At 63.2% G+C, this 54,566-nt stretch carries 57 protein-coding genes, 1 pseudogene and 1 riboswitch (1 of these 59 running past the window's edge); of the genes and pseudogenes, 20 read left to right on the top strand and 38 right to left on the bottom strand.

Annotated features, from left to right (window positions below):
* Positions 1-425 carry the 5' portion of a DUF5655 domain-containing protein gene (locus A477_RS0116210; protein ID WP_237715815.1) on the bottom strand. It extends 169 nt beyond the left edge of the window, so 425 of the gene's 594 nt are visible here — the first part of the coding sequence; its start codon is at positions 423-425; its stop codon lies beyond the left edge, outside the window.
* A gap of 201 nt (positions 426-626) precedes the next feature.
* Here A477_RS0116210 and A477_RS0116205 point away from each other — a divergent pair, with 201 nt between their 5' ends.
* On the top strand, positions 627-1,541 hold the full coding sequence (locus tag A477_RS0116205) for a type IV toxin-antitoxin system AbiEi family antitoxin domain-containing protein (protein ID WP_502685504.1): 915 nt from the start codon (positions 627-629) through the stop codon (positions 1,539-1,541).
* Positions 1,542-1,562: 21 nt separating this feature from the next.
* Here the strand turns inward: A477_RS0116205 and A477_RS0116200 are convergent, their stop codons facing one another.
* A complete protein-coding gene (locus A477_RS0116200; RefSeq protein WP_017199989.1) occupies positions 1,563-2,099 on the bottom strand; it encodes a hypothetical protein in 537 nt (178 codons plus the stop codon).
* 145 nt (positions 2,100-2,244) lie between these two features.
* Between A477_RS0116200 and A477_RS0116195 the strand changes: the two genes are divergently transcribed.
* Positions 2,245-2,742 (top strand): sigma-70 family RNA polymerase sigma factor, encoded by a 498-nt coding sequence (locus tag A477_RS0116195; protein WP_017199988.1) that lies wholly within the window; start codon positions 2,245-2,247, stop codon positions 2,740-2,742.
* The gene (locus tag A477_RS0116190; RefSeq protein ID WP_017199987.1) at positions 2,739-3,413 is read left to right on the top strand and encodes an anti-sigma factor family protein; all 675 of its coding nucleotides are present in this window, start codon (positions 2,739-2,741) and stop codon (positions 3,411-3,413) included. The genes A477_RS0116195 and A477_RS0116190 overlap by 4 nt, the downstream gene beginning before the upstream one ends.
* Positions 3,414-3,416: 3 nt before the next feature.
* Here A477_RS0116190 and A477_RS0116185 read toward each other — a convergent pair whose 3' ends face one another.
* From A477_RS0116185 to A477_RS23755, 4 genes are all read right to left on the bottom strand, one after another.
* Positions 3,417-3,911: a type II toxin-antitoxin system RatA family toxin gene (locus tag A477_RS0116185; RefSeq protein ID WP_017199986.1), complete on the bottom strand. Its 495-nt coding sequence runs from the start codon at positions 3,909-3,911 to the stop codon at positions 3,417-3,419.
* Positions 3,911-4,303, bottom strand: a complete 393-nt coding sequence (locus A477_RS0116180; RefSeq protein ID WP_017199985.1) for a hypothetical protein — start codon at positions 4,301-4,303, stop codon at positions 3,911-3,913. The genes A477_RS0116185 and A477_RS0116180 overlap by 1 nt, the downstream gene beginning before the upstream one ends.
* 21 nt (positions 4,304-4,324) lie before the next feature.
* The gene (gene trmB / locus A477_RS0116175) at positions 4,325-5,230 is read right to left on the bottom strand and encodes a tRNA (guanosine(46)-N7)-methyltransferase TrmB (protein WP_017199984.1); all 906 of its coding nucleotides are present in this window, start codon (positions 5,228-5,230) and stop codon (positions 4,325-4,327) included.
* Between the two features lie 69 nt (positions 5,231-5,299).
* Positions 5,300-5,737, bottom strand: coding sequence for a hypothetical protein (locus tag A477_RS23755; RefSeq protein ID WP_157367109.1), 438 nt, complete (start codon positions 5,735-5,737; stop codon positions 5,300-5,302).
* Between the two features lie 138 nt (positions 5,738-5,875).
* Between A477_RS23755 and A477_RS0116160 the strand changes: the two genes are divergently transcribed.
* A complete protein-coding gene (locus A477_RS0116160) occupies positions 5,876-7,153 on the top strand; it encodes a CynX/NimT family MFS transporter (protein WP_026005696.1) in 1,278 nt (425 codons plus the stop codon).
* A gap of 76 nt (positions 7,154-7,229) precedes the next feature.
* Here A477_RS0116160 and A477_RS0116155 read toward each other — a convergent pair whose 3' ends face one another.
* Both A477_RS0116155 and A477_RS0116150 read right to left on the bottom strand, forming a co-directional pair.
* A complete protein-coding gene (locus A477_RS0116155) occupies positions 7,230-8,522 on the bottom strand; it encodes an MFS transporter (RefSeq protein ID WP_020372831.1) in 1,293 nt (430 codons plus the stop codon).
* 30 nt (positions 8,523-8,552) lie between these two features.
* Entirely contained in the window at positions 8,553-9,770 is a 1,218-nt protein-coding gene (locus tag A477_RS0116150) for a M20 metallopeptidase family protein (protein ID WP_017199979.1), read from the bottom strand.
* A gap of 142 nt (positions 9,771-9,912) precedes the next feature.
* On the opposite strand from A477_RS0116150, the gene A477_RS0116145 reads away from it, so the two are divergent.
* On the top strand, positions 9,913-10,947 hold the full coding sequence (locus tag A477_RS0116145; RefSeq protein WP_017199978.1) for an Lrp/AsnC family transcriptional regulator: 1,035 nt from the start codon (positions 9,913-9,915) through the stop codon (positions 10,945-10,947).
* On the opposite strand, the gene A477_RS0116140 is transcribed toward A477_RS0116145, so the two are convergent.
* Complete coding sequence (locus tag A477_RS0116140; RefSeq protein ID WP_502685503.1) at positions 10,944-11,657, bottom strand: SAM-dependent methyltransferase; 714 nt, start codon at positions 11,655-11,657, stop codon at positions 10,944-10,946. The genes A477_RS0116145 and A477_RS0116140 overlap by 4 nt on opposite strands.
* Positions 11,658-11,702: 45 nt before the next feature.
* Complete coding sequence (gene soxR / locus A477_RS0116135) at positions 11,703-12,227, bottom strand: redox-sensitive transcriptional activator SoxR (protein ID WP_017199976.1); 525 nt, start codon at positions 12,225-12,227, stop codon at positions 11,703-11,705.
* Between soxR and A477_RS0116130 the strand changes: the two genes are divergently transcribed.
* Positions 12,226-13,686 (top strand): MFS transporter, encoded by a 1,461-nt coding sequence (locus A477_RS0116130; protein ID WP_017199975.1) that lies wholly within the window; start codon positions 12,226-12,228, stop codon positions 13,684-13,686. The genes soxR and A477_RS0116130 overlap by 2 nt on opposite strands.
* Before the next feature lie 424 nt (positions 13,687-14,110).
* The gene (locus A477_RS0116125) at positions 14,111-15,832 is read left to right on the top strand and encodes a DEAD/DEAH box helicase (RefSeq protein WP_026005694.1); all 1,722 of its coding nucleotides are present in this window, start codon (positions 14,111-14,113) and stop codon (positions 15,830-15,832) included.
* A gap of 142 nt (positions 15,833-15,974) precedes the next feature.
* Here A477_RS0116125 and A477_RS0116120 read toward each other — a convergent pair whose 3' ends face one another.
* The 5 genes from A477_RS0116120 to A477_RS0116100 all read right to left on the bottom strand — a co-directional run bounded on the left by A477_RS0116120 (position 15,975) and on the right by A477_RS0116100 (position 19,292).
* Positions 15,975-16,625 (bottom strand): MBL fold metallo-hydrolase, encoded by a 651-nt coding sequence (locus tag A477_RS0116120; RefSeq protein ID WP_017199973.1) that lies wholly within the window; start codon positions 16,623-16,625, stop codon positions 15,975-15,977.
* A 9-nt stretch (positions 16,626-16,634) separates the two neighbouring features.
* Positions 16,635-17,642, bottom strand: coding sequence for an aldo/keto reductase (locus tag A477_RS0116115; protein WP_026005693.1), 1,008 nt, complete (start codon positions 17,640-17,642; stop codon positions 16,635-16,637).
* Between the two features lie 160 nt (positions 17,643-17,802).
* A complete protein-coding gene (locus A477_RS0116110; RefSeq protein WP_017199971.1) occupies positions 17,803-18,195 on the bottom strand; it encodes a DMT family transporter in 393 nt (130 codons plus the stop codon).
* 2 nt (positions 18,196-18,197) lie between these two features.
* Positions 18,198-18,512 (bottom strand): DMT family transporter, encoded by a 315-nt coding sequence (locus A477_RS0116105; protein ID WP_017199970.1) that lies wholly within the window; start codon positions 18,510-18,512, stop codon positions 18,198-18,200.
* A gap of 9 nt (positions 18,513-18,521) precedes the next feature.
* Positions 18,522-18,587, bottom strand: a riboswitch (guanidine-III (ykkC-III) riboswitch).
* 57 nt (positions 18,588-18,644) lie between these two features.
* The gene (locus A477_RS0116100; protein ID WP_017199969.1) at positions 18,645-19,292 is read right to left on the bottom strand and encodes a HutD/Ves family protein; all 648 of its coding nucleotides are present in this window, start codon (positions 19,290-19,292) and stop codon (positions 18,645-18,647) included.
* Between the two features lie 97 nt (positions 19,293-19,389).
* On the opposite strand from A477_RS0116100, the gene A477_RS0116095 reads away from it, so the two are divergent.
* The 3 genes from A477_RS0116095 to A477_RS0116085 all read left to right on the top strand — a co-directional run bounded on the left by A477_RS0116095 (position 19,390) and on the right by A477_RS0116085 (position 21,049).
* Entirely contained in the window at positions 19,390-19,986 is a 597-nt protein-coding gene (locus tag A477_RS0116095; RefSeq protein ID WP_017199968.1) for a phosphoribosylanthranilate isomerase, read from the top strand.
* Positions 19,987-20,095: 109 nt separating this feature from the next.
* Positions 20,096-20,548, top strand: coding sequence for an SRPBCC family protein (locus A477_RS0116090; RefSeq protein ID WP_017199967.1), 453 nt, complete (start codon positions 20,096-20,098; stop codon positions 20,546-20,548).
* A gap of 99 nt (positions 20,549-20,647) precedes the next feature.
* On the top strand, positions 20,648-21,049 hold the full coding sequence (locus tag A477_RS0116085) for a YccF domain-containing protein (RefSeq protein WP_017199966.1): 402 nt from the start codon (positions 20,648-20,650) through the stop codon (positions 21,047-21,049).
* 138 nt (positions 21,050-21,187) lie between these two features.
* Here the strand turns inward: A477_RS0116085 and A477_RS0116080 are convergent, their stop codons facing one another.
* Together A477_RS0116080 and A477_RS0116075 are read right to left on the bottom strand one after the other, a co-directional pair.
* Complete coding sequence (locus A477_RS0116080; protein ID WP_017199965.1) at positions 21,188-22,057, bottom strand: DUF4031 domain-containing protein; 870 nt, start codon at positions 22,055-22,057, stop codon at positions 21,188-21,190.
* 131 nt (positions 22,058-22,188) lie between these two features.
* Positions 22,189-23,523: an FAD-binding oxidoreductase gene (locus A477_RS0116075; protein WP_017199964.1), complete on the bottom strand. Its 1,335-nt coding sequence runs from the start codon at positions 23,521-23,523 to the stop codon at positions 22,189-22,191.
* A 286-nt stretch (positions 23,524-23,809) separates the two neighbouring features.
* Here A477_RS0116075 and A477_RS0116070 point away from each other — a divergent pair, with 286 nt between their 5' ends.
* From A477_RS0116070 to A477_RS0116055, 4 genes are read left to right on the top strand one after another with little or no spacing between them, the layout of a single operon-like run.
* Positions 23,810-24,220, top strand: coding sequence for a TOBE domain-containing protein (locus A477_RS0116070; RefSeq protein ID WP_017199963.1), 411 nt, complete (start codon positions 23,810-23,812; stop codon positions 24,218-24,220).
* Positions 24,217-25,017, top strand: coding sequence for a molybdate ABC transporter substrate-binding protein (modA, locus tag A477_RS0116065; RefSeq protein WP_017199962.1), 801 nt, complete (start codon positions 24,217-24,219; stop codon positions 25,015-25,017). Before A477_RS0116070 ends, modA begins: the two co-directional genes overlap by 4 nt.
* Positions 25,018-25,033: 16 nt before the next feature.
* A complete protein-coding gene (locus A477_RS0116060) occupies positions 25,034-25,846 on the top strand; it encodes an ABC transporter permease (RefSeq protein ID WP_017199961.1) in 813 nt (270 codons plus the stop codon).
* Positions 25,843-26,916, top strand: a complete 1,074-nt coding sequence (locus A477_RS0116055; RefSeq protein WP_017199960.1) for a sulfate/molybdate ABC transporter ATP-binding protein — start codon at positions 25,843-25,845, stop codon at positions 26,914-26,916. Before A477_RS0116060 ends, A477_RS0116055 begins: the two co-directional genes overlap by 4 nt.
* A 24-nt stretch (positions 26,917-26,940) precedes the next feature.
* On the opposite strand, the gene A477_RS0116050 is transcribed toward A477_RS0116055, so the two are convergent.
* Positions 26,941-27,558 (bottom strand): pyridoxamine 5'-phosphate oxidase family protein, encoded by a 618-nt coding sequence (locus tag A477_RS0116050; RefSeq protein ID WP_017199959.1) that lies wholly within the window; start codon positions 27,556-27,558, stop codon positions 26,941-26,943.
* 149 nt (positions 27,559-27,707) lie between these two features.
* Here A477_RS0116050 and clpB point away from each other — a divergent pair, with 149 nt between their 5' ends.
* Positions 27,708-30,365, top strand: a complete 2,658-nt coding sequence (gene clpB, locus A477_RS0116045; protein ID WP_017199958.1) for an ATP-dependent chaperone ClpB — start codon at positions 27,708-27,710, stop codon at positions 30,363-30,365.
* Positions 30,366-30,374: 9 nt separating this feature from the next.
* Here the strand turns inward: clpB and A477_RS0116040 are convergent, their stop codons facing one another.
* On the bottom strand, positions 30,375-31,280 hold the full coding sequence (locus A477_RS0116040) for a septum formation family protein (RefSeq protein WP_237715814.1): 906 nt from the start codon (positions 31,278-31,280) through the stop codon (positions 30,375-30,377).
* Positions 31,281-31,523: 243 nt separating this feature from the next.
* Between A477_RS0116040 and A477_RS0116035 the strand changes: the two genes are divergently transcribed.
* The 3 genes from A477_RS0116035 (at position 31,524) to A477_RS0116025 (ending at position 33,481) form a co-directional block, all read left to right on the top strand.
* Entirely contained in the window at positions 31,524-31,748 is a 225-nt protein-coding gene (locus A477_RS0116035; protein WP_011776148.1) for a DUF3073 domain-containing protein, read from the top strand.
* 183 nt (positions 31,749-31,931) lie between these two features.
* Complete coding sequence (locus A477_RS0116030) at positions 31,932-32,714, top strand: VOC family protein (protein ID WP_026005691.1); 783 nt, start codon at positions 31,932-31,934, stop codon at positions 32,712-32,714.
* On the top strand, positions 32,711-33,481 hold the full coding sequence (locus tag A477_RS0116025; protein ID WP_017199955.1) for a VOC family protein: 771 nt from the start codon (positions 32,711-32,713) through the stop codon (positions 33,479-33,481). Before A477_RS0116030 ends, A477_RS0116025 begins: the two co-directional genes overlap by 4 nt.
* A gap of 207 nt (positions 33,482-33,688) precedes the next feature.
* Here the strand turns inward: A477_RS0116025 and purM are convergent, their stop codons facing one another.
* From purM to A477_RS0115990, 7 genes are all read right to left on the bottom strand, one after another.
* Entirely contained in the window at positions 33,689-34,837 is a 1,149-nt protein-coding gene (gene purM / locus A477_RS0116020; protein WP_017199954.1) for a phosphoribosylformylglycinamidine cyclo-ligase, read from the bottom strand.
* Positions 34,834-36,465 carry an amidophosphoribosyltransferase gene (purF, locus tag A477_RS0116015; RefSeq protein ID WP_017199953.1) on the bottom strand — a complete coding sequence of 544 codons (1,632 nt, stop codon included), beginning with the start codon at positions 36,463-36,465 and terminating at the stop codon, positions 34,834-34,836. Before purF ends, purM begins: the two co-directional genes overlap by 4 nt.
* A 147-nt stretch (positions 36,466-36,612) precedes the next feature.
* A complete protein-coding gene (locus A477_RS0116010; protein ID WP_017199952.1) occupies positions 36,613-36,945 on the bottom strand; it encodes a hypothetical protein in 333 nt (110 codons plus the stop codon).
* Positions 36,946-37,035: 90 nt separating this feature from the next.
* A complete protein-coding gene (gene uraH, locus A477_RS0116005; protein WP_017199951.1) occupies positions 37,036-37,377 on the bottom strand; it encodes a hydroxyisourate hydrolase in 342 nt (113 codons plus the stop codon).
* Positions 37,374-37,883, bottom strand: coding sequence for a 2-oxo-4-hydroxy-4-carboxy-5-ureidoimidazoline decarboxylase (gene uraD / locus A477_RS0116000; RefSeq protein WP_026005690.1), 510 nt, complete (start codon positions 37,881-37,883; stop codon positions 37,374-37,376). Before uraD ends, uraH begins: the two co-directional genes overlap by 4 nt.
* Positions 37,884-38,037: 154 nt before the next feature.
* Positions 38,038-38,868, bottom strand: coding sequence for a phosphatase PAP2 family protein (locus tag A477_RS0115995; RefSeq protein ID WP_017199949.1), 831 nt, complete (start codon positions 38,866-38,868; stop codon positions 38,038-38,040).
* 56 nt (positions 38,869-38,924) lie between these two features.
* Positions 38,925-39,413, bottom strand: a complete 489-nt coding sequence (locus tag A477_RS0115990; protein WP_017199948.1) for a winged helix-turn-helix transcriptional regulator — start codon at positions 39,411-39,413, stop codon at positions 38,925-38,927.
* Between the two features lie 64 nt (positions 39,414-39,477).
* Here A477_RS0115990 and A477_RS0115985 point away from each other — a divergent pair, with 64 nt between their 5' ends.
* On the top strand, positions 39,478-40,719 hold the full coding sequence (locus tag A477_RS0115985) for an MFS transporter (RefSeq protein WP_017199947.1): 1,242 nt from the start codon (positions 39,478-39,480) through the stop codon (positions 40,717-40,719).
* A 26-nt stretch (positions 40,720-40,745) separates the two neighbouring features.
* Positions 40,746-41,840, top strand: a complete 1,095-nt coding sequence (locus tag A477_RS0115980) for a pyridoxal-phosphate-dependent aminotransferase family protein (RefSeq protein ID WP_017199946.1) — start codon at positions 40,746-40,748, stop codon at positions 41,838-41,840.
* Between the two features lie 128 nt (positions 41,841-41,968).
* Here A477_RS0115980 and A477_RS0115975 read toward each other — a convergent pair whose 3' ends face one another.
* The 12 genes and pseudogenes from A477_RS0115975 to A477_RS0115920 form a co-directional block, all read right to left on the bottom strand.
* Positions 41,969-42,517 carry a hypothetical protein gene (locus A477_RS0115975; RefSeq protein ID WP_017199945.1) on the bottom strand — a complete coding sequence of 183 codons (549 nt, stop codon included), beginning with the start codon at positions 42,515-42,517 and terminating at the stop codon, positions 41,969-41,971.
* A 212-nt stretch (positions 42,518-42,729) separates the two neighbouring features.
* Positions 42,730-43,149 (bottom strand): ATP-binding protein, encoded by a 420-nt coding sequence (locus A477_RS0115970; RefSeq protein WP_017199944.1) that lies wholly within the window; start codon positions 43,147-43,149, stop codon positions 42,730-42,732.
* Complete coding sequence (locus A477_RS0115965) at positions 43,142-43,474, bottom strand: STAS domain-containing protein (protein WP_017199943.1); 333 nt, start codon at positions 43,472-43,474, stop codon at positions 43,142-43,144. Before A477_RS0115965 ends, A477_RS0115970 begins: the two co-directional genes overlap by 8 nt.
* Positions 43,464-45,440, bottom strand: a complete 1,977-nt coding sequence (locus A477_RS0115960; RefSeq protein WP_017199942.1) for a glycosyltransferase family 2 protein — start codon at positions 45,438-45,440, stop codon at positions 43,464-43,466. The genes A477_RS0115965 and A477_RS0115960 overlap by 11 nt, the downstream gene beginning before the upstream one ends.
* 19 nt (positions 45,441-45,459) lie before the next feature.
* A complete protein-coding gene (locus A477_RS0115955) occupies positions 45,460-46,578 on the bottom strand; it encodes a PP2C family protein-serine/threonine phosphatase (RefSeq protein WP_017199941.1) in 1,119 nt (372 codons plus the stop codon).
* A 210-nt stretch (positions 46,579-46,788) separates the two neighbouring features.
* Positions 46,789-47,256: a thioredoxin-dependent thiol peroxidase gene (bcp, locus tag A477_RS0115950; RefSeq protein WP_011776131.1), complete on the bottom strand. Its 468-nt coding sequence runs from the start codon at positions 47,254-47,256 to the stop codon at positions 46,789-46,791.
* A gap of 98 nt (positions 47,257-47,354) precedes the next feature.
* On the bottom strand, positions 47,355-48,200 hold the full coding sequence (locus A477_RS0115945; RefSeq protein WP_017199940.1) for a winged helix-turn-helix domain-containing protein: 846 nt from the start codon (positions 48,198-48,200) through the stop codon (positions 47,355-47,357).
* Positions 48,201-48,210: 10 nt separating this feature from the next.
* Positions 48,211-49,560, bottom strand: coding sequence for an allantoinase AllB (allB, locus tag A477_RS0115940; RefSeq protein WP_011776129.1), 1,350 nt, complete (start codon positions 49,558-49,560; stop codon positions 48,211-48,213).
* Entirely contained in the window at positions 49,553-50,719 is a 1,167-nt protein-coding gene (locus tag A477_RS0115935; RefSeq protein WP_017199939.1) for a glycerate kinase, read from the bottom strand. Before A477_RS0115935 ends, allB begins: the two co-directional genes overlap by 8 nt.
* Positions 50,720-50,744: 25 nt before the next feature.
* Positions 50,745-52,520, bottom strand: coding sequence for a glyoxylate carboligase (gcl, locus tag A477_RS0115930; protein ID WP_011776127.1), 1,776 nt, complete (start codon positions 52,518-52,520; stop codon positions 50,745-50,747).
* A 132-nt stretch (positions 52,521-52,652) separates the two neighbouring features.
* Positions 52,653-53,549: pseudogene (locus A477_RS0115925) on the bottom strand (2-hydroxy-3-oxopropionate reductase); the annotation flags it as partial.
* Positions 53,550-53,614: 65 nt separating this feature from the next.
* Positions 53,615-54,418 carry a hydroxypyruvate isomerase family protein gene (locus A477_RS0115920; RefSeq protein ID WP_017199937.1) on the bottom strand — a complete coding sequence of 268 codons (804 nt, stop codon included), beginning with the start codon at positions 54,416-54,418 and terminating at the stop codon, positions 53,615-53,617.
* Positions 54,419-54,566: the final 148 nt, after the last annotated feature.

The following is a 54,566-nucleotide window of genomic DNA, read 5'->3' as shown; positions in this document are numbered from 1 at the left end:
GTGTTGTTGGTCCGGGTAATCTGGGCGAACTTCCGCCGGGGGCTGTGAAGCGAGACGTAGCCCTTGCGCATCTGGATCACGACGCCCTCGGTCTCAGCCGACCACGCCAGCAACGCATCGGCTATGGGGCGTAACACCGGGTGGTTGACGTATTGTCCATTGATGAGTTCGTCGGCGTCCCGGAGCATGAACTCGGGGTAGCCGAACATCTCCCACGAGACTGCGTATTGCGCATAGCCAGTGATGCCGTGTTCGTCGCGCATCCAGTCGCGGAGCTCGGCGTCGTTCTTCAAGCCCTTGGCGCGGCCCTCTTCGGCCCACCAATGAACGTCGTGTCCGGACTTGCGCAGCAGCAACGCCTGGTTGCTGTCCACCATGGTTTGCCATGTCTTGGCCGCGGCCTTGATGTCAGAAGTCTCGCCCATAACCCGATCGTAGCCCGGCGCTGCTGCTGACTTCGCTGGAAACGTGGGGGTTCGTGCGCAAACTTCCGGTGTATTCGCACCGTTCCCGCGGCCTCGGTGCTCGGATTTCCACATAGCGCGGCGCACCTCTTTGGCGACTGTATGTTCGGTTGCGATGCTGGCCCGATGGAGCCGATGTCATCGCTTGAAAGCAACGCCCCGATGGTCCGCCGGCTTCCTGTGCGCGGGTACATGTGGAGGACCGATGAATTACTCCGATTCGGTCTCAACAGTCGAAACATCAAGGCGCTTGTGGAGACCGGTGAACTGCATCGCCTGAGATATGGCTGCTATATCAGGGCTGGCAAGTGGAACTCCTTGGGTCCGGGGCGACAGGCCAGAGAGCGGATTCTGGCACATGCGCATGGGACATTGACCACATCAACAGGTGGTTTTGTCTACAGCCATTTGTCGGCAGCAAGGCTCCATGGTCTGTTCGTGTGGGGCGTGGATGACAAGGTTCATATCCTGCACCGGGCCAGGCCATCCTCAGACCGCTGGGGCAAGGATGTCCGGGGACACACAGAAACGTTCACCGAGGAAGATGTAGTGCAGGTTCAGGGTTTGCGGGCGACCACACTCGAACGCACCATCTTTGACAGTGTCAGGATGCTTAGCTATCCCAAAGCACTAGTGATCATGGACCATGGTTTGCGAATTGGTGCTGATGTTAGCGCAATTGCCGACTTGGCAGCGGTCTCCTCCGGAAAGCGGGGAATCCGCACGCTGCGCAAGGCCTTGGACAACGCAGACCCGCGCTCCGAGTCTGCCGGCGAGACGCTGACCCGAGAGTTGATGCAAAGGCTCAGCATCAGGCCCCCACAGCCACAATTCGAGGTGCAGTCCCGTTTGGGTCGCCACCGCATGGATTTCGCTTGGGAAGAGGAAAAACTAGCTCTGGAGTTCGACGGTCGTACCAAATACTTCGACTTCAAACCGACGGATGAGGTCATCTTTCAAGAACGACGGCGGGAAAAGGCGCTGGCAGAGGAGGGCTGGCGGTTTATCCGAATCGAGTGGAAGGACCTTTTTCAAGAGCGCGCCTTCAAGGAACGCATCCTTCGGGCGCTCAGGTGATCACTCCGGACGGTCCACGCCTCAGTAGCCCGTACCCCCAGTGCCCTTGATCATCTCCCCGGACGGGCTGACCAGGTACCAGACGCCACCCACGCCCTGACCTGTCACGTCGCCGGGAGCTTTGTCCTTGGCATAGTAGTACAGGGGCATGCCGTTGAGTGTTACGTGCTTCTTGCCGTCAGGTGTGGCAATGGTTCCCGCAGTTCCGGTGACGCCTTCAACCGTGGGTGTCTCCGACGTCGTGGTGAAGACGGGCCAAGCTTCCAGGCAAGCGTCCAGGCACGCGCTGGTTCCCGAGTCCTTGACGTCCTTGGTGAAGACGTAGAGGCTCATACCTTTGCTGTCCGTCACGATCTGACCTGCGCTGGAGGATGACACCTTCATTTCGGCGCCCGACGTCGTGCTGGAATCCACTGTCGGGGATGCGGAGGTAGCTGCTGCAGAGGAAGTGACCGCAGGCGGTGCTGAAGTAGCGGTGGTTCCAGGACTTCCGCCACACCCGGCCAAGGCAGCGGCCAAAACCAACACACCGAATCCAAAAGTGAGTCGTTTCTTCATGTCTAGCTCCTTTGACGAGCCGGCCGGAAAGGACCGGCGCTAACCCCTACGACGCCAGTGGGGGAAGAATGGTTCAAGGGTCTGAACCTTTTCCATTCGCGCGTCGTCGTATAGGCGAAGGGGCAGCTGAAAGAGGGAGGTGGCTATGCCGTTGGATGAAGAGGTGGTGGCAGCGATCTACCGCGACCATGGCACGGCTCTGAAGCGCTTCGTTCTCAGCTGCACGTCCGACGCCCATCAAGCGGACGACGTCGTTCAGGAAACCATCCTCAAGGTATGGCAGCACGCCCCGCAGATCACGGGAAGTTTGCGCAGCTACCTTTTTCGGACGGCCCGCAACGTCATCATCGACAACTACAGGAAGGCCCAGCGCCGCCCTGCCGAGGCCGGCGAGCAAGACCTCCCGGACCATCCTGCAATGGAGCGCGTTGATGAACTCCTGAACAGGGTCCTCATGGAGGAAGCGTTGCTCCGCCTCAGTCACGAACACCGCCAGGTTTTGGTGGCCCTCCACTATCAAAGGTTCACCGTCATCGAGGCAGCGCTGCAGCTGAACATCCCGGCGGGAACCGTGAAATCCCGGGCTTTCTATGCTGTGAAAGCCCTCCGAACGATCCTTGATGAAATGGGGGTGGAACGATGAACGGCAACTCCGTACACCAGTTGCTGGGCGCCTATTTGCTGGGTGGGCTCGAGCCCGAGGAGGCACGCACGTTTGAGGACCACCTCGCCAAATGCGCTGAATGCCGCCACGGGTTGGAGGAATTGGAAAGCCTTCCAGCTTTGCTCGACGCCCTTCCCCCGGCTGACGCCGTCGCCCTCACTGTCGCTGGGGGTGCGAACACGCTCTTGACCCTGGAACCGAAACCTGGGTCGCTTCCCGAGAAGTACTTGGTGGACTTGTCGGTCCGCAGGCGGAAATCACGACGGCGGTGGGCGGCTCTGGTGGGCGCGCTTGCCGCTGCCTGCCTCGCGGTTGGCTTCCTCGCCGGGCCTGTTCTGAACCAGCCCCCGAAACCTGACGCAAGCTACTCGGTTCAGTCGGAAACCGGATTGCAGCTGACCGTGGGCATGGTGAAAAAGAACTGGGGCACCGAACTCGCCGTGGAGGGCCGGTCCATGCCGCTGGAAGGCACGCTCTACCTGTGGGTGAAGGGCCGGGACGGTGCCGAAGAACGCACGTGCGGATGGACGGCCACTCAGAGCGGCCGGGTCAAGATCACCGGTGCCACTCCGGTGCAGTTGGCTGGCATCGCGGGTGTTGAGCTTCGTGATGAAGCAGAGAAAACTGTGGCCTCGATTTCGGTGCCGTAAACCTTAGCCGTCCGTGTCCACTGTGCCCTGGGCACGTAGTTCCGCGACGAGGTCCTGGTCTTCGCAAGCCCGGGCGAACGCCTCAATCCGGCGCTCAATCTCCCTGCCCAGAAGCCAGCCCCCGATCCTCTCAGCCAGCGGCTTCACCAGGGCCGGGCGGCAGGAAAAGGTGTACTTCCAGACTGCCCGCGTGCCGCCGTCGTCCGGGGTGAACCGCCAGCCGCCGCCGAAATTCTCAAAAAACCAAGGCCCGGACACCATGGTCATACCCACGTTTCGTGGAGGAGTGTAAGAGACGTACTCGCTGACCATTTTCAGGCCCATGCGGGAGACAGTCCGCGTCCTGACGCCCTTGCCAGCCGATTTGGCCCCATCCAGAAAGGCTTGGGCGGAGATGAACGGATCCCATTTGAGCCTGAAAGCACCCGTGGTCTGGGAAAGGGCAAAAGCGGTCTCGGGATCCAGCCGGATCAGCCGCTCGGCACGTACCTGTGGCATTAGGACCCCTGCCCTGCGCCGAGTACAAGGAACACCATGAAGGCAACACCAAAGACGTTGACCGCCATGATCGCCAACCCGACGATTCCCGTGATGCGGCCCGCGTTCATGCGACCCGCCCGGAAGACGGCGAGCAACCCGCTGACCACAGCCACAATGGCCAACAGGACCGCGACCCCGGCCAGGATCAGTGCACCGAACCACCAAGCGTCGTTGCCTTGGTTGTAGCGGCTTATCGACGAGGCGATAGCCGCAATGCCCAAGGGAATGCTCACTACGGCCGCGACCGGGGAGAGGACAGCGGCAACAATGCTTGTGATGCCGGCGCCCAGGCCTCGTGTGCCGGACCGTTGTGGTTGCTGGTAGTAGTCGACCGGCGGCTGATAGCTCATGATTCCCCCAAAGTCCGTTGGTTAAAGCTTGCGGTACGTGAGGTCAAAGATCATGCGCCCGGCCTCGTGGGCTTTGTTTTCAAAGCTTGTCCGGATTCGGCCATCGAACCGGGGGGCCCAGCCGCCTTCTTCATCCACGCCCTGGTTCGGCCCGGTGTGCTCCGTGCTGACCGGGGCACGGCCTTCCCGGACGGGCGCACCGCCAACCACAGACTCGACGCCGGACTGCCACACCTGCGTCAGCGGGCTCTCCTCGCCGCTGCGCTCGCCTTCGTGCATGTTCTCGAACTCTGTGGACCCAGCCAACACTTCGCGGACGTGCACTGCATAGTTGGACCAGTCCGTTGCGATGCGCCAGTAGCCACCCTTTTCGAGTGCCTTGGCGGCTACTGAGGCGAACGCAGGCTGAATGAGGCGTCGCTTGTGGTGCCGGGCCTTGTGCCAGGGATCCGGGAAGAACACCCAGAGCTCGCTGACCGACCCCTCCGGGAGCATCGACTCGAGAACCTCTGGGGCGTTGGCTTCCACCACCCGCACGTTGGTCAGCCCACGGCTGTTGATCTTGATGATGGTGTTGGCCAAACCAGGTGTGTAGACCTCAACCGCAAGGAAGTCCTTGTCCGGGTTCTGCTCCGCGGCATGGACCACGGCGTCACCCAGGCCCGAACCGATCTCCACAATCAGGGGTGCCTTGCGCCCAAAGACAGCCTCGGCGTCGAAGCTGTAGTCCGGGTGCACCGAGGTGTTGGCAACATGGCGCGGCACCTGAATTGCCCAGCGCTCAGCGTGCTCTTCCCATGCGGCTTGCCTGCGTCCCTGCAGTCGGGTGCCACGGCGCACAAAGCTGACTGGCCGGCCACCGTAGGTACCGAAGGAGGCCTGGCTGCCGGGCGTGACTGGTCGCGGGGAATCTGGGGTTTCACTCATCCTTTCCAGAATACTTTGGTTGGGCGGGGTCGTTCGGCGAAGCCTGCTGAGTACGGGTAGTGGGCGCTCTTAGAAGAGGATCAGGTAAGGACGCGTTATCAATACCCAAAGGCCGATCGAGACCTCCAGTGCGACAACAGCCAAGCCGGACATGCCCATAAACCATGCCTTCGTGTGGCGTCCGCCGGGTGAGCGGCCTCTGGCCAAAACCATCGACGATATGCCCAGCACCAGTGCCACAAATCCGCAGGTGCACGGAAGGCTCCACACAATTGCAGGCACGACCCAAGCAAACCGGCCTGATGATGTAGCTGACCTCGTAAGGAGCGCCGCGAGGAGGGAGAAGGGAATGGTCACGTACCAGCACAACGGCGCAGCCAAAGAAAACACGACGCTTGCAATTCCTGTATTCATTCCCGGCGGCGGGGCCGGGGGAACGAGCACGTAACCCAGCGTGGGCTCATGACTCTCCATGGTGGGATGGCAAGGCTCAGGCGTTTTCTCCATGCCCTCAACGTTATGGACCGCCAAGCAACACAGACAGGGGTGATCAGCCCTATGTGGATAAACTGCACGGGGTGCCCAATGACTGGTCACATCCTGCCCAACAAGCCCGGATCAGGACTGGCTGACAGAATAGGACGGGTGACCTCCTCCAAGACGCCCGGCTACCGAGAGAAATCCGTTCTTCCCGATATTGCGGTGGACGCCGAGATCGACGATGAACCAGCCGCGGACCCCACGCAGCTCCGGGGCAAACGGGATCTCGTCTACCTGGGCATCTGCCTGGTACTGATTGGCCTGAATCTGCGGACGGTCTTCTCCAGCTTTTCCGCCGTGCTTCCGGAAATAACCTCCGACGCCGGCCTGCCGGGCTGGGCGCTGGTGGTCCTCACCACGGTGCCGGTGACCTTGCTGGGCGTCTTCGCACCCCTTGCTCCAATCCTCGCGCGCAGGTTCGGAGCAGAACGTGTGCTCCTTGGCGCCATGGCGGTCCTCACCGTAGGGCTGGTGCTCAGGCCCCTGGAGATCCCCGGGATGGGTCACCTGCCCGCACTTCTGGCCGGAACCGCGGCCTGCGGTGCCGCCATCGCACTGTGTAACGTCCTTCTCCCGGGCGTCGTCAAGCGGGATTTCCCACACCGCCTTGGCTTGATGGGCGGCCTATACACCACGGCGATCTGCGCTTCGGCGGCACTTGGAGCCGGCTTCACGTATCCGGTCTTTACGGCAACAGGCCACTGGACATCGGCGCTGTGGTTCTGGGCGGTGCCCGCCGCCGTCGTACTCATGCTCTTCCTGCCACTGGCAATCCGGCAGCCATCGGTCAAACACCAAGCGATCCACGGCGGCGTCAACGTGTGGCGTTCAGCCGTGGCCTGGCAGGTGACGCTGTTCATGGTGCTGCAGGCCATGATGTCGTTCAGCGTATTCGCATGGATGGCACCAATCCTGCGCGACCGGGGGATCGATGGCGGAACGGCGGGGCTGATCGTATCCGTTTCCATAGTGTTGCAGATGCTCGGCTCGCTGTTTGCCCCCGCCTTGGCCACGCGCTTCAAGGACCAGCGGATCATCAACATGGTGGTGGCGCTGATGACCGGCGGCGGTTTTGCTCTCACCATATTTGGTCCCACCGAGCTGATCTGGGTGTGGACCGGGCTGAATGGGCTGGGCCAGGGTTCGTTGACTGCTGTGGCCCTCACCATGATCATGGTCCGTACCCGCGACGCCCACACCGCGGCGCACCTGTCCGGGATGATGCAGGGCGTCGGATACGGCGTGGGTTCGCTTGGCACGCTGATGGTAGGCCAGCTCCACCAGGCTACGGGCGGGTTCGCGGCTGCTGGAATCCTGTTCCTGGTGGTCGGTTCCCTGGCAGCCTTCTTCGGGTATCGGGCCGGCCGCGACCGCTTCGTTTAACGTTGTGAGGCCCACTCTGCATCCCAAAAACCCAGGGAAGAGCGCAGAGCGGGCCTCGCAACGAATGCCGGAGTAGCTAGACGGTGAGGTCCTTGCCCTTTGTCTCCGGGATGGAGAACGCGAATGCGATGCCCACCAGCAGCAGGATCACGGCGTACACGTTGAACAGTTGAGCCTGCCCGATGCTGCCAAGCCACGTCTGCAGGTACGGAGCCGTGCCACCAAACGCAGCGACGCAGATGGAGTACGGAACACCCACGCCGATGGTGCGGATATGCGTCGGGAACAGTTCGGCGTAGACGGCAGGAACGATTGCGGCGCTACCGGCGATGAAGAACAGCATCACGGACATGGACACGGCAAGCTGCCACGGTGAGTCCTTGAGCAGCCACGTCATGGGGAAGTGCAGGAGCGCGGCGCCTGCAGCCGAACTGATGATCACGGGCTTGCGGCCGATGCGGTCGGACAATTTTCCCCAGAATGGCAGGGCGGCGATGAACACCACGTTGGCCACCACGCCTGCCCAGAGCGCTTCACCACGGTCCATTTTCAGCGTGGTCGCGGCGTAGCTAGGAGCTACAACACCCCAGATGTAGTAGACCACCGTCAGGCCAACAGTGAGGCCGATGACCTGCAGAGCCTGCTTGCGGTACTTCACGATCTGCGGCCAGATGGGCAGGCGCTTCTCAGTGGGCGCTTCAGCCTCGAAAGCTTCGGTTTCCTTCATCTTTGACCGCATGAACAGTGCGTAGACGCCCAGCGCGCCACCGATGAGGAACGGGATGCGCCAACCCCACGAGCTCATGTCGCCCTTGCTGAGGGTGGCAGTGAGAATGGCGCCCAGCAGCGTGCCGGCCAGGATGCCGGCCGTGCCGGAGGTGTAGATGAGGGTCGCCCAGAAGCCGCGGTGTTCCTTGGGCGCCATCTCGGACAAGTACGTTTGCGACGACGGCAACTCACCACCGTGGGCAAGGCCTTGGATGAGTCGGGCGATCAGCAGCATCACCGATGCGAAAACGCCTACGGACTCAAACGTCGGGGCAATGCCGATGAGCAGGCTGCCCACCGCGCCGAGGGCCACCGCCACCGTCATGGACGTCTTGCGTCCGATCCGGTCGCCGATCCAGCCGAACACGAAACCACCAAACGGACGGGCAACAAATCCGACGGCGAAGATCGCCAGAGTGGACAGCATGGCCGAGGTGGGGTCGGCGCTGCTGAACAAAGCGCTCGCGATAAACGGGGAGAACGTTGCATAAATGGCCCAGTCGTACCATTCAACGGCGTTGCCGATGCCGGTGCCAACCAGCGTGCGCATGTGCGACTTGTGGACCTTGACGTCGGGGGACGTTCCTACGGTGGTGGTCATGTGCTTCTCCAAGATCAGGCGGGCGGGGAGTTAGTTGCCGGCGAGGGCGGCGATACGGGACACGGCGAGTTCGGCGTACAGCGCGGCGCCGTCGGTGAGGACGCCGTCGTCGAACATTGCGTAGGGGGAGTGGTTGAACGGCGACGTCGCGTGGTCGGCGCCGGGGGCAACAGCACTGAGTCCCACAAAAGTGCCGGGGACTTCAGCCAGGACGCGGGAGAAGTCCTCGGAACCGCCCAGGGGAGTGGCCATCCGGCTGTGCCTGGATTCGCCGAACATGCCGGCGATGACCTTCTCCGCGGTGTTGGTCTCATCCTCGTTGTTGATGGTGAGGGGGTACTCCTCCTGGTAGTGCACATCCGCCTCCAAACCATGGGCTGCGGCGATGCCGTGGAGCAGCCTGGGTACTGCTTCCATCATCTTCCGCCGCGACTCCTCTGAGAAGGTCCTGATGGTGGCTTCGATCCGTGCGGTCTCAGGGATGACGTTCCGCTTGGTGCCCGCGTGCAGGACGCCGACGGTGAGGACCACTGGATCAAACACGTTGAACTGACGCGTGACCATCACCTGAAGTGCAGTGACCATCTCGGCAGCGGCCGTGACGGGGTCTTTGGCGGAGTGCGGGGCTGAGCCGTGACCGCCTGCGCCCAGTACTGTGACAACCAGGCCGGCTGAGGAACTGAGCATGACGCCCGGCTTGGTGACGAACTGGCCGTGGGGTTCCAGCGCGGAGAACACGTGCATTCCGTAGGCAGTGTCCGCGCGGCGGCCCGCTGCATCCAGGACGCCTTCCTTGATCATGTAGCTCGCGCCGTCGAAGCCCTCCTCGCCGGGCTGGAACATGAGGATGACGTCCCCTGCCAACTGGTCCTTACGCTCCGCCAGCAACGTGGCGGCGCCGGCCAGCATGGCGGTGTGGAGGTCATGGCCGCAGGCATGCATCGCCCCGTCCACACGGGAGGTGTAGTCCACGCCTGTGGTTTCCTGGATGGGGAGGCCATCCATGTCTGCGCGCAGCAACACCACAGGCTTCTCAGCTGTTGAATGAGCCGCACCGCCGCGCAGGACTGCTGTGACCGACGTCGTTTCCTTGCCGAGCGTGATCTCATAGGGCAGACCGTCCAGCGCCTTGAGCACTTTTTCCTGCGTGCGGGGGAGCTGCAGGCCGATTTCCGGTTCGCGGTGAAGATCGTGGCGCAGGCGGACGATGTCCTCCTGAAGTTCCTTGGCATCAGCGGCGATAGTCATGAGTTCTCCTGGTCTTTCCGAGGTGACTGGTTGCTAATGCCATTCTGAGGTGACGTGCTTCACAAGCTCAGAAACAACTGGAAATATGCACGAATGTCTATTTGCAAGCAGCAATCATGCATCAATCTGCCAGACTGTACCTATGGAACTCAGCGAGGAAGATCTCCGTCTGGTCAACACCCTGCAGATCTCACCCCGGATCAGCTGGTCCGACGCCGGCGACGTCCTGGGCGTTCATGCCACCACACTGGCCTCCCGATGGGAACGCCTCAAAGGAGCCGGCGCCGCGTGGACCACCGCCCACCTCATGGGAGACCCCAAGGACATGTGCCTGGCCATGGTGGACATCGATTGCGAAATGCACCTCAGGCCGGACGTCACCTCCGCAGTGGCCCAGCTCCCGGAGGTCATCACCGTTGAAGAAGCGGCCAGCAACCGTGACCTCACCCTGACCGTCATCACCCGGGACCTGGGACAGTTCAGCACCGAAGTATTGCCCAAACTCAAGGAAATCAGGGGGCTCACCAAGTACCACACGTCCCTCTGCACGCGGATCCACACCAGCGGTTACGCCTGGCGCCTCAACGTCCTCAGCAAAGCCGAACAGCAAGCGATCAGGGCGCTCGCCGGAGCCGAATCAACACAATCAACCCACGACGCCCCGGTACTCCCGCTCCCCGAAAACCACTTGGCGCTCATCCCGTTCCTGGCCAGGGACGGCCGCGCCACGGCAGCAGAAATCGCCCGGGCCTTGGGCAGAAACCCCGCCACCGTCCAACGTCAACTGGGCAGGGTCCTGAACAGCCGCATGCTGTCCTTCCGCTGCGAAGTTGCCCAACAATTCTCCGGCTTCCCCATCACCGTCCAATGGTTCGCCAACGTTCCCGCAGGAGAGCACCAAGCCGCAGCCACGGAAATGCGCGCCATCCGCAATGTCCGTTTCGCCGCATCCACCACAGGCCGGACCAACTTCACCATGATCATGTGGCTGCGCTCGCTGGCCGACGTCATGGAAATGGAGCTCACCATCCAGCAGCGGATCCCGGGCATCGAACTGGTGGAAAGCGTGGTCATGCTGAACACGGCAAAACGGGTGGGATGGATGCTGAATCCGGACTCCACCGCCACAGGGACCGTTGTGGCGCCGTACGGGGAGCTGCTGCCGGCAGGAATTTAGGCGTGCTTGGTGGCCCTCAGAACCGTGTCCAAGGTGGTACCGGACTCGCCGTTGGGGCCAGTGACGGTCCGTGCGCGGTCAGTGAGGACGTTGACAAACCACGGCTCACGATCCAGCCGCAAAGCACCCGCCAATTGTTCAGGCGTAAAGAACATGCCCGAATCGTGGTGGTGGCTCCACGAAGGGAGGCCATGCGGGTGATGTCCCACCACCAGCAATGTTCCCCCGGGTGCCACGGCCGCAGCGGCCGAAGCCACCGAATCACGCCACGGAAGGAGCGGGGAGTGAAGGAACTGGGCGGAAACCAGATCGAAAACCGGCTCGGGATCCCATTCGGTGAGGTCCTGCTGCTGCCAGGTGATCCGATCCCCGTGGCTGGTTTCCGCTGCGTGCGCGGCCGCCCGTTCAAGCGCGACGGCGGAGACGTCCATGGCCGTGACTGTCCAGCCTTGTGCGGCGAGCCAGATAGCGTCAGCGCCTTCACCGCAGCCGAGGTCGAGGGCTCTTCCGGGCTTCAAGTCCTTGGCTTCTGCAACCAGCTGTGGATTCGGGTTTCCGCTCCACACTTTGGGACGCTCGCGGTACATGCCGTCCCACATGTCCACGGCATTGTCTGCGTCCTCGTGGAGGTTCAGGCCGCTCTGCTGAGCGCCTTCATGGGTGTGTTGACCGTGTAGGTGAGTGGCGGCGTCGTGCGCGTGTTCCGTCATAACCCAAGCGTGCCGCGACGCTGCGGTGAAAGGCAATGCCTGTTGCTATTCCGGCAAAGTCCAACGCTGGGCGCCGGCACCGGAGGCCCCGAGTTCGTCCGAAGGGTTCTGCAGCGTACAGGATTTCAGGCTGAGGCAACCGCAGCCGATACACCCGTCGAGGTCGTTTCGCAGATGCTGCAGAGCGGCGATCCGCTCGTCCAATTCTTTGCGCCATCGCAACGACAACCTGGACCAGTCGCGCTTGGTGGGCGTGCGGCCATCCGGTAGGGATTCCAGTGCCTCCCGGATGTCTTTTAGGGGCAAGCCCACCCGTTGGGAGGTTTTGATAAACGCGACCCGTCGCAGTGTGTCGCGCCGATAACGCCTCTGGTTGCCAGCCGTTCGCTCGGCCTCGATGAGCCCGTTCCGTTCGTAGAAATGAAGGGCCGACGCCGATACTCCACTCCGTTCGGACAGCTCACCAATAGTGAGTGGCCGGTGCGTTTCGACTGGCGGCATGGCGTTCTTCCGGATACTGGGGTGGTGGATTGACCTCAACATTAGTTGAGGTTCTAGGCTGACGTCCATGACCTCTGACACCTCAACGGCCGGGATACTGCGCCGCCCATACCTGCTTGCCACCGTGGGGGCGTGCGCGCTCGTCTTCCTGAGCGCGTTCGAGTCCCTTGCGGTGACCACCATCATGCCGCTCGTCAGCCGCGACCTGGACGGAGCCAGTCTCTACGCGCTGGCCTTCGCTGGGCCGCTGGCTACCGGCGTGATGGGCATGGTGGCGGCAGGCAACTGGTCTGACCGTCGTGGTCCGGCAGCACCGTTGTACTCCTCCGTGGCATTGTTCGTGGCTGGCCTGCTGATCGCCGGTACGGCCGGGACCATGGAGATGCTGGTGCTCGGGCGGTTGGTGCAGGGGCTCGGTGGCGGCGCGATGACCGTGGCCCTCTATGTATTGGTTGCCCGCGTGTACCCGCCTGTGCTGCATCCGAAGATCTTCGCCGCCTTCGCCGCGTCCTGGGTGGTTCCTTCCCTGGTGGGTCCATTCGCGGCCGGTGTGGTGGCCCAGCTGAGCAGTTGGCATTGGGTCTTCCTCGGCGTTGTGGGCCTGGTGGTTCCGGCCTTACTGATGGTGGTGCCGGCTGTGCGTGGGATGAACTCCGAGCCCGCTGCCGAGCCCGTTCCTTGGGCCTTCGGCCGGATGGGGTGGGCGGCGCTCGCCGCCGTCGCTGTCCTCGGACTGAACCTGTCCGCGGAGGTGCCCGGCTTCGGTGGGGTGATTGCCGTCGTCGCGCTTGTCATCGCTTTGGTGGCGGTACGCCCGTTGGTCCCCCGCGGGACCCTCACTGCCCGGCGGGGCCTGCCCAGTGTGATCCTGGTCCGGGGGCTGGCGTCGGCGGCGTTCTTCGGGGCCGAGGTGTACTTGCCGTACCTGCTGACTGAGCGCTACGCGTTCACGCCCACGTTCGCCGGGCTGACACTGACCGGAGCCGCGCTGGCCTGGGCTGGGGCATCGGCGATCCAGGGGCGGCTCGGTGCGCGGTTGGCTGACGATCTCGCCGTCAAGATCGGAGCCGCGCTGGTGCTGGTAGCCGTGATCTCCACGCTGGTGACTGCGGCGTTTAGCCTGCCCGCGGCAGTTGCCATCGCTGGTTGGATCCTTGCCGGTGGCGGCATGGGGCTCATGTACCCGAGGCTGTCCGTGATGACGCTGGCACTCTCCACTGAGGAAAACCAGGGCTTCAACAGTGCGGCCATGTCCATCTCCGACTCCCTCGGCGGCGCGCTGTCCCTCGCAGCCACCGGACTTGTGTTCGCGGCATTTACGACGACGAATTCGTTTGCGGGGGTCTTCGCACTGACGGCGATCATCGCCGTCGTCGGGGTAGTCATCGCGCCGAGGGTCGCGGCCCGGGCAGCCCGGACCGGTAAGGGGCGGGCGGCTGGGACGGGTATGGGTGAGCCGGGTATGGGTGAGCCGGGTGGTGGAACGGGCGCCCCGGACACACAACCCGAGCTCACGCACCACTCCTAACTCGTTGTGGGGCCCGCTCTGCAGGGTATTGCCGCCTGGAAGGGTGCAGATCGGGCCTCGCAACGCAGGGTGGACTCGTTGTGGGGCCCGCTCTGCAGGGTATTGCCGCCCGGAAGGGTGTAGATCGGGCCTCGCAACGCAGGTCTGACCAACCCCGATGCGGGCCCGCGGGAGAAACACTGCTAAGCTAGGAACACTTGATGTGCGGTGACGCCCTGAAGCAGGTGGCCTGACAGGCTACGCGGCAGGGCATTTTTCATGTGAGAGGCACATCCTGCGTCGATGAACGCGTTCCATTTGGTCCCGGCCACCGCTGTTGAAGCGAACCGGTAGACCACCTGACTTTTCCTCGGCGAACCCCTGGCCCAACCGGCGTCGGGGGCCGATGTCCGCAACTGGACACCGCCCGAAAGACATGAAGTTTATGACTACTTTTGCTGCCCTTGGCACGCCCAAGCCCATTGCCGAATCCCTTGCCGCAGACGGCATCGAAGAGGCATTCCCCATACAGGTGAAGACCCTCCCGGATACGCTCGCAGGCCGCGACGTCCTGGGCCGGGGCCGCACCGGCTCCGGCAAGACCATCGCTTTCGCTATCCCGCTCGTGGCCCGCTTGGCCGAGCGAGAAGCAAAGCATTTCCGCAAGCCGGGCCGCCCCATGGGCCTCGTCCTTGCCCCGACGCGTGAACTGGCAACCCAGATCAACGCCACCATCGAGCCGCTGGCCAAGGCCATGGGCCTGAACACCACGGTCATCTACGGCGGCATCTCCCAGGCACGCCAGGAAAAGGCGCTGCGCGCCGGCGTCGACATCGTCATCGCCTGCCCGGGCCGCCTCGAAGACCTGATCCGCCAGCGCATCCTGACCCTCGAAGCCGTTGAGGTCACCGTGCTGGACGAGGCCGACCACATGGCCGACCTGGGCTTCCTCCCGGTGGTCAAGAAGCTTATGGACATGACCCCCACCCAGGGTCAGCGCCTGCTCTTCTCGGCGACGCTGGACAACGGTGTTGACAAGCTGGTCAACCGTTACCTGTCCAACCCGCTGACGCACTCCGTAGACGATCCCCAAGCCGCCGTCACCACCATGGAACACCACGTCCTGGTGGTCAACGACCAGACCGTCAAGAAGCAGCTCATCGTTGAACTGGCCTCCGGCGCCGGCCGCCGCGTCCTCTTCATGCGGACCAAGCACCACGCCCGCAAGCTTGCCAAGACCCTCACCGACGCCGGCATCCCCGCCGTCGACCTCCACGGCAACCTGTCGCAGAACGCCCGCGACCGTAACCTTGCCGAGTTCTCCAACGGTGACGTTCGCGTCCTGGTGGCCACCGACGTCGCGGCCCGCGGCGTACACGTTGACGACGTCGAACTCGTCATCCACGTGGACCCGCCCACAGAGCACAAGGCTTACCTGCACCGCTCCGGCCGCACGGCCCGCGCCGGTTCCGATGGCACCGTTGTGACCCTGACGCTCCCCGAGCAGCAGAGCGACGTCAAGAAGCTCATGAAGGCCGCCGGCGTTGACGTGAATTTTGAACGCGTAACGGCCAGCTCACCCTTGGTTTCAAAGCTCGTGGGCGACATCGCGGACAAGGTTGATCCCCGCACCCGTGCGGCTCTCCTCGCTGCGAAAGCCCAGCAGGGTGGCGGCACGTCCACCGGCGCCAACGCCCAGCGCAAGCGCGCACGCCGATCCACTCAGGCTGCTCCCACCGCTGGTGGCCGCGGCGGTCGCAACGGTCGCGGCAAGGTTGGGGCTGAGCCTGTTCGTACGGACACCAACCGTGCAGATCGCCGCGCAGCAATGAACGACGACGTCGCCCGCAGCCCCCGTGGTCGCGGCAAGGCCGGCGCTACTCACCGCAATGACGTTCCCGGCTCGCAGGGGCAGAACGGCCGCAGCGGACGTCCGGCTACCGGACAGCGCTCAGCTTCGGCTCCGCGCACGGCATCCACCACGAGCACCCGTACCGGGGGAAACAAGGCTGTTTGGTCTTCCGCAACGGGCGCTACGTCCGGCGGATCCTACGGCTCGGGTGCCTCAGGCAACTCCGGTCGAGGTGGTTCCGGTGCGGGTCGTCCGGCACGCAGCGGTCCCCGTCGCGCATCGGCGCCCGCATCGAACGAGCGTCGCGGCCGCTAACGCTCCTGTTGTGAGGCCCGCTTTGCACCTTATCCCTGTGGAATAGCGTGTAGAGCAGGCCCCGCAACACGTGGACCTGACGTTGTGAGGCCCGCTTTGCACCTTATCCCTGTGGAATAGCGTGTAGAGCAGGCCCCGCAAGTTACCAGCCTCGGGCGCGCCACTCTTCAAGGTGTGGCCGCTCGGCGCCGAGGGTCGTGGGCAATCCATGGCCCGGGTGCACCAGGGTTTCGTCCGGATAAGCGTCGAACAGCCGCTCCGACACGTCGTTCATCAGAGAAGTGAAACGTGACGGATCGTTCTGTGTGTTGCCGACGCCTCCCGGAAATAACGAGTCTCCACTGAAAATGTGGGCGGGCCCGTCAGGATCCTGGTACACGAAAGCGATCGAGCCGGGGGTGTGTCCACGCAAGTGGATTGCCGTGATCTCGAAGCCATCGAACTGCTCAACGTCGCCGTGACCCAGCCGGACGTCCACTGGAACCGGCAACGCATCGGCGTCGTCCGCTCCCGCTGACGTGCTTGCCCCGGTGACTTCCACCAGTTCCGCAAGCGCCCGGACGTGATCCCAGTGCTGGTGGGTGGTGGCAATCCTGGCGAGCTTCGGCGTGGCGACCGTATCTGCGGTGCTGTCTTCGAGTAGTTGCTGGATGGCCGGAAGGTCATCTGCAGCGTCGATCAACAACTGCGTACCCGTGGACTTTGAAGTCAACAGGTATACGTTGTTGTTCATCTCGCTGACGGAGATGCTGCGGATAGTGACGTCGCGCAAGGAGTGAATTAGCGAATCCATCGTGTCAGTCTATGCAGTTGCCGGATTGGCTTCGCGACCCTGCGAGACCCAGTTGGGGTCGGCAGAGCGTGAACCCACGACGGCGGCCGCAGCTTGGCCGAGCCTCTCAAGCTGCGCTGTTCCCAGGTGCAGGGACAGCGCCCCAAGGTTCTCGTCGATCCGGTGCGTCTTGCGCGTGCCGGGGATGGGGACCACCGAAATCCCGAGGCGCTGACCTTGGGTAAACAGCCAGGCCAGGGCTACCTGGGCCGGAGTTGCATCCAGCCCGCTGGCTACCTCGCGGACCGCGGCCACTACGGCCTGGTTCGCATCAAGTGCCTCGTCACCAAAACGGGGGATCTTATGACGGAAGTCGTTTTCGCCAAGGTCGCTCGCGCTGACGGTTCCCGTAAGGAATCCGCGGCCAAGCGGCGAATATGGCACGAACCCGACGCCAAGTTCCTTGGCTGCAGGTACGACGTTGAGCTCAACATCCCTGCTCCAGATCGACCATTCGCTCTGGACTGCGGCAATGGGATGGACGGCGTTGGCCTGCCTGAGCTCCTCGGCTGTCACTTCAGACAGTCCGAGGTGCCGGACCTTGCCCTCTCGGACCAGCTCCGCCATGGCCTCCACGGTTTCCACTATCGGAACGCGGAGGTCACGGCGGTGCATGTAGTAGAGGTCAATCACGTCAGTGTCCAAGCGGCGGAGGCTCGCTTCCGCCGCTTGCCTGATGTAAGGCGCATCCCCGCGGACTCCCGTGTACCCGTCCGCGGGGTTGCCCTCAATTCCGAACTTCGTGGCCACTTGGACCTCGTCGCGTCGCTCCTTCAAGAGCCGGCCCACGAGTTCCTCGTTGGTTCCTGCTCCGTACACATCCGCGGTGTCGATGAACGTGATACCCGCGTCCACTGCGTGCCTGAGTGTCTGCAGGCCTTCCTCGGGATCGATTCCGCCGTAAACCGGGGTGAGGGCCATTCCCCCGAAGCCGAGGGGGCTGACCTTGAGGCCGTCGCCGAGCTGAACTGCAGTCATGAACTTCTCCAATGCGCGTTTGGTTGCTCTTGAAGGCGTGAACTCAGTAGTTGGCGTGGGTATTCCTGTATGAAGTCCGATTCGATGGCTTGCTGCGCATTCGATGGTAGGAGACGTCTAATGCGCAGCGCCCCATCGAATCGGAGCGCCTGCGGCACGGCTACTCGGGCTTGGCTACAGGCTTGTCAGTGGGCAGGGCCTTCAACCCGGCAGCACAGCCCACAATTCCAGCGATGAAAAGCAGCTTCAGCGGGCTCGCGGATTCCACACCCGTGATCATGGCCCAGCCAACTGTCAGCGCAGCACCGATACCCACCCACACAGCGTAGGCAGTGCCGAGGGGGATCCGCTTCACTGCGATGCCCAGTCCGAGCATGCTCAGGACGGCAGTGATGGCGAATACCACAGTGGGCATGAGCTGCGTAAAGCCGTCGGAGAGGCCCAAAGCTGTGGCCCATACGGCTTCGAGCAGTGCTGACGCCAAGAGGATGACCCAGAAGATTCCGTTGCCGGAGTTGCCGGAGTTGCTGGAGTTCAGAGTGTTCTCAGTCATGGCTACGCCACCACCTTCAGGCCAACTACACATGCGCCGATGCCCGCAAGCAAAAGCAGCCGGGCCGTCGTCGCGCGTTCAACTTTGGTGACCATCGCATACGTGGCAGTCAGTACGACGCCGACACCAACCCACACTGCGTAGGCAGTGCCCGTGGGGATGGATTGCATCGCGATGGCGAGCCCACCCATGCTGGCCACCACGGACACCAGGAACACAATGGTGGGGGCGGGTTTACGGAAGCCCTTGGAACGGTGGAGCGCTGCGGCCCATACGGCTTCGAGTGCTCCGGAGAGAATGAGAATTAACCACGACATGACATTTCCTTTGGCCAGTCTTGTCGCGTGCCGGGTACTGAACCGTCGTCCGGAGGTTCCAGAGGGGAACCTTCATTTCAGGCTAGCAACTCCCGGCCGGGGTGGCCACTTCTGGTGGTTAACGTCACCACATCAAGCGTGCGACGGCTCCACGTGGTCGATCGAGATCACTGCCACGAAACCCCGTCCTGAGATCTCCGGGCTGCGGCTATCCGAACCGACCACGGCGTCGTATCGGGACAACTCGACCGGTTCACCGGCGCTCGGTGCCGGGCCGCCGCCGTCGGGCTCTTCCTCCACTCCCGACTCTTCCTCCACAGCGGCGCCGGGCGCAACGGTCGCCTTGCCCTCGAGCAGGATGGCCAACTGGCCCTCGAAGACAGGGTGTGCGCGTTTCTTGGAGATCTCGACTATGGAGGTGTAGCCCTTGAAAGCGCCTTCGCGTGCGATGACGTTCAAATCCCGGATGTCGCCGGTTGGGAGAGCGGCTGATGACGCGGCTTCTCCCGAGAAGCGGAACGGACGGTACTTCTCCAGGGGGTGCTCGGAGCCATCCACTGTGAGGAGGAGCAGTTCGCCGTCGATGATGGTGATGACGCGTTCCATCCCCGGGAACGTCGAGAACTCTCCCGCCTTGGATACGTCGGCGATGCTGACTCGCCAATCCCAGGCATTGTCCTGCGCCGATGCGGCCTTCGGGTGGCTGGCGAGTTCGCGCGTCACACCGCCCCCATTGCGCCACGGTTCGGGACGGATGTCGGCAAAGCGGATAATCTCCATCCGACCAGCCTAGTGGTGGACGCCGCTTCTGCGCTGGCATTGCGGCTTGCTAACGTCATATGTGGAAAACGTTGTGACAACGGCTGGAGGCGCGGGAATGTTCGTCAAAGTGTGCGGCTTGAGTACGCCGGAGTCCGTGCGTGAAGCGGTCGACGCCGGTGCAGACGCGGTCGGCTTCGTGCTCACTTCCAGCCCCCGCGAAGTCAGTCCGGACCAGGTGCGCATTCTGCGGCCGTTGGTTCCGGAGCATGTTCACGCCGTGGGTGTGTTCCGGCATGAGGCTGCCGCTGACGCCGTGGCAACGGCTCGTGCTGCCGGACTTGAGTGGGTGCAATTGCATGGCCACCGGACGGTTGACGACGTCAAAACAGTGCACGACGCCGGGATGCGGCTCATCAGGGCCGTCACCATGGGCGCCTCCCAGGACGAGTTCGCCGATCTGGGCGAAGAAGTTTTCCTGATCGATGCCGCAGTGCCGGGCTCGGGGGAGTCCTGGGACTACGCGTCAGTGCGGGCAAAGGGGCTGGATGACCGGGAGTGGCTGCTTGCCGGGGGACTCGAACCGGGCAACGTGGCTTTCGCGGCCGCTGCTGCCGGCGCTTGGGGAGTGGACGTTTCCTCCGGGGTAGAGGCATCTCGCGGAGTGAAGGACCTGGCGAAGATCCGCGCCTTCGTCAAAGCTGCCAAAGCCTAGATTCGCTTACCGTGTCAGTGGGACACCATAGACTCGCTCACGACGACACGATTCACTCCAGCGCACCACTACTTGGATATCGAACATCACCGAAACCAGGAGTTAAGCAATGAGTACGGAACAGCACACCCTGACCATGAGCCGCGAGTTTGATGCTCCCCGCGAGAAGGTTTTTGAGGCCTGGATGGAGCCGGACAAGCTCACTCAGTGGTTCGGGCCTGTAGAAGTAGAAGCTCCCCGGGACCAGATCATCGTTGAGCCCAGGGTGGGTGGCATCTGGCAGGTGGTCATGGTGTGGTCGGACGAGAATGGCCAGCAGTCGGCACCCATCGAAGCCACCATCACCGAGCTGAACAGCCCGGCACTTTTGGTTGCCCAGGCCAAGGCTGCTCCTGACGCCGACCACGAATACGAGGAAATGCACCTCGAATTCGAGGACCTCAACGGCCGTACCAGGATGAACCTCACGCAGGGGCCGTTTGCTTCCGAAGAGTGGGTTGAGATGACACGCGACGGCTGGGGGACCTCGTTCGACAAGCTGGACGGGCTCCTGGCCGGTTGAGCCACTGATGAAGCCCGCGGCGTAGGGTCCTGGAAGTCAGGGAAGATTCAGGGCAGACCCCTAGGCTTTTTGTCGGGGGCGCAAGGGAGAATGAAGACTATGAAAACGCTCCTTAACGTCATCTGGCTTGTCTTCGGTGGGTTCTGGCTGGCCTTGGGCTACTTCGCGGCAGGCATCATCTGCTGCGTGCTCATCGTCACCATCCCGTGGGGCATCGCTTCGTTCCGGATCGGTGCGTACTGCCTGTGGCCCTTCGGCCAGATGGTGGTTGAGAAACCGGGCGGTGCCGGAGTGTTCGCGCTCCTCGGCAATGTGATCTGGCTTCTGGTTGCGGGCATCTGGATTGCGATCGGCCACGTGGTCACGGCGGTTGCCATGGCCATCACCATCATCGGAATTCCGCTGGCCATCGCCAACTTGAAGCTCATCCCGGTATCGCTGATGCCTCTCGGTAAGCAGATCGTGCCCACCAACCAGCCGTTCGTCAGCACCTACCGCTAGGCTGGCTCCGCCCGTTTAGACGACCCGCTGCAGGACAGACGATTCCTACCGTCTAAGCTGCAGCGGAGCGTCTCATCGGGGGAAGAGAACGTACGGCAGCTGCCGTTGCGGCGCATCCGGTTCGCTAGGGATAGCCGCTCACGCGAGTTCACTGGCGAGGTTCCGGCGCGCGGCGTCGAGCCAGAGCGCCTTGGCGCGTTCGCCGTGGAACAGCGGGTCCAGCCCCAAGAGATCACGCACGACGGCGGCGCGCCCCTTCGCGAAATCTTCGTCACTGACGTGGGCGTAGTCTTCGCGGACTGCGGCGAGGTAGCGGGCGTAGGATTCCGGGTCGCCACCAAGCACTGAGAGGTCGGCGTCGCAGAGAAGGGCACCGGCATAGTCGCCGGTCTTTGGACGGTGAGTGGAGGTGAGCCGGACCAAGCGAGCAACCTCGGCAACCTCGTGGGGAGCCAACCCGGCAGCCGTGAGGCGGTCCTCTGCCAACCGTGCAGACTCTTCTTCGTCCTGCCCGGCCACGCCTTCATAGACGGCATCGTGAAACCACGCCGCAAGGATGACTGTCAGCGCGGGCTGTTCCGGCTCCGCCAGGACGTCCAAGGCCTCAAGGACTGCCAGGAGGTGTGTCCGGCTGTGGTACTTCCTGCCGTCCTCGCCCCACCGTTCCAGCAGTTCAAGGCCCAGCTCCTCGTGGCCTGGGTACGTGCTGTTCCAACGTTCCATCAAAGGTACTGTCAATGCCTTGCTCCGTTCACGAGCGGGGATGCGCAGTCCGCTGGCGATGAGCTTGCGGACCAGGATGCGGGCTTCCACCGGGATGGCGCCCGCCGCGACGAGATCATCGTAGCGGCGTTCGGGAACGTCATAGTGGTCTCCGTCGAAGGCCCGCTCCGGAACTCCGGCGGAGGCTGCGAACTCGTGCAGCTCCTCCAGCGACGTGTCCGAAACGAGGTGCGAAAAAACGGTTCCATGAGCTGGCCACAGAGGGGGATCGACATATATGGCCATTGGCAAAGTGTATCCAAGCGATCCTTCCCAGTTGCCGGCCATCGGAACGTCTACCGCCGTGCTGCCGTCCCGGAAGTACAGGCTTCACTGCCCGCGCTGATCACGGCAACTGGGAAGGAGTGTAAGGAAACTCAGTGCTGCGCCGGCAGGATGTTCTGGTTGCCGCGGAACACGTTGTCAGGATCGAATTCGCGCTTCACCAAGGACAGTCGCCGGTAGTTCTTCTCGCCGTAAGCTGCCATGATCCGGTCCTGGCCTTCGTCTCCAATGAAGTTCAGCCAGACTCCGCCGGTGGTGTACGGGGCGATGTCCTGCCGGAACTGCTTGACCCAAGCTATTGCCTCTTGCCCTCCCTCCCGGGTTTCGGACAGACCGAACGGGTGGCTGACCCAAGCTGCGCCGCGATGCTGCAGGGGAGTGTTCGCCGCAGCAGGTCCACCCACGGCTCCGCCCCACCGCGCCACCAACTGCTGCGAGTGTGGCCCGGGAAGGCGTTGCGCCGAATCCACAAGGAGATCCAGGGCGTCGTCGTTGAGCTCGTTGTGGTAATCGGCGCTCCAGTAGTTGTAGTGGTCCGGCGGGTCGTCGATCATGCATTGGAAGTCCGCGTATGCCATGGGGGAGACCAGGTCCACGGAAGGGCCGAGTTCCTTGAACGGCTTCGCATGTTCCTCGCCGGTCTCCACATCTCCCGCGTAGATGTAAGCCATTCCTACGGCGAGCTTGCCTACCATCTCTTCCGGGACGAACTCTTCCGGCGGGGCGGTGAGGTACACCAGGGCTGTCCCCACGGCGTCGGGCGCCTCCAGCGCAAGCCCGCGGAAGGCGCGCGACAAGTCCGTCGCGTCCTGCCCTGGGAACAACATGAGGCCAGCCATCACGGTGGGCCCGAGATCGTGCAGCTTGAACGTCAAGGACGTTGCCACACCGAAGTTTCCGCCCCCTCCGTGGAGGGCCCAGAACAACTCGGGGTTTTCGCCGGGGCTGGCGGTGACGCGCTCCCCGGAGGCCGTGACCAGGTCGACGGAGAGCAAGTTGTCGCACGCGAATCCGTACGAGCGCTCCAGCCATCCCGAACCACCGCCCAACGTGAATCCCGAGACTCCCGTGGTGGACGCGCGCCCGCCCGTGACAGCCAGCCCGTACTGCTGGGTGGCGCGGTCGAACTCGCCCCAAGTCAGCCCTGCGCCCACCGTGGCGGTCTTCATCTCGCGGTCCACGCTGATGGACTTCATGGGACGGACGTCAATTACCAGGCCGTCGTCGTTGGTGGACATGCCCGCCACCGAGTGCCCACCCGAGCGCACGGCGACGTCCAGATTGTGGTTGTGCGCATAGCTCAGCGCTTCCGCCACATCGCCGGGATCCGAGCATTTGGCGATGACAGCCGGCTTTCGGTCGATCATCGCATTGAAGAGTTTTCGGGCTTCGTCATAGTCCGGGCTGTCCGGACGAATCCATTCCATGGGACGTTCCTTCGCATCGGAAACTCTCCCCTAGAACAGGGTACGTCCGTACCTCCCATCGGACCATGGGTAGTGAGAAGAAGTACGACGACGGCGGCGCACCATTTCGCGCCGAGCGCACCAGAGTTACGGGTGCGTCGTGCGGTAATGGGTGCGCCGGGAGCGCCCAAAGGGCCGAACTCCGCCAACGCTGCGCCGCAGGTCACACGGGCAAACGCCAAGGTAATTTTCCGTTTGCGGCGGAACAAGTAGCGAAGATCCGCAAATACGGATCTATGATGCATTTATGCCGCAGATACGAATTTCCGAGGCCGCTCGCTTTCTTGGTGTCAGCGACGACACCGTGAGGCGATGGACGGAAAACGGAACGCTTACTGCCCGAAAGGACTCAGCCGGGCGCCTCGCGGTGGATGGCTTGGAACTGGCCACGCTTGCCCGCGACCAATCCCACCTCCCTGACGACCCCTCGCGGACAGGAAGTTCGGCCCGCAACCGCTTCGTGGGTCTTGTCACCGGCATTACTGCGGACAAGGTCATGGCCCAAGTGGAGCTTCAGTGTGGTCCGTTTCGCGTTGTGTCGCTGATGAGTAGCGAAGCCGTCCGGGAGCTTGGGCTGGAACTCGGTTCGGTGGCCACAGCCGTGGTGAAGGCCACCACCGTCATCATCGAAACACCGCAGGGAAAGAGCATCATATGAGGATCAGCCGTAAGCCTTTCGCCGCTGTACTGGTTGCGGGTGCCCTGGCAGCGAGCCTGGGAGCCTGCGCCTCCGGGACGACACGTCCGTCCACGGGCTCGGCCAGCCCCGGGTCCGCCATGTCCGGAGAGATCACCGTTTTCGCCGCGGCATCCCTGAAAACAACCTTCACGCAGCTGGCAAAGGACTTCGAAGTCCAGCACCCGGGCACCAAAGTGACTCTCAGCTTTGCAGGCTCCTCTGATCTGGCCACACAGATTACCCAGGGTGCCCCTGCGGACGTCTTCGCTTCAGCAGACACCAAGAACATGGCCAAGCTCGCAGACCAGGAGCTTGTGGACGGCACCGCAACCAACTTCGCCACCAATGTCCTGGAGATCGCCGTCCCGCCCGGCAACCCGGCGTCGATCTCTTCCTTCGCGGACCTCGCCAAGCCCGGCGTCAAAGTGGTGACCTGCGCCAGTCAGGTTCCCTGCGGCGCTGCAACGAAGACCGTCGAAAAAGCGACAGGGACCGCGTTGAGCCCGGTCAGCGAGGAATCATCCGTGACCGATGTCCTGGGCAAAGTTACCTCGGGCGAAGCCGACGCGGGCCTGGTCTACGTTTCGGACGTCAAAGCGGCTGGTGGCAAGGTCAAGGGCATACCCTTCCCCGAGTCGGACAGGGCCGTCAACACCTACCCGATTGCGACGGTTGGTACCAGCAAGAAGAAGGAACTCGCAGCTGCGTTCATTGCAAACGTCACTAGCGAAGCCGGCAAGAAGGTCCTCATGGACGCCGGCTTCGGAACGCCGTAGCGGAGGCCACGGCACCATGATCAAGCGCAGCGGCTACCACGGCATTCCGCGGTGGATTTATGGTGTTGCCGCTGTGGGTGGACTTCTGATGGTGCTTCCCTTGGCGGCGATGCTGCTGCGCGTGAATTGGCCGCAGTTCATTCCACTCATCACCTCGGAGTCGTCCCTTGCCGCCTTGGGCCTGAGCCTGAGGACCTCAGCGGCCAGCACCGTCCTTTGCGTCGTCCTGGGAGTTCCTCTGGCACTGGTACTTGCCCGCAGCGAGTTCCCCGGACAAAGGCTTCTCCGCTCCTTCGTCCTGTTGCCGCTGGTGCTGCCGCCCGTCGTCGGCGGACTCGCTCTCCTATACACATTCGGGCGGCAGGGACTCCTGGGAAAGTCCCTTGAACTGGCCGGGATCCAGATCGCGTTCTCCACCTCGGCGGTGGTTTTGGCCCAGACTTTCGTGGCGCTGCCGTTCCTGGTGGTCAGTCTGGAAGGCGCACTGAGATCGGCCGGAAGCAGATACGAGGCTGTCGCAGCGACCCTCGGGGCGCGGCCCACCACCGTTCTTCGTCGCGTAACGCTCCCGCTGGTGTTGCCCGGGCTAGCGTCAGGTGCTGTGTTGTCGTTCGCGCGAAGCCTGGGTGAGTTCGGTGCCACCTTGACCTTTGCCGGCAGTTTGGAAGGGATCACGCGAACCCTTCCGCTCGAAATCTACTTGCAGCGTGAGGCCGATGCGGACGCCGCCGTCGCGCTTTCTTTGGTGCTGGTGGCGGTTGCCGTTGCGGTGGTTGGGCTCAGCTACGGGCGCCGGCGGAGCAGCAGTCCCGTGGAGGTCGGGCCATGAGCTTCGAGCTACAGGCCAGCGTCCGCGCCAGGAACTTCGACATGGCCCTAAGCCTCGCTGAAGGTGAAACAGTGGCAATACTCGGGCCCAATGGTGCCGGGAAGTCCACTCTGCTGGGCGTGATTGCCGGCCTGCTGCGGCCGGATGCCGGCTCGGCGCGAATCGGCCACAAGGATCTGTTCAAGCTCGACGGCCGCACCCACTTTTGGAGCCCGCCACATCTGCGGGGGACTGCGCTTCTGGCCCAGGAAGCTCTCCTGTTTCCGCATCTGAATGCCTTGGACAACGTGGCATTCGGGCCGCGTAGTGGGGGCGCTTCGAAGGCAGCCGCGCGGGAAACGGCACAACACTGGCTTGCCGAAGTTGATGCCCTGCCCCTTGCTGACCGGAAGCCCTCCCAGTTGTCCGGCGGGCAGGCCCAACGCGTCGCGGTGGCACGCGCCTTGGCTGCTCAGCCCGAGTTGTTGCTCCTTGACGAGCCCATGTCCGCCCTCGACATTCACGCAGCACCATTGCTCCGCCGCGTCCTCAAACGAGTCCTTCGGGACCGCAAAGCCATCATCGTCACGCACGACATCCTGGACGCCTACATGCTCGCCGACCGGGTCATCGTGGTGGAGAAGGGACGTATCGCGGAAGAAGGATCCACGCGTCAGGTCCTTGAAAGGCCGCGAAGCCACTTTGCTGCGGGCCTCGCCGGCCTCAACCTCGTCAGCGGGACCATTGCCTCCGAGGGAATTACGACGCCGGATGGCCGGGTTTTCGCGGGCCAGCATGATCCGGACTGGTCACCAGTGCCCGGCCAGGCGGGCGTGGCCGCCTTCCCGCCGTCGAGCGTCTCCGTCTTCCTGGGCGACGTCCATGGAAGTCCGCGTAATTCCTTCCCGGTGACCATCACGGACCTTGAACCGTACGGGGACCAGATCCGAGTCCGCGCCGGCGACGGTCATTCGGCGCAGGCTTTGTCAGCCGACATCACCCCCGCCGCGTCCGCCGACCTGGGCTTGGTGCCGGGCATGGAAGTCAGGTTTGTGGTCAAGTCCGCGCTGGTATCGGTCTACCCGGCATGAATACCCCGGCGTGAAGCCACGGGGTTACTCCCGGTACATTCGCTCCGCATAGGACGGCCCGTAGTAAGACTCCAGATCCTCCAGCGACGTTTCGGGTTGCGTGTAGGTCCGGGACAGCATGGCGATGCTCGGAAGGCCGTCAGTGTCCCAGGTTTCCGGTTGCCACAGTCCGCTTCGCATGAAGGCTTTACCGCAATGGGTGAACACTTCCTCGACAGCAACCACAACAGCGGCACGCGGCCGGTGCCCCTTGACCACCATGTGGTCGAAGAAGTCGGCGTCACGAACGATTTCCGCCGTTCCGTTGATCCGCAGGGTGTCTGTTCTGCCCGGGACTACGGACAGGATGCCCACGTTCGGGTTCTCCAGGATGTTGTGGAAGCCGAAGGCGAGCTTGTTGCCGGGGCGTTCCGGTATGGCGATTGTGTGCTCGTCCAGGACATGAATGAAGCCAGCGGGATCGCCCTTGGGTGAGGCGTCCACGCGGCCCTGCGCGTCCGAAGTCGAGATCACGCAAAACGGGCTGGCTGCCAGCCATTGGCGGTCGAAATCGCTCAGCGACGTCCGCACTTTCCGGCGCACACGGTCCAAGGGCAATCCGATCAGTTCTTCGAGTTCATCCACGCTGGAAATGGTGTCCATGGCCCCAGCCTACTTCCCTTGATTTCGGTGGACTCTGGACACTGGTTTCGCCGTGGGCAAACATGGAACCCAGTGGACCAAATATCGAAGTTGAGCGTAGTAGACTCAACTTTGAAAGTATTGGTTCAACTCCAGAAAGGGAGCACTCTTTGGACGTCAAATTCACCACCAAAAGCCAGGAGGCCCTTTCTGCGGCCGCCATGAACGCCTCGACCGCGGGCAACCCGCAGCTCGAGCCCGCACACTTGTTGAAAGCCCTGATGGACCAGCGTGAGGGCGTCGCCGTCGCGCTGTTGCGTGCCACGGGAGCGGACCCGGACGCCGTGAGCGTGCAAGCCAGCTCAGCCATCAAGTCGTTGCCGTCGTCCTCGGGCAGTTCGGTCCAGCAGGCGCAGTTGTCACGCCAGTCCATGCAGGCCATCCAAGCTGCCCAGAACGAGGCTGACAAGCTCGGCGATTCCTTTGTTTCCACGGAGCACCTACTGCTCGGACTCTCGGCCGGAAGCGACGCCGTCGGGAAATTAATGCGTGACGCCGGCGCCTCCCACGAAGCGCTGCTCGCCGCCCTGCCGGGTGTCCGGGGGGACAGGAACGTCAACTCTCCGGATCCTGAAAATACCTTCCAGGCCTTGGAGAAGTTCGGCACGGACCTGACCGCCGTCGCCCGCTCGGGCAAACTGGATCCCGTCATCGGACGCGACAGCGAGATCCGGCGCGTCGTCCAGGTCCTGAGCCGCCGTACCAAGAACAACCCCGTGCTCATTGGTGAGCCGGGCGTCGGTAAGACCGCCGTCGTCGAAGGCCTTGCGCAGCGCATGGTGGCCGGCGACGTCCCCGAAAGTTTGCGTGGCAAAACGCTCATCGCCCTGGATCTGGCGTCCATGGTGGCCGGTGCAAAGTATCGCGGTGAGTTCGAGGAACGCCTGAAGGCCGTCCTGGAGGAGATCAAGAACTCCAACGGCCAGATCGTGACGTTCATCGACGAAATTCATACGGTAGTGGGTGCTGGTGCCACCGGTGACAGCGCCATGGACGCAGGAAACATGCTCAAGCCCATGCTGGCCCGCGGTGAATTGCGCCTGATTGGTGCCACCACCTTGGACGAGTACCGCGAGAACATTGAAAAAGATCCTGCCCTGGAACGCCGTTTCCAGCAGGTGTACGTCGGGGAGCCCAGCGTCGAGGACACCATCGGTATTCTTCGTGGTTTGAAGGAACGTTACGAGGCGCACCACAAAGTAGCCATCGCCGACTCCGCTTTGGTCGCAGCCGCAACGCTGTCCAATCGATACATCTCGGGCCGCCAGCTTCCGGACAAGGCAATCGACCTCGTGGACGAGGCCGCATCCCGGCTCCGCATGGAAATCGATTCCGCGCCGGAAGAAATTGACCAGCTCCGCCGCGCCGTGGATCGTCTGACCATGGAGGAACTGGCCCTGCAAGGGGAAACTGATCCTGCTTCGGTGGAACGATTGGCTGCGATCCGAGCGGACAAAGCCGATAAGAACGAAGAGCTCAGCGCTTTGAACGCGCGCTGGGAAGCGGAGAAAGCCGGACTCAACCGGGTGGGCGATCTCAAAGCGAAAATCGACGAACTGCGCTCCGCAGCGGACAAGTCCCAACGCGAGGGTGACCTGGAATCGGCGTCGCGGATCCTCTACGGCGAACTGCCCGCTCTGGAGCGGGAGCTGAGCGCCGCTGCCGAGGAGGAGTCCGCCCGGGGCGATTCGAAACCGGAACTGATGGTTGCCGAGGACGTAACTGCGGACGACATCGCGGAAGTCATTTCAGCCTGGACTGGTATCCCGGCCGGCCGCATGCTCCAAGGCGAGTCCCAGAAACTGCTGCACATGGAAGAGGAGCTCGGCAAGCGACTCATCGGGCAGACCAAAGCTGTCCAAGCTGTGTCAGACGCCGTGCGCCGTGCCCGTGCCGGCATCAGCGACCCCAACCGTCCTACGGGCTCGTTCTTGTTCCTCGGTCCAACGGGCGTCGGCAAGACCGAGCTGGCAAAGGCGTTGGCAGACTTCCTCTTCGATGACGAACGCGCCATGATCCGGATCGATATGTCCGAGTACAGCGAGAAGCACTCGGTCGCCCGTCTGGTGGGTGCCCCTCCGGGATACGTCGGCTACGAAGAAGGCGGCCAACTCACGGAGGCTGTCCGTCGCCGGCCCTACTCCGTAGTGCTGCTGGACGAGGTGGAGAAGGCCCACCCTGAGGTCTTCGACATCCTCCTGCAGGTTCTCGACGACGGCCGCCTCACCGACGGTCAGGGCCGCACCGTGGACTTCCGCAACACCATCCTGGTGCTGACCTCCAACTCCGGAAGCCAGTTCCTTGTGGACCAGTCACTGGATGCAAGGGCCAAGCGGGAAGCTGTCATGGCCGTGGTCCAGGCATCCTTCAAGCCCGAGTTCCTGAACCGCTTGGATGAGATCGTCCTCTTCGATCCACTGACAGTCGAGGAACTTGCCCGGATCGTTGAGCTGCACGTCGCCGAGCTGAGCAACCGGCTCCGCGATCGCCGCCTAAGCCTTGAGGTAACCGATGCGGCACGCGCCTGGTTGGCCATGTCCGGATTTGATCCCGCCTACGGTGCACGGCCGCTGCGCAGGTTGGTTCAACGGGAGATCGGAGACCGCCTCGCCAAGGAGATTCTTGCAGGCGAAATCAGCGACGGCGACACCGTGCTGGTGGATACTGCTGCGGACCTCGACGAACTCACAGTTGAGGGCTTCGAAGCGCTGACAGGTCCCGACGGCGGCACTCCCGCAGGTACTGGCCTCACGGTTCGTCGGAAGTAGCGTTTCAGGCTACTTCGTGAGGAGATCTTCGGTGATGGTGTTGCCGGAATCCACCACGATGAAGCAATCAACGCGGCGGTCGCCCCGATCCCAACTGGTGGTGCTCGGGTAAACGTTCTGCTGGAGCAGCACGTAGTTGTCGGCCGCTGCGTTGAGCTTCACGTCCTTGCAAACCTCGCGCCCTTTGTCCCTCAGGGCATTCGTGCCGGGGAAGGACTCGTCAGCTCCGTAGCTGAAGATGGCACCGAGTTGGGCCGAGTGCCCGGTGTCGCAGGCCACAGCCCTGGCTTTGGAGGCATTGGCATCAAAGTCGGCAAAGCAGTCGCCCACCTGGAAGTCCTTGGCCTCTGCATCACGGGGGAGGGGCCCGGCGCTCGGAGCCGCGCTGGGTGTGGATACGGCGGCTTCCGGGCGGGTGCCCAACAAGTTAAGCAAGACCCAAATCACAACGCCGATGAGTATGAGAACGCCAACAACGATTCCGCCAATAACCAACCGCTGCCGTTTGACCGGATCGCCATGAGGTTCCGGCTGTCCGTGTGGGGCTTGGTCCCCCTGCGGCTCCGGCCGCCACTCCTGACCTGTGTAGGGCTGCTGACCGGCATAGGGTTGCTGCCCCGCGTAAACAGGTGCATTGGCGTAAAGGGGTGCATGGGCATTTTCCGGCGACGCTGAACCCCCAGCTGGCTCTGAATCCGTGGGGGGCAGCGCAGGATCGGGCTGGCCTGTCGGATTGGGAACAAAGTCGGGATCGAGCTCGGGTGCGGGATCCGGTTGCAGACCCGAGGGTGGCACCCAGGGAGGGGCTGGCGGTTGCTGGCCCGGCGAAGGTGGTGTTTGGGGCGCAGGGGGCACTCCATCCTCGCCTTGTTCGCGTCGTGAACCGTCACGGGGTGAAGTGTTGTCCTGGCTCATATTCCCGGGTGTGCCTTCCTGCTGTGGAGCCGCATTGAGGCAGACTCTACCCAATTTTTGCTTCTCGTGGAGGTGTAACGGCGTGGTTTCAACCGTCGTCGGCCCGGACGCGGGGCCGTGGTGGCGCGCGGGCACCCTCGAAAGCATGTAATCTAGACATACGACAAATTGACCAAACATTCCGGGGCCTCACCGATAGCCAAGGTGACCACCTCCGGTCCAAGTACAAAAGGGGGTCACGCCATGGGGCGCGGCCGTCAAAAGGCAAAAGCTACCAAGCAGGCTCGGGACATTAAGTACTATTCCCCGAACACTGACTACTCGGCACTTGAGCGGGAGCTCACGGGTCCGTCTAGTCGTGTCAAGAGCCACTTCCCCGACGATCCCCCGGAGCCGGACTATTCGGCCTACGAGGACAAGTACGCGGAAGATGACGACGACGAGGTAGACACCCGTCGGATCGGATAGCTGTCGCAACCAACAGGTGCTTACGGCACTGAGTTGCGGACCGCCGTCGTACACCAAGGTCATCGCGCATTTCCGAATGCCGTATATCTTTTGAAAAGGGCCTTCAGGCCACGCCATTCTTTGGCGTACCCTGGGGGCTCTTTTTTGCGTAGGCTGGAGCTCGAGCGCATCGAAAGGGAAATCATGCCGGAGGTCGAGAGTTATCAGCAGGGAACACCGTGTTGGGTGGACCTGTCCTCCACCGACATTGAAGTTTCCAAAAAGTTCTACAGCGACCTCTTCGGGTGGGAGCTGGATGCCATGGATGCCGGAAATGGCATGACCTATTACATGGCCAAGCTCAAGGGCCGCTATGTCGCCGGGATGATGCAGCAACTGCCTGATGCCCCGGAAGGAATGCCGTCCTACTGGGCGAACTATCTTGCCGTTGACTCGGCGGACGAGGCCGCCCAGCGCGTGGAAGCGGCTGGCGGGACCCTTGTTGTCCCTCCAGACTCGGTTCCTAACGGCAGCGGACGTATGTTTTTCGCCACAGATCCGACCGGCGCTCAGATCGGCTTCTGGGAAGCCGGCAACCATCCCGGTTCGGGCTTGGTCAATGAGCCCGGGACCATGATCTGGAATGAACTGCAGACAGACGACGTCCACAAGGCCGTGGCGTTTTATGAGGCCGTGACAGGTTGCACCAGCGAGACTGCGCCCGCCGGCGACCTGCAGGAGTACACGAGCCTGCTCGTGGATGGAAAGCGTATTGCGGGTGCACTCAAGTTGCCTATTGAAGGGCTGTCACCGTTCTGGATGACGTACTTCAACGTGGTGGATATTGATGACACGGTGAAGCAAGCAGTTGAGCTGGGCAGCCACATCATTGCCCCGGCTTTTGATGTGCCGGGAGTTGGGCGAATGGCAGTTCTCATGGACCCAGCCGGAGCAGCGTTCAGCATCATGACAGGCTTGGCAGCATGACCTCACGCAAGCACTACGCCAACGGTGAGCCGTGCTGGGCCGACCTCCAGACACGCGACGTCGCAGCAGCCAAGACCTTCTATGAACAGGTTTTCGGCTGGACTTTCAAGGACCTGCCCACGCCGGACGGTCGCAGTTATGCGCAGGCCTTCGTCAAGGATCAGCTGGTGGCTGTGATCGCCCCGCAGAACCCCATGCAGGAGGCCGCCGGAACACACGGGCAGTGGAACGTTTACATCTCGGCCACAGACACCGAGGAAATTGCGGAGGACGCAGTCCACGCAGGAGGAAAGCTCCAGTTTGGCCCAGAGGCTGTGGCCGACACCGGGGTCTTGGCGTTCATCGAGCCTCCGGGTGGCGGCACCACCGGTATCTGGCAGGCCGGAACTCATGTGGGCAGCCACTTGTTCAACGAGCCCGGGGCGTTGGCGTGGGCGGAATTGCTGACGCCCGAGCCGCAAGCCGCCGTCGCGTTCTTCCAGCAGCTTTTCGGGCATGAGGTCACCGAATATCCCCAGGACGACGGCGGCAGCTACAGCACACTGATGGTCAAGGGTGACGAAGTGGCTGGCATAGTTCCTGCCGATGAAGGCGACGAGGCAGGCTGGCAGATCTACTTCGGCGTCGCGGATCTGCGAAAAGCAGCGGAAGCGGCAGCCGCAGCCGGGGGAGAGCTCCTCGTTGAACCGGAGGACAAACCCGAAACAGGGTCCCTTGCCACCATTCAGGACCCGCAGGGTGGTGTCCTTAGCCTGATCCAGGTCTAGGACGGTCATAGGCGGTGCCGCATGGGCGCCGCGCATATTCCCTACTGCCTCGCAAACGGCCCGGCGCTGCCCGGATGTGGGCGTCGGACGCCCTTTTCCGCGGCGGGGGGACATATGTGTGTCGCAACTGACTCACATGCAAAACAAAGAGAGCGGCCGGGCAGTTCGAGACTGCCCGGCCGCTCTCTTCACGGAGCGATAAACCGCTTAGGCGTAGGCGTTCACCAAGCGGACAGCGCCGCCGTCGACACCCTTGGCACCCTGGACGTAGTCCGGGCCGGTCTTGTCGATCGAGTCGCTGTCGGCAGAAACGGTGCCCATGACCCAGGACGGCAGGCCGCGGTCGTTGAGGCGGGCCACTGCAGCATCGGCTGCTTCGGCGGAAACAATGGCAACCATGCCCACACCGAGGTTCAGCGTGCGCTCCAGATCGGCCAACGGAACGTTGCCGAGCTCGGAGACGAGCTTGAAGATCGCAGGCAGTTCCCAGGTGTTGCGGTCCACTGTTGCTACGAGGCCTTGCGGGAGGACGCGGGCCAGGTTGGCGGCAAGGCCGCCACCGGTGACGTGGCTGAAGCCGTGAACTGCTGCGCCGCCCGTGACCGGGAAGGTGCGTGCGAGGTCGAGGCAGTCGGCGGCATAAACGCGGGTCGGTTCCAGGAGCTCTTCGCCCAGCGTGCGGCCGAGTTCGGAGACCTGGCGGTCCAGGGCCCAGCCGGCGTGGTTGATGACGCGGCGGACCAGGGAGTAGCCGTTGGAGTGCAGGCCGGAGGAAGCCATGCCGATGACGACGTCGCCTGCGCGGACGCGGTCCGGGCCGAGCAGGGCGTCGGCTTCGACGATGCCGGTTGCGGCACCTGCGACGTCGTACTCGTGCTCACCCAGGAGACCCGGGTGCTCAGCGGTTTCGCCACCCACCAAGGCGGTGCCGGCGACGGAACACGCAGCAGCGATGCCGCGGACGATGTCCGCGATGCGCTCCGGGACAACCTTGCCGCACGCGATGTAGTCCGTCATGTAAAGGGGCTCAGCACCCACCACAACGATGTCGTCCACCACCATGCCCACCAGGTCAAAACCGATGGTGTCGTGGATGTCCATGGCCTGCGCAATGGCAACCTTGGTGCCAACACCGTCAGTGGACGTCGCCAGCAGGGGCTTCTTGTACGTCAGCAGCTTGGAGACGTCGTACAGGCCAGCGAAACCGCCGACGCCGCCAATCACCGAAGAGTTATGCGTCGCCTTGATGGCGCCCTTCATGAGTTCGACTGCGCGGTCTCCCGCTTCGACGTCGACACCCGCGGAGGCGTAGGTGATACCGGAGTTATTCTCAGCGGCGGGTGTTGCGGAGCTCATACAGACTCTTTCTTGTCGGCGTCGGTCAAACGATCAGCGTCGGTAAGCAGGTTTTCGAATTCGGCGTCAGGTCCGGGATCGCAACCCGTGGCGCCCGGCTTCTCAGCAGGGTCCTCGGAATCGTCCACGGAGTCGGACGGAGCGGCCGGTTCCAGGCCACCAAGGTCGGTGCGCTCCAGCAGGTTCTTGCCCAACTTGTCCGCGTGCGGCAGCTCGATGGGGTACTTGCCGGTGAAGCAGGCCGTGCAGAGGCGTTCGCGCGGCTGCTGGGTAGCGCCGATCATGCCGTCTTCGGAGATGTAGGCCAGCGAGTCAGCGCCGATTGCCTGTGAGATCTCCTCGATGGTTGCGCCGTTGGCGATGAGCTCCGCGCGGGACGCGAAGTCGATGCCGTAGAAGCAGGGCCACTGAACCGGGGGAGAGGAAATCTTGACGTGCACAGCGGCGGCACCGGCTTCGCGGAGCATCCGAACGATAGCCCGCTGGGTGTTGCCGCGGACGATCGAGTCATCCACCACCACTATGCGCTTGCCACGGATCACGGATTCCAGGGCGTTGAGCTTGAGGCGGATACCCAGCTGGCGCAGGGTCTGCGACGGCTGGATGAACGTGCGGCCCACGTAGGCGTTCTTGACGAAGCCGTGCGCAAACGGAATGCCGGACTGCTCTGCGTAGCCCACAGCGGCGGGTGTGCCGGACTCGGGCACCGGGATAACAAGGTCTGCCTCGTGGGTGTTTTCGCGGGCCAGCTGGCGACCCATTTCCACGCGCGCCTCGTACACGGAGCGGCCGGCGATGGCAGCATCCGGGCGGGCCAGGTAGACGTACTCGAAAACACAGCCGGCGGGGGTTGCCTCGGCGAAGCGCTGGGAACGGACGCCGTCCTCGTCGATGGCGATGAATTCGCCGGGCTCGATTTCACGAATGAAGCTGGCACCAACGGTGGCCAGGCCGGCCTGCTCGGAAGCGACAACCCAGCCTCGCTCCAGGCGGCCCAAGCACAACGGGCGGATGCCGTAAGTATCGCGGGCCGCGTAGAGGGTTCCTTCGTCCATGAAGACGAAGCAGAAGCCACCCTTGATCTTGGGGAGCAGTTCCAGGGCGGTCTGTTCCAAGGTCTTGCCCTCTTCGCCCTCGAGGAGAGCGGTCACCAGAGCGGTGTCCGAGGTATTGCCTTGCTTCATCTCACCGGTCAGCTGGCCGTCGTTGCGCTCAAGGATCATTTCCCGGAGTTCAGCGGTGTTGGTCAGGTTGCCGTTGTGAGCCAAGGCAACCGTGCCGGTTGCTGTTGCACCCAGGGTTGGCTGCGCGTTGGCCCAGTGGCTTGCACCGGTGGTGGAGTACCGGCAATGGCCAACGGCCAGGTGCCCGGTGAGGGTGTTCAGGGTTGTCTCATCGAAGACCTGGGACACAAGGCCCATGTCCTTATAGACATTGATGCGCTTGCCGTCACTGGTAGCGATACCAGCCGATTCTTGTCCGCGGTGCTGCAGCGCATACAGCCCGTAATAGGTGAGTTTTGCTACTTCTTCACCGGGAGCCCAAACCCCAAAGACGCCACAAGCGTCCTGGGGGCCTTTTTCGCCGGGGAGAAGATCATGAGAAAGTTTTCCGTCGCCACGTGCCACTGGTCGATTGTCTCATGTTGTGGCCGTGGTACGTTCCCCGATTGCCTATGTGACCCCCGGAACCGGCGCAGAACTGGCGTGTTCCCGCGAAAATGCGGCGTGTCTCACATTTGGTACCCCGGTGAAGAGGCAAGGCGGGCGCCTGACTTAGCGGACGTCGTCGTTCTCTGGTCCTTCATCCGGAACCGAGTCCGGAACGGGCTCCACCACGGCGCGCTGGGTGCGCTTGACGCTGAGGCGGTCAAGGATCAGGGCAAGGATGGAGAACAGGATGACGCCGCCGCCTGCGCAGACGATGAGGAAGAATCCGAACACGGTGCCGGCGTCAAAAGCGGGGTCGGCCTGGCGGCCGTACGCGATGATTGCGGCCACGATTGCACCAACCACGGCTCCCAAAATCATGAAGGGTACAAACTTGGGTGCCCGGCGAACCGTAATCTCGCGGCGGGCGGGGTTGGGGGTGGTGTCCTCTGAAGCCATGTCTTCAAGCGTACCTTTCTCCCCTAAGTGACAGATAAACCCCATGTTTCCGGAGAACATGGGGTTTATCTGTCACTTCGGCGGGGTGGGCTAGCTGCCGCGATACGTCGAGAAAGCGAACGGGCTCAGCAGGAGCGGCACATGGTAGTGCTCGCCGGCGTCCGAAACTGTGAAGTTGAGGTCAACTTCAGGGAAGAACGTCTCCGTGCCGAGGCCCTCATAGTAGGCGCCGGTGGCGAAGTTCAGACGGTAAGCACCACCGGGAATCCGTTCCGGACCAAGGGTCTTGATGCGGCCGTCGGCGTCGGTTTCGCCCTTCGCCACCAAGGTCCAGTCGTCACCTTCCCGGACGTAAAGTACGACGGCGACACCCGCCGCCGGGCGGCCGGAACCGGTGTCCAGGATGTGGGTTGTTACTTGTGAAACGCTCATGCGTTGACTCCTTCGCTGATCAGTCCGGAGAGGCGCAGCAGTGCGATCTCCCGTAGCTGGCCGGCCACGATCGTGTCTTCTTCTTCAGGGGTGTGGGTGAGGCGTTCCTGGAGCGCGCCGAGCATTTCCTGCGCACTGCGACCTGCCGCGCGGATCAGGAAGACCCTGCCGAATTTTTCCTCGTACGCCCGGTTTCCCTCGGCGAGTGCGGCTGTTGTTTGGTTGTCGGCGGGATCCACGCCTGCCTGCTCCGAACGCGACATGGCCGCCTCGGTGGTCTGGGCCTTGGGGCGTTCGCCGATCCGGGGGTGGTGCGCCATGGCGGACTCCACCTCAGCAGCAGTGAACGGTTCGGCGGCGCGCTGGGCCTGCCCCAGCAGTTCGTCGACGCTGGCGTAGGGGCGCGCGTCCACGATGGTTTCCACCCAGCGGCGGATGTCCAGGCAAGGGGTCAGGGTCCTGATGGCCTCGTCCCGATCAACACTGTTGAATACTGCAAGCTCCATGCTTGTGTCATCCTCATGCAAAATGCTGGCATCCATGGTGTGGGCTATGCGGAACTCCTGCTGGCGCAGGAGGAAGCAGGTGCTTCAAGCTTCCGCATCATGGAACTGTTATTTCAGCATACGTAATCAGTTAAGCCGAGTGGACGGGCTGGTGTCAAGAGACTACCGCGCTGTGACGGCGTGTCCGGACTGTGAGGTACAGGCGGTGCGCCGTAATTACCAGCGCCAGCCACGCGATGCCAATGGCCCAGGCTGCAAGGACGTCCGTCAGCCAGTGATGACCCAGATAGACGCGGCTTAGGCCCATGGTGAAGGCGAACGCTGCTGCCACGAGCACAGTAATGACCCTCGCCTTGGTGGTCTTGAGCCTGAGGATGATCAAGTACGCCACGATTCCTGCGATCACGATCGAGTTGAGCGAATGGCCGCTGGGGAATGACGCCGAGTGTTCGTAGGGAGGAATGGCATCGACGAGGTCCGGGCGGGCGCGGCCGAAGAGCGGCTTGCCCAGGAGCGTTATGACCAGCGAACCCAGTCCGGCGGCGAGCATCAGGATGACAGGTGTCCATGATCGCCGTTTGGTGGCCAGGAAAACCATGATGCCCACGGCAATGATGGGCACGCCCACGGTGCCGCCAATATTTGTGTAGGCGGTGGTAGCCACGTCCAAGGCGGGGGAGCGCACCGACTTGGCTGCAGCAAGGACGGGATCGTCCAATCCGGCCACGCCGTCGGCTTCCGTCACCGACTCGTAGACCTCGCCAAACACCAACGCCAGGGACAAGGTGACGGCGAGCCCTGCAATAAGGGTGATGATCAGCGCGGCATAGGGACCCAGTAGGGAAGTGACTTTTTCGGCACCTCCGGCGAGCACCCGCCCTGCAGGAGATTTCCAGCGCGTCAGGTCCTGTCCGGCGACGAACCGGTCCTGGCTTACCTCGCCGCTGACGCCTTGCTCGGGCGCCTCTTTTCCTTCAGTCGTCACTCTCGTCCCCTATCCGTGGCGGCCTCAGTATTGGTGAGTAACCTTAGCAGTCTGGCCTAGGAGGGTTCCTGGGTGGCGGGTTTTTGCGGCAGCGATTCGCCAACTTTGACCAGCAGTGACTGTTCCGGTGTGAGCTCCGCGCCGCTATCCAGGAGTGGGCGAAGCTGCGGGACCGGCTCGCCCGTCGCGGGGTCCACCAAGGTGGAGTGAGCTTCGCCGGGGCGGAAGGCGTTGCGTTCTCCCCATTGCCGGAGGCTGAGGATCAAGGTGAAGAGGTCGCGTCCGGCGCTTGATAGTTCGTATTCACTCCGCGTACCGCGGTCGTTGGGGATTCTGGTCAGGACGCCCCTGTCCACCAGAAGGCGGAGGCGGTCCGAAAGGATGTTCTTCGCCACTCCCAGCGACCTCTCGAATTCTGAAAAGCGACGCTTGCCGTCCAGTGAGTCCCGAATGATCAGCAGGCTCCACTTGTCGCCCACGAGGTCGGCTGCCCTGGCTACCGGGCATTCGGAGTCGGTCCACTCGATCTCGATTGGTTGCAACATGAAACCATTCTGCCATAGTCTCAAATGGTTGCATATTGAAACCGAAAAGTTGGAGGCCGGGAAAATGAGCAGTGATCAGCTGACGAAATCCACGCAGCGAATAAGCCGTGGCCTTTTGCTGCTGCTCGCCGTCGTGGCCGGATTCATGGTGTCGAACATCTACTACGGACAGCCCCTCTTGGAGCGCATCGGTGCCGACGTGGATATCCCCGTGGCAAGCATCGGATGGGTCGTGGCATCATCCCAAGCCGGGTATCTCATTGGACTGGTTCTTCTAGTGCCAGTGGGAGACATGGTGGACCGCCGCATCCTCATCGCCGTTCAGGTGGCAGCGAGTGCTGTTGGTGCCTGTGCCGTGACCCTGGCTTCATCGCACACTGCCTTGCTGCTTGCGTTCGGGATACTGGGGTTGGCCTCATCAGTTGTGCAGACCGTCGTCGCGTACACGGCCGCCTCCAGTAGCCCGGACCAAAGGGGCAGAAACATCGGAACTGTCACCTCCGGCGTCGTGAGTGGCCTCATTCTGGCGCGGACCGTGGCCGGTGGCATAACGGACCTCTGGGGGTGGAGGTCGGTTTACGTCTTTGCCGCGGCAGTTGCTGTGGTCCTATCGCTGGCAGTCCTCCGCACCATTCCCCGGGAGCCGGCTCCAAGGAACGGAGCGCGCTATTGGCAGGCTGTTTCATCAGTGGTGGTACTGACGCGCCGCAATCCGGTTTTCCGTGTCCGAGCGCTCATCACCATGCTGCTGTTCGCGTCCTTTGGGGTGCTGTGGAGCGGGATGTCGTTGTTGCTCAGCGGTCCCGCGTGGAACCTTCCGCCGGGCATTGTTGGGCTCTTCGGGCTGGCTGGCCTTGTGGGAATACTTGCTGCATCCAGAGCTGGTGCTGCGGCAGATCATGGATGGGGACAACGGGTCACGGGTTTCAGCTTGGTGGCGCTCCTGGGCTCGTGGCTCACGCTGTCCCTGGGAAGTTGGTCGCTGATCTGGCTCATCGCCGGCATCATGGTGCTCGACGCTGCTGTGCAGGCCGTCCATGTCAGCAGTCAAACACTCATCGTGTCCGGCGCTGAAGAGTCAGCCAGCAGCATCATCGGCAGCTACATGGTGTTTTACTCGATGGGCAGTGCCGTCGGGGCCGCCGCCGTCGCGCCGGTATTCGACGCCTGGGGTTGGACCGGTGCCAGCGTTCTTGGGGCAGTGTTCGCACTGCTGGCGCTCGCCGTTTGGGGGATGGACCGGGCTCGGCGGCAGGGTGCTGAGGCGCGTTTGGTTCGCTCCGTCCACCAGGCTGCGGCAGAATGACCTCAACCAGCTGAAGGAGTTCGCACATGCCGCACATTCTGACGTCCAGGTTCCTGTTCGGCCCCGGCCCGAGCAATTGCTACCCCGAGGCCATGGCCGCCCTTGCGTATCCCGTGCTCGGCCATCTTGATCCTGTGTTCATCGAACGGCTCGACCATACCTGCGAAGGCCTCCGCACAGTGTGGGGTACGTCCAATGCGCGCACCCTTCCGCTGAGTGCCACAGGTTCCGGCGGCATGGAAGCGGCCTTCGTGAACACCGTGTCCGACGGCGACGTGGCAGTGATAGCTGTCAACGGACTCTTCGGGGCGCGCATGTGCGAAGTCGCCCGACGTTGCGGGGCCACGGTAATCCGCGTCGACCACGAGTGGGGCCAGCCCGTTGATGCCGAGCGCGTACTCTCGGCGCACCCGAATCCAAAGGTGATCGCGGCCGTCCATGCCGAGACTTCAGTCGGCGTGCTCTCCGACATAGCTGCGCTGGGTGCCGGCAAGGGTGACGCCCTGTTGATTACCGACGCCGTCACGTCCATCGGCGGACTGGAGCTACTGGCAGACGACTGGGGCATCGACGTCGGCTACGCCGGAACGCAGAAGTGCCTTGGTGTGCCGCCGGGACTTTCGCCCTTCACCGTTTCCGATCGCGCCTTTGAGCGCCGAGTCAAAGATACGCGCTCCTGGTATCTCGATATTGGGCTGCTGGGCGGGTACGTGGGCGCGGCCAGCGGTGCCCGGACGTATCATCACACAGCGCCGGTCACCATGATCGCCGGGCTCGAAGCCGCCTTGGACCGCATCCTTGCCGAGGGTCTTGAGAACGTCCAAGCCAGGCACCGTGCCGCTGGTGCGGCGTTGCAGGCTGGGCTTCAGGAGATGGGGCTCGACTTGTTCGCTGCCGAGGGCGCACGGTTGCCGAGCCTCACCACCGTGAAAGTGCCCGACGGCGTCAACTCGGCGGCCGTCCGCGCTTACCTTCTGGAGAACTTCAGCATGGAAATCGGCTCGGGTGTCGGGGAGTTCGCGGACACTGTGTGGCGCATCGGGATGATGGGCCCGAATGCCAACAGCGCCTCTGTCACGCTGGTGCTCGGAGCTTTGAAAGAGGCAATCGCGAAAACCTAGCCGCGACGCTCTCTCACGTCCCGCGTGTTTGGGTGGGTCGCTCTCTCACGTCCCGCGTGTTTGGGCGCGACGCTCTCTCACGTCCCGCGTGGTTGGGCGCGACGCTCTCTCATGTCCCGCGTGTTTGGTCAGCTGGCCGGGATTTCCTTCGGGTCGCAGCTCTCGGACTTAACTGGAACCGTGACTTCGAGGTAGGCGGGGAACTTTGACCGGACGCTCACCGTGGCGCCCACGGCATCAGTGCTCCGTGTGACCACCCACCCTCCGGGAACAGGATCGGTTCCGTCGAAGGCAGGAAATCCGTGCTTTTCGAGGACAGGATCGGCCGCAGCGAAGAGATCCTCAAAGTTTCTGGATGGATCCACGATGTCCGCGCTGCTTTTCATGCTTTGCGGGGAGAGCATGCATCTTCCGTCTCCGGTGACGCTCATGCTTGCCGGGCCGTCGACGGACCAGGTGATGCCCGGCATCTTCGTTTCCAAGGCGGCGACAAGTTCCTTGGTCAGAGCGTCGTACCTGGCGATGCTCTCAGGGACAGGAGCAGGTTCGGAAGTAATGGGAGGCGCCTTACTGGGTTCCCGTGTGGTTTCGCCGGGGGCGCTGCACCCGGCAGCACCAACAGATCCCGTGACGAGGGCAACGGCCACCGCGAACGGGCGCGCTGATGTTCGAAGCATGCAACGGTTCATTTCTTCCCCGGTTTCATTTAGTGCTCGACGGCGGACCTCACCGAATGCTGTCACGCAGCGTTGCGCTTGGCGATGGGGAGAATAACCCTGCAGGTGAGAGAGGGTTGCGGTGAAGGGCGTGGGAGGTGAGAGAGGGTTGCGGTGAAGGGCGTGGGAGGTGAGAGAGGGTTGCGGTGAAGGGCGTGGGAGGTGAGAGAGGGTCAGGTGTTGCGGGTCAGGATCCACGTGTTGGTGCCGTCTTGGCGCTCGAAGGTCACAGTGGTCACCAGCGCCTCGATGAGAGCCAACCCGCGGCCGGACTCCGCTTCCTCGTCCGGCATGTTGGCCTGCATGTCGTTGGCGAAGGGTTCCCGGGCGTTGAACGCGCTGACCCGTGCCACCAGCCGAGAGGGGCGGACGCTGATGTCGACGTCGATCTCCACGGGCTTGTCCGCCACAGGAAGCGCGTGCTGCACGATGTTCGCCGCAGCTTCGATGACGGCCGTTGCGAAGGTCATCCGGTCCATGTCGGGCACGAACGAGGCGTCGTCCCACAGGGCGTCCAGCTCATTGTGGATGGCTTCGATGGCTTCCTCGCTGGACGGCCCATGGAAGCCCCGGCGGGCGATTACCTCAGTCATCGCCGAACGCAGCTTCGGCCGAGGGGTAAGCCGTGAGCACCCGGTCCATGTTGGTTAGTTCCAGAACCATTTTGACCTGCGGCTGAACTCCTGCGATCCGGAGGTCACCGCCTGCCTGACGCGCAGCCTTCAGGCAGCCGATGAGCGCACCTAGCCCGGAGGAATCCATGAAGTCCGTCTCTGCCAGGTTCACCACCACACGGCTGGAGCCACCGGCCACAACTTCGGCCACTACTTCCCGAAGCTTGGGCGCGGCCACCATGTTCAGCCGGCCCACGCTTTTCACCTCTGCGTAGGAGTCGTTGACCTCATAGCTAAACTGCATCTGCATTCCTCTCCTCTGGGCGCTCCGGCCCGACAACTTCGGGCACGAAACCCTTATACAAAACTGCTTTGACCAGCACGCTCAGGACCACCAGGTCGAATGCAACCCATGCCACGTTCACCAGTGTGCCCAAGGGCTCGGACATTCCGGCGAGTAGCCGGATAAGGCCAACAACCAGCGCCACCGCCAGTAGCACCGCGACGATGATCTGCGGCCGGATCAGGCTCCAACTGGGCCCGCCGCTCTGCCGGGCCTTGGGGGTGACCGCAAACCCCAGGGGACGGCCGAACCAAACGTTCCGTGCCGCCGTCGTGCAGGCCTTGATCCAGGTGGGGAACAGCGCGAGGCTGTACTGCTGTCCGCGCCAAGTGGGAATGCCGTGCCCGGCCACCAGGAACAGCAGTTGGTTCACCACCATGAACGGGATGAAACGGATGAAGAAGTCGGAGCTGATGCTGTTGACCGGGAGGATGCCGAGCGTCAGGTAGATGATGGGCGCCGCGAAATAGACCACGGCAGCGAAGCCGCTCAGGTACGTCCACATCGTGGAGAAGTACATGAGCCGTTGGCCCCATGTGAGCCGACGCTGGACCAACGGGTTCTCGCGGAGGAGGACCTGCATGGTGCCTTGGGCCCAGCGGAGTCGCTGCGTCAGCATGGTTTTGATGTCCTCCGGAGCCAGCCCGTTGGCAAGGATTTCGTGGTGGTACACGCTCTTCCAACCCAGGCCGTGGAGGCGCATGGCGGTGGCCATGTCCTCCGTGACAGAGATGGTGGCCAGCGGCATGATCGGTTGGGCTTCGTCGGTGCGTTCCACCGAGATGGCATCCAGGACAGCGTGAACCGACTCGAGCGCACCCAGGGGGGACCAGTCGCGTCCGGACATACGGTCGACGGCGTCAGTCGCCACCGTGGTCACGCCGGACTCACCGACGTGGGCGAGTTCCATGGCTGCGATCTCTTCGAGGTCGGACTGGAGCGCGGAGAAGTCTGCGGCCACGAGGGTGCGAACGGCGTCGTCCACTTGGCGGCGGACGCGGTATGTGATTTCGCTGAGGGATGCCCCGGCTTCCAGTTCCTTCTGCGCTGATTCCGTTGCAGCTTCCACCTCGTTAAGCATTTGCTCCACGAGCGGGTTCTCGGCCTCGGGTGATCGCCGTGCCTTCTTAATCGCGGTGCGCGAGGCAGCGAGGGCTCGTCGGACACTCTTCTCGGTGGCTTTGACGTAGCCCACCAGGCCCAGCTGCATGAGGGCTTCCCGTCGGAGAATCGCATTGGACCCGCAGAAGAATGCAGCGTTCCAGCCGTCCTTGCCCTGCTGGATGGGGCCGTAGAACAGGGGAGCCTGGCTGCCGAGGGGGTCGTCGGCGGGGACGTTGATGAAGTACTGCGGGGTCTGGACCAACGCCACCTTGTCGTCGTTGAAATAGCCCAGCGTCTTGTCCAGGATGTCCGGCTCGGGGATCTGGTCGGCGTCGAGAATCAACAGGTACTCGCCGGAGGTGAGCATGAGCGCGTTGTTCAGGTTGCCGGCCTTGGCGTGCCGCGGCATGTCCGGAGTCCAGTCCGCGCCGCGCGTGACGTAGCCAATCCCGTTCGATTCGGCGAGTTCGCGCATCTCGGGGCGATCGCCGTCGTCGAGGATCCAAGTGCTGTGCGGCCAGCGGATCTCCTTGGCCGCCAAGGCCGTAGTCATCACCAGGTCCAACGGCTCGTTGTAGGTGGTGATGAAGACGTCCACCGTTGCGTCGGCTGGGGGAGGGGGTGGCGGTTTCCGGAATTTGATGTTCCACACGGTCAGGCCGAACAACATGACATCGATCAGGCTGTACGTCTCGGCAATCACCAATGGAACAGCGATCCACCACGCTTCCCAGTTCAGCGAAGCCATCCAACGCCACGCTACGTAGTTGACGCCCAAAATGACCGTCAGCACCACGATCAGCCGGGTCCAGAAACGTGTCACAAATCCCCCCTTTTGCGGTTTACAGCCCTGCGTTTGGTTTTCGGCGTACGACGACGGCGGTCACGTCATCTTCGGCGGTGGATGCCGGTGCCAGCTCCAGCAGAGCGGCGCACACATCGTCCGAGGTAGCCCCGCTGCGCGCCACCTTCTCCACGTTCCGCTGAAAGTCCTCCAAGGAATTGTGGGCATCAAGCACGCCGTCGCTGACGATCACCAGCGAATCGCCAGGCTCCAGGTCCAGCTCAGAGGCGGGCCACAGTTGGTCGTCGAGGATGCCGACGGGTGGTCCGGCGGAAACCAACCTCCGTGCCGCCCCCTCAGCGGGAACGTGCAGCGCAAGCCCATGGCCGGCGTCGATATAGCTAAGTCTTCCCGAGGCGCTGTCCAGCCGCGCGTGGAACATGGTGACGAAGGAGCCGGACTGGTCCAGATCGGAGGTAATGGTAGCGCTGGCCGATCCGAAGGCAGCGTCGATGGCCGGGGTGTCCGCTACTGAACGCATCACGGCGCGAACTGTTGCTGCGATAAGTGCGGCACCCATGCCCTTGCCCATGGCGTCCGCAAAGGTGAAATGCATGCCGTCACGCGTCTGGTACCAGTCGTAGAAGTCCCCGCCGACACTGCGCGAAGGACGGAAGGCGCCAGCGACGTCGTAACCGTCGAGCCGGACCGTTTCGCGCGGGAGGAGGCTTTGCTGCACCACTGCTGCCCGGGCGAGTTCGTCGCTTTGGCCGGTGTCCGCGGCTGTTGGGGCGGGTGTGCGGGCGCGGCGGAACAGGGCGCGGATGCGGGCTTGGAGTTCCTTGGGGCTGAACGGCTTGTTGATGTAGTCGTCCGCGCCGGTGTCCAGGCCGTTGAGCCGGTCGATTTCGTCGGCCCGTGCCGTGAGCATCAGGATGTAGGCGTCAGAGAACTCGCGCAGGCGACGGCAGACTTCCATGCCATCGATGTCCGGGAGGTTGATGTCCAAGGTCACCAGTTCGGCGTTGGTTCTGCGGACAGCTTCGACGCCGGAGAGACCGTCAGGCGCTTCCGTCACCACGAAATCGAGCTGCTCCAGGACGAGGACGAGGAGGCCGCGGATGTCAGCGTCATCTTCGACGACGACAGCGTGGCGCACGGGTGGGGAAGAGACCATGGCTCCATTAACTAATGCTGCTGGTTATTTGTCACGTTTAGTCACGATACATGAAACGCCCGCTCACAAAAGTGGGCGGGCGTTACACGATTTGTGCAGTTATGTGCGAGAGGGTTTCCCTCAAGCACGCGGGATGTGAGAGAGGGTTTCCCTCAAGCACGCGGGATGTGAGAGAGGGTTTCCCTCAAGCACGCGGGATGTGAGAGAGGGTTAGACGCCCAGTTCTTCTTTCAAAGCCTGGACGTGGCCCTGCGCGGACACCTGGTACTGGGTGAGCTTCACGGTGCCTTCGCCGTCGAGGACAACGGTGGAGCGGACCAGGCCTTCGACGATTTCGCCGTCAACCAGCTTCTCGCCCCAAGCGCCGTAGGCGAGGGCCACGGAGTGGTCTTCGTCAGAGAGCAGCGGGAAGGTCAGGGCGAATTCGCCGGTGAACTTTGCGAGGTCCTCCGGGCCGTCCGGGGAGATCCCGATGACGTCGTATCCCTTGCCTTGCAGGCTGGCGAGGTTGTCGCGGAAGTCGCAAGCCTCGGTGGTGCAGCCGGGGGTGGCTGCCTTCGGGTAGAAGTACACAATGACGTTGCGTCCGCGGTAATCGGACAGCGAGACCTTGGTGCCGTCGGCGTCGAGAAGCGCGAAATCAGGTGCTTGCGTTCCGACGAGGAGTTTCTGGGTCATAGCGATCCTTTACGTTTCACCGGCAAACAGCCGGCCTTCATTTCAAACAACAGCGGTCATGCACATTGCGGGGGCGTTGATCTTTTACAACAGCGAACTTAGATGCTGTATTCCGCAGGTCCGCGCACTGTGGCATAGGGCCCTGGCACGAACTGGTAGCCGCCACCACGGACGGTGGCGACGGTGTGTCGGGCGGAGCCTAGCTTCCGCCGCACCCTTCCAACATAAACGTCGATCGAGCGAAATGCCGCGCCGGGGAGGTCAAATGACTCCAAAAAACGTTGCAATTCTTCACGACTGATGGCCCGTGAGCAGTTGACCACGAGGTAGCGCAACAGCTTATATTCCATGCCAGTAAAGGAAACCGGCTCGCCATCCAGCAGCACTACTTCAGCGGCGAGGTCCACCGCAAGTTGGCTGCGGCGGCTCGCCAACGTTACGGGCTCGACGGCGGTGCTGTCGCCAGTTGTGGCTTGGCCCCCGCCAACGGACAATTCACCCTCGCGTGTGCTGGTGAATTGTCCGTTCAAGGGTGAACCTCCCCGAGTGCGGGCCTCCAAACGGGCCTCCGCCAGGGCATCGGCGAGCGTAACTGTGCTTGCCTGCGGCCCGTTGGTACCGGCGTCGGCGGCTTCCTGCGGAGTGCCGCCCCAGGAAGTGTCGCCGACGCCGGAGTGCTCTGCCCCGGTGGCGGGCCAGATGCGGACTTCCGCCTCCGGGGCAAGTTTCATGGCGCGGGCCAGCACAAGGCGTGCTGCCCGCTCCCAGACCTCAGGATCGATCTCGTCGCCCTCGGCCGGGTTGACCCAGAGCGCCAGACCGTGTGCGGTCAGGCCGTTCCGATCATTCAGGCCATTCCGCCGCCCCGCGGAGGACCCGCGGGCTGTGAGGCCGCGTGCTGCGGGTCCTCGCGACGGCGGTGGCCCGTAGGCATTGACTGCCATGGCGGTAGACCTAAACGTTGCCGCGGCGGAGCAGCTTGCCGCCGGGGTTCTGGCCGTCGATCGGGGTCCCGCGCAGGTACGTCTTGCGAACGACGCCGGCCAGCGGACGGCCGTCGTACGGCGTGATCGGGTTCTTGTGCTTGAGCTTGGTGACGTCCACAACGAAGGCTTCGTCCGGGGCGAAGATGGAGAAGTCCGCGTCGTAGCCCAGGGCGAGCTGGCCCTTGTTGTGCAGGCGGGCCAGGGCGGCGGGCTTCTCGGCCATCCAGGAAACCACCTGCTCCAGCGGGATGCCGCGGTGGCGGGCTTCGGTCCAGATCAGGGACAGGCCCAGCTGGAGCGAGGAAACGCCGCCCCAGGCCACGGCGAAGTCGCCGTTTTCCAGGTCCTTCAGGTCCAGCGTGGAGGGGGAGTGGTCCGAGACGATGCAGTCGATGGTGCCGTCCTGCAGGCCCTTCCAGAGGAGCTCACGGTTGGAGGCCTCGCGGATGGGCGGGCAGCACTTGTAGGCCGTGGCGCCGTCGGGGATTTCTTCGGCCATGAGCGTCAGGTAGTGCGGGCAGGTCTCAACGGTGAGGTTGACGCCGTCGCGCTTTGCAGATGCGATCATGGGCAGTGCGTCGGAGGAGGAGAGGTGCAGGATGTGGGCTCGGGCTCCCGTCCAGCGGGCACGTTCGATGACCTCGGCGATTGCCTTGTTCTCGGCGCCGCGGGGGCGGGATGCGAGGAAGGTTTCGTAGTGGTCGCCGCCGGGGTGCGGGGCCCGGTCGATCGCGTGGGAGTCCTCGGCGTGCACGATCATGAGGGAATCGAAGGACTTGAGTTCCTTCATGTCCTCTTCCATCTCATCCGCGTCCAGGTGCGGGAACTCGTCCACGCCGGAGTGCAGGAGGAAGCACTTGAAGCCGAAAACGCCTTCGTCGTGCAGCGGGCGGAGGTCGCTCTTGTTGCCCGGGATGGCGCCGCCCCAGAATCCGACGTCCACGAACGCCTGGTCCTTGGCGACCACGCGCTTCTGCTCCAGGCCGTCCACGGTGGTGGTGGGCGGGATGCTGTTCAGCGGCATGTCGATGATGGTGGTCACGCCACCGGCGGCAGCGGCGCGGGTGGCGGAGGCGAAGCCTTCCCACTCGGTGCGGCCGGGCTCGTTGACGTGGACGTGGGTGTCCACCAGGCCGGGGATGAGGGTTTCGTCGTCCGCGAGTTCGATGACCTCGTTGCCCGTCAGGCCGTTGCCCAGGGGTTCGATGGCGACGATGATGCCGTCGCGGATACCAACTTCGCGGGCTGCGAGGCCGGCGGTGGTCAGGATGCGCTGGCCCCGGATAACGAGGTCATAGGCGCCGATTGCTTCAGACATTGAGGTACTCCTTGTTTTCGGTCCGTTCCGCCAGGTACACGCCTATGTGCTTACCTAATTGTTCAAGCAACGGACCTGCTTCAGCGATACATTTTTGGACATCTTTTTCCAGATCGGTCAGTGCGTGGACCGTGTGGAAGCCGGCATCCGTGAGTTGTTCCCGGCTCAGGGTACTCCGACCGCACACTGCGATCACGGGAACCCCGTTCCTTTGTGCCGCCCGCGAAACTCCCATGGGGGTCTTGCCGAGCAGGCTTTGCTCGTCCAGGCTGCCTTCTCCGGTGATCACCAGGTCGGCGCCCTTGAGCCTGCGCTCGAGTTCAGTGAATTCAAGCACGACGTCGATACCCGGCCGGCGCTCTGCCTTCAGTGCCGCTATGGCTATGTAGCCCACGCCGCCTGCTGCTCCAGCGCCTTCAGCCTTGGCCGCGAACTTGGCGTGCTGGCCGGTCGCTCCTGCCAGAACGTCCACGAAGTGGCCCAGTGCCGCATCCAGTTCGGTGACGTCGTCCGGCGTCGCGCCCTTCTGCGGACCGAAGATGGCTGGGGCTCCGCTGGCCCCCAAAAGGGGATTGTCGACGTCGGACGCCAACACGAACTCCGTGGCCTCAACGCGGACGTCGAAGTTGGAGAAGTCGATGCTGTCGATTTCCGCGAGTGCCGCACCGCCGCCGGGGAGCTCGTTGCCGTTCTTGTCCAGGAAGACAGCGCCGAGGCCCTGCAGTACTCCCGCGCCGGCGTCGGTGTTGGCGCTGCCGCCCACACCCAGGATGATCTTGCGGCAGCCGAGGTCCAGCGCGGCGCGGATGAGTTCGCCCGTTCCGATGCTGGTGGCCGTTTTGGCTGTTTCACTCGTGGGGCCGTCCGGGAGGAGGGCGAGACCGGAAGCTGCCGCCATTTCGATGACAGCTTCCTGGTCCCGCACTGCGAAGTCGGCCTTCACTGGCTCGCCGAGCGGGCCGGTGACGGTGGTGGTCCGGCGGGTGAAGCCGGAGCCGATGGCGGCGTCGATGGTTCCTTCGCCGCCGTCGGCCACCGGAATGCGTGTTGCTTGTATACCGTCGCCGAACCCCGCCAGCAGTCCTGTTGCCAGGTGCTCGGCGACGTCGGGCGCGGACAGCGAGCCCTTGAATTTGTCCGGGGCGATGACAACACGCATTCCGGTGCCTCCTTCCTTTACTTACTTACGCTTTGGTCAGGATCGCGGTGGGTGCGTCCGCCGCGGTTTCTGCCAATTCTTCGAACTCGTTCACGCCGCTGATTTCAACGCCCATGGAGATGTTGGTGATCTTTTCCAGGATCACTTCAACAACCACGGGAACCTTGAACTCGCCCATCAGTGCCTTGGCCTTATCGAAAGCGGCAGGCAGATCGTTGGGGTCCTCAACGCGGATGGCCTTGACGCCCAAGCCCTCGGCAACCTTGATGTGGTCCACGCCGTAGCCGTTGGTCTCCGGGCTGTTGATGTTCTCGAAGGCCAGGGAAACGTTCTGTTCCATGTTGAAGCCACGCTGGCTCTGACGGATCAGGCCCAGGTAGCTGTTGTTCACCACAACGTGGATGTACGGCAGGTTGAACTGTGCGCCCACGGCCAGTTCCTCGATCATGAACTGGAAGTCGTAGTCACCGGACAAGGCAACAACGGTGGCGTCCGGGGTTCCACGAACAACGCCCAAGGCGGCGGGACCGGTCCAGCCCAGCGGGCCGGCCTGGCCGGCGTTGATCCACTTGCGGGCACCGAACACGTGCAGCATCTGTGCGCCGGCGATCTGCGAGAGGCCAATGGTGGACACGTAGGTGGTGTCGCGACCGAAGGCCTTGTTCATCTCCTGGTAAACGCGCTGCGGCTTGATCGGCACGTTGTCGAAGTTGGTCTTGCGGTGCAGGGAACCCTTGCGCTCCTGGCACTCGGCAACCCAACCCGAGTAGTCCGGCAGTGTCTTGGCAGCCTGGCGTTCGCGAGCCAGCTCCAACAGACCGTCCAGCGCCGCACCGGCGTCGGACGCGATGCCCAAGTCCGGGGAGAAAACGCGACCGATCTGGGTCGGCTCGATGTCGATGTGCACGAACTTACGGCCAGCCGTGTAGGTGTCCAGGCCGCCGGTGTGGCGGTTGGCCCAACGGTTGCCGATGCCGATCACGAAGTCGCTCTGCAGGAACGTCTCGTTGCCGTAACGGTGCGAGGTCTGCAGGCCAACCATGCCGGCCATCAGCTGGTGGTCGTCCGGGATGGCGCCCCAGCCCATCAGCGTGGGGATAACCGGAACGTTCAGGATCTCGGCCAGCTCAACCAACTGAGCCGAAGCGCCCGCGTTGATGATGCCGCCACCGGCAACGATCAGCGGGTGCTGGGCTGCGGTCAGCAGGTCCAAAGCCTTTTCCAGCTGCTTGCGGGAAGCCTTGGGCTTCTCCACCGGTAGGGGCTCGTAGGCGTCGATGTCGAACTCGATCTCGGCCATCTGAACATCGATGGGCAGGTCCAGCAGGACCGGGCCCGGGCGACCCGAACGCATCAGCTGGAACGCCTTCTGGAACGCGCCGGGAACCTGGCCCGGCTCCAGGATGGTCATTGCGAACTTGGTCAACGGCTTGGCGATGGACTCGATGTCCACAGCCTGGAAGTCTTCCTTGTGCAGCTTGGCAACGGGTGCCTGGCCGGTGATGCAGAGCATGGGGATGGAGTCAGCCCAAGCTGCGTACAGGCCGGTGATCATGTCCGTGCCTGCGGGACCCGAGGTGCCGATGCAGATGCCGATGTTGCCATCAGCTGCGCGGCTGTAACCGTCAGCCATGTGGCTGGCGCCTTCAACGTGGCGGGCCAGCGTGTGGCGGATGCCGCCGTGGGCACGCATTGCTGAATAGAAGGGGTTGATCGCTGCGCCTGGCAGGCCGAAAGCCTCGGTGGCGCCTTCCTTTTCCAGGATGGCGACTGCCGCATCAACGGTGCGCATCTTAGCCATGGTGTACTCCTTGTTTTTTGCCCTTGCGGGCGAAGTCTGTGGTGTTTTTGGGTGTAGTGAGGGAGCCGCCGTCGTTTAAGTACGACGGCGGGTTTCCTGCTTTTGTTTTATTGGCGCCTTAGCGCCGGGCTGCTACTTGCGGCCGCTGAGCTGGAGGACCTGCTTGAAGAGGCCCGAGTGGTCGAGGCCGCCGTCGCCCTGGTTGACGGTTGCGGCGACGAGCTGGGCGACGACTGCGCCGAGCGGGACAGCGACGTTGGCTTCGCGGGCTGCGGAGGTGACGATGCCGAGGTCCTTGTGGTGGAGGGCCAGGCGGAAGCCGGGGTCGAAGTTGCGGTCCAGCATCTTCTGACCCTTCTGGTCCAGGACCTTGGAGCCGGCCAAGCCGCCGCCCAGGACCTTCAGTGCTGCGTCGGTGTCTACGCCGTAGGCCTCGAGGAAGGCGATTGCCTCGCCGAGGACCTGGATGTTGACGGCCACGATCAGCTGGTTTGCTGCCTTGACGGTCTGGCCGGAGCCGGACGGGCCGACGTGGACGATGGTCTTGCCCACTGCGTTGAGGACTTCCTGTGCTGCCTCGAAGTCTGCAGCTTCGCCGCCGACCATGATGGACAGGACAGCGTCGATTGCGCCCTGCTCGCCACCGGATACGGGAGCGTCGAGCGGGCGGATGCCTGCTGCTACTGCGTCGTCGGAGAGGCGCTTGGCGACGTCCGGGCGGATGCTGGAAGCGTCGATCCAGAGGGTGCCCTTCTTCGCGTTGGCGAAGACGCCGTCCTTGCCGCTGACAACACCCTCAACATCCGGGGAGTCTGGGACCATGGTGATGACGACGTCGGCGTCCTTGACTGCGTCCGCGATGCTGGTGGCGCCCTGGCCGCCCTCGGAGACGAGCTTGTCGATCTTGTCCTGGCTGCGGTTGAAACCGGTGACCGTGTGGCCGGCCTTGACGAGGTTGATGGCCATGGGGAGGCCCATGATTCCGAGGCCGATGACTGCAACGTTGCTCATTGTGGTTCTCTTTCTGAAAGTCTTTTTAGCTCAGGTGTGCTGTTTGGCGAGTCAGCCGCTTTGGCGGGTGCCGCCGTCGTGCGTTAGTTGGCGTTGGCGCGCTGGCGGATGGCCCAGCTGAAGGCCGATTCCTGCGGTTCCTTGTACTCGAGGCCGATGTAGCCGTCGTAGCCGAGTTCGCGGCTGCGGGCTATCCATTCGCCGAGGGGGAGTGTGCCGGTTCCGGGAGCGCCGCGGCCGGGGTTGTCGGCGATCTGGATGTGGCCGAAGTCCTTTGCGTGGTTCTCGATGACGGATTCGACATCGTCGCCGTTGACTGCCAGGTGGTAGAAGTCGGCGAGGAGCTTGATGTTCTGTGCGCCGGATTCTGCCTTGACGCGGGCGATGACCTTGAGTGCGTCTTCGGCGGTGAGGAGCGGGTACTTGGGTGCGCCGCTGACCGGTTCGAGGAGTACGGTGCCGCCGATGCGGGCGACACCTTCCGCTGCTGCGGCGAGGTTCTTTGCCGCGAGTTCGTCCTGCTCTTCAGGGGTGAACTCGTCCTGGCGGTTGCCGTAGAGAGCGTTGAAGGCCTTGCAGCCCAGGCGCTCACCGATGCCGGCTACGACGTCGATGTTGTCCTTGAACTCGGAGCAACGTCCCTTCCAAGAAACCAGGCCGCGGTCGCCGCCGGGCATGTTGCCGGCGTTGAAGTTCAGGCCCGTGAGCTGAACGCCGGCGTCCTTGATGGCTGTTTCAAACTCGTTTACTTGGGCGTCGCTGGGGGCGGAGGTCTCGAAGGGCCACCAGAACTCGACGGCGTCAAAACCGGCTGCCTTCGCGGCGGCGGGGCGCTCGAGCAAGGGCAGCTCCGTCAGGAGGATGGAGCAGTTCACTGTGTACGTCATCGTAGGTCCTTCCGAGGAGGGGCTTTGATCTATCTTCCGGGTTGCTTGGCTGCTGCCTTGGTGTTTGGCCTCAGTTTCCGCTTTGTGGAATTTAGATTCTGCTTTATGAAAAGTTTAGGGAAGGTGGGGGTGGGAGTCAAGGGGGTGG

This window comes from Arthrobacter sp. M2012083, from assembly GCF_000281065.1.
In the GTDB taxonomy this organism is placed as follows: domain Bacteria; phylum Actinomycetota; class Actinomycetes; order Actinomycetales; family Micrococcaceae; genus Arthrobacter.
Note: the sequence above shows the minus strand (reverse complement) of the source record. Positions and strands in the feature narration are given on the sequence as shown.

Bases quoted from the DNA above. Each gene is read 5' to 3' on its own strand.
- A477_RS0116205 (WP_502685504.1), top strand. From the start codon at position 627: ATGGTCCGCCGGCTTCCTGTGCGCGGGTACATGTGGAGGACCGATGAA.
- A477_RS0116200 (WP_017199989.1), bottom strand. From the start codon at position 2,099: ATGAAGAAACGACTCACTTTTGGATTCGGTGTGTTGGTTTTGGCCGCT.
- A477_RS0116195 (WP_017199988.1), top strand. From the start codon at position 2,245: ATGCCGTTGGATGAAGAGGTGGTGGCAGCGATCTACCGCGACCATGGC.
- A477_RS0116190 (WP_017199987.1), top strand. From the start codon at position 2,739: ATGAACGGCAACTCCGTACACCAGTTGCTGGGCGCCTATTTGCTGGGT.
- A477_RS0116185 (WP_017199986.1), bottom strand. From the start codon at position 3,911: ATGCCACAGGTACGTGCCGAGCGGCTGATCCGGCTGGATCCCGAGACC.
- A477_RS0116180 (WP_017199985.1), bottom strand. From the start codon at position 4,303: ATGAGCTATCAGCCGCCGGTCGACTACTACCAGCAACCACAACGGTCC.
- trmB (WP_017199984.1), bottom strand. From the start codon at position 5,230: ATGAGTGAAACCCCAGATTCCCCGCGACCAGTCACGCCCGGCAGCCAG.
- A477_RS23755 (WP_157367109.1), bottom strand. From the start codon at position 5,737: ATGGAGAAAACGCCTGAGCCTTGCCATCCCACCATGGAGAGTCATGAG.
- A477_RS0116155 (WP_020372831.1), bottom strand. From the start codon at position 8,522: ATGACCACCACCGTAGGAACGTCCCCCGACGTCAAGGTCCACAAGTCG.
- A477_RS0116150 (WP_017199979.1), bottom strand. From the start codon at position 9,770: ATGACTATCGCCGCTGATGCCAAGGAACTTCAGGAGGACATCGTCCGC.
- A477_RS0116145 (WP_017199978.1), top strand. From the start codon at position 9,913: ATGGAACTCAGCGAGGAAGATCTCCGTCTGGTCAACACCCTGCAGATC.
- A477_RS0116140 (WP_502685503.1), bottom strand. From the start codon at position 11,657: ATGACGGAACACGCGCACGACGCCGCCACTCACCTACACGGTCAACAC.
- A477_RS0116130 (WP_017199975.1), top strand. From the start codon at position 12,226: ATGACCTCTGACACCTCAACGGCCGGGATACTGCGCCGCCCATACCTG.
- soxR (WP_017199976.1), bottom strand. From the start codon at position 12,227: ATGGACGTCAGCCTAGAACCTCAACTAATGTTGAGGTCAATCCACCAC.
- A477_RS0116125 (WP_026005694.1), top strand. From the start codon at position 14,111: ATGACTACTTTTGCTGCCCTTGGCACGCCCAAGCCCATTGCCGAATCC.
- A477_RS0116120 (WP_017199973.1), bottom strand. From the start codon at position 16,625: ATGGATTCGCTAATTCACTCCTTGCGCGACGTCACTATCCGCAGCATC.
- A477_RS0116115 (WP_026005693.1), bottom strand. From the start codon at position 17,642: ATGACTGCAGTTCAGCTCGGCGACGGCCTCAAGGTCAGCCCCCTCGGC.
- A477_RS0116110 (WP_017199971.1), bottom strand. From the start codon at position 18,195: ATGACTGAGAACACTCTGAACTCCAGCAACTCCGGCAACTCCGGCAAC.
- A477_RS0116105 (WP_017199970.1), bottom strand. From the start codon at position 18,512: ATGTCGTGGTTAATTCTCATTCTCTCCGGAGCACTCGAAGCCGTATGG.
- A477_RS0116100 (WP_017199969.1), bottom strand. From the start codon at position 19,292: ATGGAGATTATCCGCTTTGCCGACATCCGTCCCGAACCGTGGCGCAAT.
- A477_RS0116095 (WP_017199968.1), top strand. From the start codon at position 19,390: ATGTTCGTCAAAGTGTGCGGCTTGAGTACGCCGGAGTCCGTGCGTGAA.
- A477_RS0116090 (WP_017199967.1), top strand. From the start codon at position 20,096: ATGAGTACGGAACAGCACACCCTGACCATGAGCCGCGAGTTTGATGCT.
- A477_RS0116085 (WP_017199966.1), top strand. From the start codon at position 20,648: ATGAAAACGCTCCTTAACGTCATCTGGCTTGTCTTCGGTGGGTTCTGG.
- A477_RS0116080 (WP_017199965.1), bottom strand. From the start codon at position 22,057: ATGGCCATATATGTCGATCCCCCTCTGTGGCCAGCTCATGGAACCGTT.
- A477_RS0116075 (WP_017199964.1), bottom strand. From the start codon at position 23,523: ATGGAATGGATTCGTCCGGACAGCCCGGACTATGACGAAGCCCGAAAA.
- A477_RS0116070 (WP_017199963.1), top strand. From the start codon at position 23,810: ATGCCGCAGATACGAATTTCCGAGGCCGCTCGCTTTCTTGGTGTCAGC.
- modA (WP_017199962.1), top strand. From the start codon at position 24,217: ATGAGGATCAGCCGTAAGCCTTTCGCCGCTGTACTGGTTGCGGGTGCC.
- A477_RS0116060 (WP_017199961.1), top strand. From the start codon at position 25,034: ATGATCAAGCGCAGCGGCTACCACGGCATTCCGCGGTGGATTTATGGT.
- A477_RS0116055 (WP_017199960.1), top strand. From the start codon at position 25,843: ATGAGCTTCGAGCTACAGGCCAGCGTCCGCGCCAGGAACTTCGACATG.
- A477_RS0116050 (WP_017199959.1), bottom strand. From the start codon at position 27,558: ATGGACACCATTTCCAGCGTGGATGAACTCGAAGAACTGATCGGATTG.
- A477_RS0116040 (WP_237715814.1), bottom strand. From the start codon at position 31,280: ATGAGCCAGGACAACACTTCACCCCGTGACGGTTCACGACGCGAACAA.
- A477_RS0116035 (WP_011776148.1), top strand. From the start codon at position 31,524: ATGGGGCGCGGCCGTCAAAAGGCAAAAGCTACCAAGCAGGCTCGGGAC.
- A477_RS0116030 (WP_026005691.1), top strand. From the start codon at position 31,932: ATGCCGGAGGTCGAGAGTTATCAGCAGGGAACACCGTGTTGGGTGGAC.
- A477_RS0116025 (WP_017199955.1), top strand. From the start codon at position 32,711: ATGACCTCACGCAAGCACTACGCCAACGGTGAGCCGTGCTGGGCCGAC.
- purM (WP_017199954.1), bottom strand. From the start codon at position 34,837: ATGAGCTCCGCAACACCCGCCGCTGAGAATAACTCCGGTATCACCTAC.
- A477_RS0116010 (WP_017199952.1), bottom strand. From the start codon at position 36,945: ATGGCTTCAGAGGACACCACCCCCAACCCCGCCCGCCGCGAGATTACG.
- uraH (WP_017199951.1), bottom strand. From the start codon at position 37,377: ATGAGCGTTTCACAAGTAACAACCCACATCCTGGACACCGGTTCCGGC.
- uraD (WP_026005690.1), bottom strand. From the start codon at position 37,883: ATGGAGCTTGCAGTATTCAACAGTGTTGATCGGGACGAGGCCATCAGG.
- A477_RS0115990 (WP_017199948.1), bottom strand. From the start codon at position 39,413: ATGTTGCAACCAATCGAGATCGAGTGGACCGACTCCGAATGCCCGGTA.
- A477_RS0115985 (WP_017199947.1), top strand. From the start codon at position 39,478: ATGAGCAGTGATCAGCTGACGAAATCCACGCAGCGAATAAGCCGTGGC.
- A477_RS0115980 (WP_017199946.1), top strand. From the start codon at position 40,746: ATGCCGCACATTCTGACGTCCAGGTTCCTGTTCGGCCCCGGCCCGAGC.
- A477_RS0115975 (WP_017199945.1), bottom strand. From the start codon at position 42,517: ATGCTTCGAACATCAGCGCGCCCGTTCGCGGTGGCCGTTGCCCTCGTC.
- A477_RS0115970 (WP_017199944.1), bottom strand. From the start codon at position 43,149: ATGACTGAGGTAATCGCCCGCCGGGGCTTCCATGGGCCGTCCAGCGAG.
- A477_RS0115965 (WP_017199943.1), bottom strand. From the start codon at position 43,474: ATGCAGTTTAGCTATGAGGTCAACGACTCCTACGCAGAGGTGAAAAGC.
- A477_RS0115955 (WP_017199941.1), bottom strand. From the start codon at position 46,578: ATGGTCTCTTCCCCACCCGTGCGCCACGCTGTCGTCGTCGAAGATGAC.
- bcp (WP_011776131.1), bottom strand. From the start codon at position 47,256: ATGACCCAGAAACTCCTCGTCGGAACGCAAGCACCTGATTTCGCGCTT.
- A477_RS0115945 (WP_017199940.1), bottom strand. From the start codon at position 48,200: ATGGCAGTCAATGCCTACGGGCCACCGCCGTCGCGAGGACCCGCAGCA.
- allB (WP_011776129.1), bottom strand. From the start codon at position 49,560: ATGTCTGAAGCAATCGGCGCCTATGACCTCGTTATCCGGGGCCAGCGC.
- A477_RS0115935 (WP_017199939.1), bottom strand. From the start codon at position 50,719: ATGCGTGTTGTCATCGCCCCGGACAAATTCAAGGGCTCGCTGTCCGCG.
- gcl (WP_011776127.1), bottom strand. From the start codon at position 52,520: ATGGCTAAGATGCGCACCGTTGATGCGGCAGTCGCCATCCTGGAAAAG.
- A477_RS0115920 (WP_017199937.1), bottom strand. From the start codon at position 54,418: ATGACGTACACAGTGAACTGCTCCATCCTCCTGACGGAGCTGCCCTTG.